General features: G+C 72.9%; 55 protein-coding genes, 1 pseudogene and 2 riboswitches (2 of these 58 only partly in view). Of the genes and pseudogenes, 28 read left to right on the top strand and 28 right to left on the bottom strand.

Annotated elements, in window-relative coordinates; translation table 11 throughout:
* A protein-coding gene (locus CRP30_RS18715) for a HesB/IscA family protein (protein ID WP_097185522.1) crosses the window boundary here: on the top strand, positions 1-227 show its 3' portion. The gene continues 145 nt to the left of window position 1, outside the view; the window shows 227 of its 372 coding nt (coding positions 146-372); its start codon lies off the left edge, out of view; its stop codon occupies positions 225-227.
* A 166-nt stretch (positions 228-393) separates the two neighbouring features.
* On the opposite strand, the gene asnB is transcribed toward CRP30_RS18715, so the two are convergent.
* From asnB to CRP30_RS18700, 3 genes are all read right to left on the bottom strand, one after another.
* A complete protein-coding gene (asnB, locus tag CRP30_RS18710) occupies positions 394-2325 on the bottom strand; it encodes an asparagine synthase (glutamine-hydrolyzing) (RefSeq protein ID WP_097185521.1) in 1932 nt (643 codons plus the stop codon).
* An 85-nt stretch (positions 2326-2410) separates the two neighbouring features.
* A complete protein-coding gene (locus CRP30_RS18705) occupies positions 2411-2761 on the bottom strand; it encodes a DUF3817 domain-containing protein (RefSeq protein WP_097185520.1) in 351 nt (116 codons plus the stop codon).
* Positions 2751-3119 carry a metalloprotease gene (locus tag CRP30_RS18700; RefSeq protein ID WP_097185519.1) on the bottom strand — a complete coding sequence of 123 codons (369 nt, stop codon included), beginning with the start codon at positions 3117-3119 and terminating at the stop codon, positions 2751-2753. Before CRP30_RS18700 ends, CRP30_RS18705 begins: the two co-directional genes overlap by 11 nt.
* Before the next feature lie 251 nt (positions 3120-3370).
* On the opposite strand from CRP30_RS18700, the gene ctaC reads away from it, so the two are divergent.
* The 3 genes from ctaC to CRP30_RS18685 all read left to right on the top strand — a co-directional run bounded on the left by ctaC (position 3371) and on the right by CRP30_RS18685 (position 6184).
* On the top strand, positions 3371-4255 hold the full coding sequence (gene ctaC, locus CRP30_RS18695) for an aa3-type cytochrome oxidase subunit II (RefSeq protein ID WP_097185518.1): 885 nt from the start codon (positions 3371-3373) through the stop codon (positions 4253-4255).
* Positions 4256-4306: 51 nt separating this feature from the next.
* Positions 4307-4711, top strand: coding sequence for a cytochrome c oxidase subunit 4 (locus tag CRP30_RS18690; RefSeq protein WP_097185517.1), 405 nt, complete (start codon positions 4307-4309; stop codon positions 4709-4711).
* Positions 4712-4849: 138 nt separating this feature from the next.
* A complete protein-coding gene (locus tag CRP30_RS18685; protein ID WP_097185516.1) occupies positions 4850-6184 on the top strand; it encodes an FAD-binding oxidoreductase in 1335 nt (444 codons plus the stop codon).
* A gap of 205 nt (positions 6185-6389) precedes the next feature.
* On the opposite strand, the gene qcrB is transcribed toward CRP30_RS18685, so the two are convergent.
* The 4 genes from qcrB to ctaE are packed head-to-tail and all read right to left on the bottom strand — an operon-like array spanning position 6390 to position 10663.
* A complete protein-coding gene (gene qcrB, locus CRP30_RS18680; RefSeq protein WP_097185515.1) occupies positions 6390-8072 on the bottom strand; it encodes a cytochrome bc1 complex cytochrome b subunit in 1683 nt (560 codons plus the stop codon).
* Positions 8072-9184 carry a cytochrome bc1 complex Rieske iron-sulfur subunit gene (qcrA, locus tag CRP30_RS18675; protein WP_097185514.1) on the bottom strand — a complete coding sequence of 371 codons (1113 nt, stop codon included), beginning with the start codon at positions 9182-9184 and terminating at the stop codon, positions 8072-8074. The genes qcrB and qcrA overlap by 1 nt, the downstream gene beginning before the upstream one ends.
* A complete protein-coding gene (gene qcrC, locus CRP30_RS23310) occupies positions 9181-10032 on the bottom strand; it encodes a cytochrome bc1 complex diheme cytochrome c subunit (protein WP_304528907.1) in 852 nt (283 codons plus the stop codon). The genes qcrA and qcrC overlap by 4 nt, the downstream gene beginning before the upstream one ends.
* A gap of 7 nt (positions 10033-10039) precedes the next feature.
* Positions 10040-10663, bottom strand: coding sequence for an aa3-type cytochrome oxidase subunit III (gene ctaE, locus CRP30_RS18665; RefSeq protein ID WP_200814853.1), 624 nt, complete (start codon positions 10661-10663; stop codon positions 10040-10042).
* Positions 10664-10787: 124 nt separating this feature from the next.
* Between ctaE and CRP30_RS18660 the strand changes: the two genes are divergently transcribed.
* A complete protein-coding gene (locus CRP30_RS18660) occupies positions 10788-11228 on the top strand; it encodes a response regulator (RefSeq protein WP_097185513.1) in 441 nt (146 codons plus the stop codon).
* Between the two features lie 7 nt (positions 11229-11235).
* Positions 11236-12294, top strand: coding sequence for an anthranilate phosphoribosyltransferase (trpD, locus tag CRP30_RS18655; RefSeq protein WP_235003539.1), 1059 nt, complete (start codon positions 11236-11238; stop codon positions 12292-12294).
* A gap of 11 nt (positions 12295-12305) precedes the next feature.
* Here trpD and CRP30_RS18650 read toward each other — a convergent pair whose 3' ends face one another.
* Positions 12306-12593 (bottom strand): Lrp/AsnC family transcriptional regulator, encoded by a 288-nt coding sequence (locus CRP30_RS18650; RefSeq protein WP_097185511.1) that lies wholly within the window; start codon positions 12591-12593, stop codon positions 12306-12308.
* Positions 12590-14422, bottom strand: a complete 1833-nt coding sequence (locus CRP30_RS18645) for a DEDD exonuclease domain-containing protein (protein WP_097185510.1) — start codon at positions 14420-14422, stop codon at positions 12590-12592. The genes CRP30_RS18650 and CRP30_RS18645 overlap by 4 nt, the downstream gene beginning before the upstream one ends.
* Before the next feature lie 193 nt (positions 14423-14615).
* Between CRP30_RS18645 and CRP30_RS22565 the strand changes: the two genes are divergently transcribed.
* The 5 genes from CRP30_RS22565 to CRP30_RS18620 all read left to right on the top strand — a co-directional run bounded on the left by CRP30_RS22565 (position 14616) and on the right by CRP30_RS18620 (position 20758).
* Positions 14616-16355, top strand: coding sequence for a D-alanyl-D-alanine carboxypeptidase family protein (locus CRP30_RS22565; protein WP_099459166.1), 1740 nt, complete (start codon positions 14616-14618; stop codon positions 16353-16355).
* Positions 16356-16434: 79 nt separating this feature from the next.
* Positions 16435-16758, top strand: a complete 324-nt coding sequence (locus tag CRP30_RS18635) for a hypothetical protein (RefSeq protein WP_097185509.1) — start codon at positions 16435-16437, stop codon at positions 16756-16758.
* A 187-nt stretch (positions 16759-16945) separates the two neighbouring features.
* Positions 16946-17126, top strand: a riboswitch (cyclic di-AMP (ydaO/yuaA leader).
* 124 nt (positions 17127-17250) lie between these two features.
* Entirely contained in the window at positions 17251-18222 is a 972-nt protein-coding gene (locus CRP30_RS18630; protein WP_235003538.1) for a C40 family peptidase, read from the top strand.
* A 137-nt stretch (positions 18223-18359) separates the two neighbouring features.
* Entirely contained in the window at positions 18360-19625 is a 1266-nt protein-coding gene (locus CRP30_RS18625) for a M48 family metallopeptidase (RefSeq protein WP_097185507.1), read from the top strand.
* A complete protein-coding gene (locus CRP30_RS18620; protein WP_097185506.1) occupies positions 19622-20758 on the top strand; it encodes a glycosyltransferase family 4 protein in 1137 nt (378 codons plus the stop codon). The genes CRP30_RS18625 and CRP30_RS18620 overlap by 4 nt, the downstream gene beginning before the upstream one ends.
* Before the next feature lie 43 nt (positions 20759-20801).
* On the opposite strand, the gene CRP30_RS18615 is transcribed toward CRP30_RS18620, so the two are convergent.
* On the bottom strand, positions 20802-22595 hold the full coding sequence (locus tag CRP30_RS18615; RefSeq protein WP_097185505.1) for an AMP-dependent synthetase/ligase: 1794 nt from the start codon (positions 22593-22595) through the stop codon (positions 20802-20804).
* Between the two features lie 155 nt (positions 22596-22750).
* On the opposite strand from CRP30_RS18615, the gene CRP30_RS18610 reads away from it, so the two are divergent.
* The 5 genes from CRP30_RS18610 to CRP30_RS23305 are packed head-to-tail and all read left to right on the top strand — an operon-like array spanning position 22751 to position 26237.
* Positions 22751-23182: an SRPBCC family protein gene (locus tag CRP30_RS18610; RefSeq protein WP_097185504.1), complete on the top strand. Its 432-nt coding sequence runs from the start codon at positions 22751-22753 to the stop codon at positions 23180-23182.
* Between the two features lie 6 nt (positions 23183-23188).
* The gene (locus CRP30_RS18605; protein ID WP_097185503.1) at positions 23189-24334 is read left to right on the top strand and encodes an ArsA-related P-loop ATPase; all 1146 of its coding nucleotides are present in this window, start codon (positions 23189-23191) and stop codon (positions 24332-24334) included.
* Complete coding sequence (locus CRP30_RS18600; RefSeq protein ID WP_097185502.1) at positions 24331-24660, top strand: hypothetical protein; 330 nt, start codon at positions 24331-24333, stop codon at positions 24658-24660. Before CRP30_RS18605 ends, CRP30_RS18600 begins: the two co-directional genes overlap by 4 nt.
* A complete protein-coding gene (locus tag CRP30_RS18595) occupies positions 24657-25643 on the top strand; it encodes an ROK family glucokinase (RefSeq protein ID WP_097185501.1) in 987 nt (328 codons plus the stop codon). Before CRP30_RS18600 ends, CRP30_RS18595 begins: the two co-directional genes overlap by 4 nt.
* Positions 25644-25658: 15 nt before the next feature.
* Positions 25659-26237 (top strand): DapH/DapD/GlmU-related protein, encoded by a 579-nt coding sequence (locus CRP30_RS23305; protein WP_097185500.1) that lies wholly within the window; start codon positions 25659-25661, stop codon positions 26235-26237.
* A gap of 7 nt (positions 26238-26244) precedes the next feature.
* Here CRP30_RS23305 and CRP30_RS18585 read toward each other — a convergent pair whose 3' ends face one another.
* From CRP30_RS18585 to CRP30_RS18575, 3 genes are read right to left on the bottom strand one after another with little or no spacing between them, the layout of a single operon-like run.
* A complete protein-coding gene (locus CRP30_RS18585; protein ID WP_097185499.1) occupies positions 26245-27486 on the bottom strand; it encodes an ornithine cyclodeaminase, nickel-pincer nucleotide-dependent in 1242 nt (413 codons plus the stop codon).
* A gap of 17 nt (positions 27487-27503) precedes the next feature.
* The gene (locus CRP30_RS18580) at positions 27504-28196 is read right to left on the bottom strand and encodes a hypothetical protein (RefSeq protein ID WP_097185498.1); all 693 of its coding nucleotides are present in this window, start codon (positions 28194-28196) and stop codon (positions 27504-27506) included.
* The gene (locus tag CRP30_RS18575) at positions 28193-29020 is read right to left on the bottom strand and encodes an alpha/beta hydrolase (protein ID WP_097185497.1); all 828 of its coding nucleotides are present in this window, start codon (positions 29018-29020) and stop codon (positions 28193-28195) included. The genes CRP30_RS18580 and CRP30_RS18575 overlap by 4 nt, the downstream gene beginning before the upstream one ends.
* Positions 29021-29145: 125 nt before the next feature.
* Between CRP30_RS18575 and CRP30_RS18570 the strand changes: the two genes are divergently transcribed.
* Entirely contained in the window at positions 29146-29907 is a 762-nt protein-coding gene (locus CRP30_RS18570; RefSeq protein ID WP_235003537.1) for a lysophospholipid acyltransferase family protein, read from the top strand.
* Here the strand turns inward: CRP30_RS18570 and CRP30_RS18565 are convergent.
* From CRP30_RS18565 to CRP30_RS18555, 3 genes are read right to left on the bottom strand one after another with little or no spacing between them, the layout of a single operon-like run.
* Positions 29904-30506, bottom strand: coding sequence for a TetR/AcrR family transcriptional regulator (locus tag CRP30_RS18565; protein WP_097185496.1), 603 nt, complete (start codon positions 30504-30506; stop codon positions 29904-29906). The genes CRP30_RS18570 and CRP30_RS18565 overlap by 4 nt on opposite strands.
* A 16-nt stretch (positions 30507-30522) precedes the next feature.
* Positions 30523-31473: an alpha/beta fold hydrolase gene (locus CRP30_RS18560; protein WP_143278497.1), complete on the bottom strand. Its 951-nt coding sequence runs from the start codon at positions 31471-31473 to the stop codon at positions 30523-30525.
* Positions 31470-33011, bottom strand: coding sequence for a flavin-containing monooxygenase (locus CRP30_RS18555; RefSeq protein WP_097185495.1), 1542 nt, complete (start codon positions 33009-33011; stop codon positions 31470-31472). Before CRP30_RS18555 ends, CRP30_RS18560 begins: the two co-directional genes overlap by 4 nt.
* Positions 33012-33134: 123 nt before the next feature.
* On the opposite strand from CRP30_RS18555, the gene CRP30_RS18550 reads away from it, so the two are divergent.
* Positions 33135-34055, top strand: coding sequence for an SDR family oxidoreductase (locus CRP30_RS18550; protein WP_097185494.1), 921 nt, complete (start codon positions 33135-33137; stop codon positions 34053-34055).
* A gap of 5 nt (positions 34056-34060) precedes the next feature.
* Here CRP30_RS18550 and CRP30_RS18545 read toward each other — a convergent pair whose 3' ends face one another.
* Both CRP30_RS18545 and CRP30_RS18540 read right to left on the bottom strand, forming a co-directional pair.
* Positions 34061-34729: a response regulator gene (locus CRP30_RS18545; protein WP_097185493.1), complete on the bottom strand. Its 669-nt coding sequence runs from the start codon at positions 34727-34729 to the stop codon at positions 34061-34063.
* A complete protein-coding gene (locus tag CRP30_RS18540; RefSeq protein ID WP_159961799.1) occupies positions 34726-35859 on the bottom strand; it encodes a sensor histidine kinase in 1134 nt (377 codons plus the stop codon). Before CRP30_RS18540 ends, CRP30_RS18545 begins: the two co-directional genes overlap by 4 nt.
* 157 nt (positions 35860-36016) lie before the next feature.
* Between CRP30_RS18540 and CRP30_RS18535 the strand changes: the two genes are divergently transcribed.
* Positions 36017-36448 carry a hypothetical protein gene (locus tag CRP30_RS18535; RefSeq protein WP_097185491.1) on the top strand — a complete coding sequence of 144 codons (432 nt, stop codon included), beginning with the start codon at positions 36017-36019 and terminating at the stop codon, positions 36446-36448.
* A gap of 11 nt (positions 36449-36459) precedes the next feature.
* Here CRP30_RS18535 and glpK read toward each other — a convergent pair whose 3' ends face one another.
* Positions 36460-37929: a glycerol kinase GlpK gene (glpK, locus tag CRP30_RS18530; protein WP_097185490.1), complete on the bottom strand. Its 1470-nt coding sequence runs from the start codon at positions 37927-37929 to the stop codon at positions 36460-36462.
* Between the two features lie 115 nt (positions 37930-38044).
* Here glpK and CRP30_RS18525 point away from each other — a divergent pair, with 115 nt between their 5' ends.
* Positions 38045-38530, top strand: a complete 486-nt coding sequence (locus CRP30_RS18525; protein WP_097185669.1) for a polyadenylate-specific 3'-exoribonuclease AS — start codon at positions 38045-38047, stop codon at positions 38528-38530.
* A gap of 51 nt (positions 38531-38581) precedes the next feature.
* Complete coding sequence (locus CRP30_RS18520) at positions 38582-39166, top strand: GNAT family N-acetyltransferase (RefSeq protein WP_097185489.1); 585 nt, start codon at positions 38582-38584, stop codon at positions 39164-39166.
* A gap of 22 nt (positions 39167-39188) precedes the next feature.
* Here the strand turns inward: CRP30_RS18520 and CRP30_RS22560 are convergent, their stop codons facing one another.
* Together CRP30_RS22560 and CRP30_RS18515 are read right to left on the bottom strand one after the other, a co-directional pair.
* A complete protein-coding gene (locus tag CRP30_RS22560) occupies positions 39189-39329 on the bottom strand; it encodes a hypothetical protein (protein WP_159961797.1) in 141 nt (46 codons plus the stop codon).
* A gap of 76 nt (positions 39330-39405) precedes the next feature.
* Positions 39406-41556, bottom strand: coding sequence for a methyl-accepting chemotaxis protein (locus tag CRP30_RS18515; protein WP_097185488.1), 2151 nt, complete (start codon positions 41554-41556; stop codon positions 39406-39408).
* 130 nt (positions 41557-41686) lie between these two features.
* Between CRP30_RS18515 and CRP30_RS18510 the strand changes: the two genes are divergently transcribed.
* Positions 41687-42193 carry a DinB family protein gene (locus tag CRP30_RS18510; RefSeq protein ID WP_235003536.1) on the top strand — a complete coding sequence of 169 codons (507 nt, stop codon included), beginning with the start codon at positions 41687-41689 and terminating at the stop codon, positions 42191-42193.
* Positions 42194-42325: 132 nt separating this feature from the next.
* Here the strand turns inward: CRP30_RS18510 and CRP30_RS18505 are convergent, their stop codons facing one another.
* Positions 42326-43204 (bottom strand): SDR family oxidoreductase, encoded by an 879-nt coding sequence (locus CRP30_RS18505; protein WP_097185486.1) that lies wholly within the window; start codon positions 43202-43204, stop codon positions 42326-42328.
* An 85-nt stretch (positions 43205-43289) separates the two neighbouring features.
* On the opposite strand from CRP30_RS18505, the gene CRP30_RS18500 reads away from it, so the two are divergent.
* Genes CRP30_RS18500 through CRP30_RS18490 form a run of 3 tightly spaced genes read left to right on the top strand, consistent with a single transcriptional unit; the run spans position 43290 to position 46696 of the window.
* The gene (locus tag CRP30_RS18500) at positions 43290-44315 is read left to right on the top strand and encodes a 6-phosphofructokinase (protein WP_097185485.1); all 1026 of its coding nucleotides are present in this window, start codon (positions 43290-43292) and stop codon (positions 44313-44315) included.
* Between the two features lie 27 nt (positions 44316-44342).
* A complete protein-coding gene (locus CRP30_RS18495) occupies positions 44343-45680 on the top strand; it encodes a class II 3-deoxy-7-phosphoheptulonate synthase (RefSeq protein ID WP_097185484.1) in 1338 nt (445 codons plus the stop codon).
* Positions 45677-46696, top strand: coding sequence for a threonine aldolase family protein (locus tag CRP30_RS18490; protein ID WP_097185483.1), 1020 nt, complete (start codon positions 45677-45679; stop codon positions 46694-46696). The genes CRP30_RS18495 and CRP30_RS18490 overlap by 4 nt, the downstream gene beginning before the upstream one ends.
* Before the next feature lie 84 nt (positions 46697-46780).
* On the opposite strand, the gene CRP30_RS18485 is transcribed toward CRP30_RS18490, so the two are convergent.
* The 4 genes from CRP30_RS18485 to CRP30_RS18470 form a co-directional block, all read right to left on the bottom strand.
* On the bottom strand, positions 46781-47686 hold the full coding sequence (locus CRP30_RS18485) for a deoxyribonuclease IV (protein WP_097185482.1): 906 nt from the start codon (positions 47684-47686) through the stop codon (positions 46781-46783).
* 2 nt (positions 47687-47688) lie between these two features.
* A complete protein-coding gene (gene pknB, locus CRP30_RS18480; RefSeq protein ID WP_097185481.1) occupies positions 47689-49686 on the bottom strand; it encodes a Stk1 family PASTA domain-containing Ser/Thr kinase in 1998 nt (665 codons plus the stop codon).
* Between the two features lie 122 nt (positions 49687-49808).
* Positions 49809-51257, bottom strand: a complete 1449-nt coding sequence (locus tag CRP30_RS18475; RefSeq protein WP_097185480.1) for a glycine hydroxymethyltransferase — start codon at positions 51255-51257, stop codon at positions 49809-49811.
* Between the two features lie 24 nt (positions 51258-51281).
* A riboswitch (ZMP/ZTP riboswitch) is annotated at positions 51282-51365 on the bottom strand.
* A 4-nt stretch (positions 51366-51369) separates the two neighbouring features.
* A complete protein-coding gene (locus CRP30_RS18470; RefSeq protein WP_097185479.1) occupies positions 51370-52506 on the bottom strand; it encodes an alpha-hydroxy acid oxidase in 1137 nt (378 codons plus the stop codon).
* Positions 52507-52519: 13 nt separating this feature from the next.
* Here CRP30_RS18470 and CRP30_RS18465 point away from each other — a divergent pair, with 13 nt between their 5' ends.
* The 3 genes and pseudogenes from CRP30_RS18465 to CRP30_RS23135 form a co-directional block, all read left to right on the top strand.
* Entirely contained in the window at positions 52520-52843 is a 324-nt protein-coding gene (locus tag CRP30_RS18465) for an Rv2175c family DNA-binding protein (protein WP_097185478.1), read from the top strand.
* A 42-nt stretch (positions 52844-52885) separates the two neighbouring features.
* Positions 52886-53245 carry a lycopene cyclase domain-containing protein gene (locus tag CRP30_RS18460; protein ID WP_097185477.1) on the top strand — a complete coding sequence of 120 codons (360 nt, stop codon included), beginning with the start codon at positions 52886-52888 and terminating at the stop codon, positions 53243-53245.
* Positions 53242-53451, top strand: a pseudogene (locus CRP30_RS23135) (lycopene cyclase domain-containing protein); the annotation flags it as partial. The gene CRP30_RS18460 and the pseudogene CRP30_RS23135, both read left to right, overlap by 4 nt.
* Here the strand turns inward: CRP30_RS23135 and CRP30_RS18450 are convergent.
* Together CRP30_RS18450 and crtI are read right to left on the bottom strand one after the other, a co-directional pair.
* Positions 53448-54383, bottom strand: a complete 936-nt coding sequence (locus CRP30_RS18450; RefSeq protein ID WP_200814852.1) for a phytoene/squalene synthase family protein — start codon at positions 54381-54383, stop codon at positions 53448-53450. The pseudogene CRP30_RS23135 and the gene CRP30_RS18450 overlap by 4 nt on opposite strands.
* Positions 54384-54456: 73 nt before the next feature.
* Positions 54457-55448, bottom strand: the 3' portion of a protein-coding gene (crtI, locus tag CRP30_RS18445) for a phytoene desaturase family protein (RefSeq protein ID WP_097185475.1). It continues 541 nt past the right edge of the window; 992 of the gene's 1533 nt are visible here — the last part of the coding sequence; its start codon lies beyond the right edge, outside the window; the stop codon is at positions 54457-54459.

The raw sequence follows: 55448 nt of genomic DNA, 5'->3' as shown, positions 1-55448 counted from the left end.
CGGGCGGGTGCTCCGGTCTGCGTTACCAGCTGTTCTTCGACGAGCGGTTCCTCGACGGCGACCAGACCTACGAGTTCGGTGGGGTCGAGGTCATCGTCGACCGCATGAGCGGGCCGTACCTCGGTGGCGCGACGATCGACTTCGTCGACAGCATCGAGAAGCAGGGCTTCACGATCGACAACCCGAACGCCGGCAGCTCCTGCGCCTGCGGGGACTCGTTCAGCTGATCACCCGCGCCTGAACGACCCAGCGCCCGGTTCCCCGTGAGGGGGACCGGGCGCTGTCGCATTCGCGGCCGGTCCATGGGGCGACGTCACCCTCGCCCGGTGTTCGCCGGTCCACCTCATGGAGGCTCGATGAGGTGGACCAGCGCACAGTCGCCGCCCCCGGCGGTCAGAGGCGGACGGGGTAGACCGTCTCGGGGATCACCGGCGTGATCCGGCCCTCGACGAAGATCCCGTGCCAGACCATGAAGACCAGCAGCGTCCAGAGCTTGCGGGAGTAGTCGACCGGCGAGCCGTTGCGCTGGTTCTCCCGGTGCGCGGCCAGCATGGCCAGCACCTGCTTCCTGTCCAGCCACTCGTCGGTCTGGCTGTCCTCGACGATCTGGCGTGCCCAGTCGTGCAGCTGCTCCGCGAGCCAGTGACGCGTGGGGACCGGGAAGCCGAGCTTGCGGCGGTTGAGGACGTGCGGCGGCACGATCTGCTCGAGCGCCCGCCGGAGGGCGTACTTCGTCGTCTCCTTCGTGACCCGCTGGTCGACCGGCAGCGTGCCGGCGACGGCGAAGACCTCGGGGTCGAGGAAGGGCACCCGCAGCTCGAGCGAGTTCGCCATCGTCATCTTGTCGGCCTTGACGAGGATGTCGCCGCGGAGCCAGGTGAAGAGGTCGACGTACTGCATGGCGGTGACGTCGTCGTAGCCGGCGGCCCGGGTGCGTTCGTAGAGCTCGGCGGTGACGGCGACGTGGGAGAGGTCGGGGTCCCGGCGCTCCAGGAATCCCAGCTCGTCGTCCCGGAAGATGCGAGCGTTGCCGTAGTAGCGCTGCTCCAGCGGGATCGACCCGCGGCGCAGGAGATCCTTGCCACGCATGCCGTCGGGCAGCCGGGTGGAGAGCTTCCCGAGCGCCCGCAGGATGCCGGCCGGCAGCCTCTCGAACGCGGCCAGCGACAGCGGCTCGCGGTAGATGTTGTAGCCGCCGAACAGCTCGTCGGCACCCTCGCCGGAAAGCACGACCTTGACGTGCTTGCGGGCCTCGCGGGCGATGAAGTACAGCGGCACGAGCGCCGGGTCGGCGACCGGGTCGTCGAGGTACCAGACGACCAGCGGGATCTCGGCGGCGAACTCCTCGGGAGTGACCACCTTGGTGATGTGCTCGACGCCGATCGCCGCGGCGGACTCGGCGGCGACGTCGATCTCGGAGAAGCCCTGCCGCTCGAACCCGGTGGTGAACGTCAGCAGCTTCGGGTTGTAGCGCTTCGCCAGCGCGGCGATGGCCGTGGAGTCGATGCCGCCGGACAGGAACGAGCCGACCGTGACGTCGGCCCGCATGTGCATGCGCACCGAGTCGTCGAGGACGTCGGCGATGCGGTCGTAGAGGGCCTGCTCCTCGTCCTTCGCGACCGGCCGGATAGGGAAGGTCGGGTGGAAGTAGCGCTTCGTGCGCAGCTCGCCGTCGGCGACGGTGAAGCTCGTGCCGCTCTCGATCCGGCGGATCGCCGTGTGCAGGGTCGCGGGTTCCGGCACGTACTGCAGCGTCAGGTAGTGCTGCAGCGAGGCGCCGTCGACCCCGCCGGCGGCGTCGCTGCCGCCGAGGAGCTCGAGCAGCGCCTTCTTCTCCGAGCTGAAGACGATCCCGCCGTCGGCCAGCCGGGCGGTGAACAGCGGCTTGATGCCGAACGGGTCGCGGGCGCCGAAGACGGTTCCGGTCTCGCTGTCCCAGATGATGAAGGCGAACATCCCGCGCAGCTTCGGCAGGACCGCCTCGCCCCACAGGTGGTAACCGGCGACGATCGCCTCGGTGTCGCCCTCCGTGGCGAACGTGGCGCCGGCCTCGGCCAGCTCGGCGCGCAGCTCGAGGTAGTTGTAGATCTCGCCGTTGAAGACGATCCGGTACCGGCCGTCGGCGTACGGCATCGGCTGGTGGCTGTTCTCGATGTCGATGAAGGACAGCCGGTTGAACCCGAACACCGCCCGGCCGTCCCACCAGGCCTCGTTCTCGTCCGGCCCGCGGTGACGCAGGCAGTGCTGCGCCGCGCGCACCGCGTCGACCGTGCCGTCGTCGACCCGGTCGGCGTCGGTGGAGAAGTAGGCGAGCAGGCCACACATCAGGCGCAGGTCCTCGGGGTCGGGGAGATGTCGGGCGGAAGGGAGGGGAGCTGCGGCGCGGGGGAGAGGCGCTGCTGCGCGGAGGTCACACGCGCTCGCCGGCGCGCATCTTCCGCGTGACGGTCCGCTCGGCCACGAAGGAGAGGAAGGGGATGGTGCCGCACACCAGCGTGATGATCGCCCCCTTCAGGGTCCACTTCGACCGCAGCGCCAGGTCGACGGCCGAGAGGAAGAAGAGGGCGTAGAGCCAGCCGTGCGCCGTCCCCAGGACCGTCACCGGCTCCGGGATGTCGGCGAAGTACTTCAGCGGCATCGCGACGACGAAAAGCAGGACGAGCAGGACGCCGACGACGGTCGCCATCACGCGGTAGCGCTGCAGCGCGGCGGCGATCGCCTGCTCGGAATCGCGGGCGGGCGCGGTCCGGTCAGCGGCCATGACCCGTGCTCCGCTGGCCCAGGGCCCGCTCGTTGAGCTCCGCGAGGTAGGCGTTGTACGCGGCCAGTTCCGGGTCCCCCGAGGTGTCGATGCGGGGGCGCTGGTAGAGGACGACGGCGGCCCCCGGGGCGTCCTCGTCCGGGTCGCGGGTCAGCTCCACCTTGACCATGCGCAGGTAGAACCACAGACCCATGAAGCCGTAGAGCGGCCACTGCAGGGCGTAGCTCCAGTTCACCGCGCCGCCGCCGGACTCCGCTTTGGACAGCTGCCAGTAGCCCAGGAAGAAGGTGGCCACGAACAGCACCGCCACCAACAGGTGCAGCAGCAGCCACTTGGGGGTCAGCAGCCGGGAATACACGCTCTCGACTCTAACCGTCGGCCCTCCACGAGCGGCGGCTCCCGGCTCGACGGTGGGCAGGAACACCGCAGGTCGGGCATGCGCGCCCACGACCCGCCGGTGCGGCGTCTCCGGTGGTCGGCCGCCGAGCGGAGTCGGCTAGTCTCGGCCCACACTGTGATCGGCGTGGACGCCGTCCGTCGGAACCCGGCGGACGACCCGCTGGGAGGACCGTCCGGGCACCCGGACGGAGGACGAGGAGGCAGCGAGCAGTGGCTCGAGGCAACAGGCTCGCGCGGCTGGCCGCGCTCGGTCTCCTGGGGGTCGTGACCCTCACCGGATGCGAGATGCCGAACAACGAGTTCTGGCGGTTCGGCTGGCCGGAGGGCATCACCGACCGGTCACAGGACATGCGTGAGCTGTGGACCGGTTCGGTCATCGCGGCGCTCATCGTCGGCTTCGCCGTGTGGGGTCTGATCGGCTGGTCGGTCGTCATGCACCGCAAGCGCGGGGACGAGCTGCCCAAGCAGACGGCGTACAACCTGCCGCTGGAGATCGTCTACACGATCCTGCCGTTCCTGATCATCGCCGGGCTGTTCTTCTACACGGTCGTCGTGCAGAACCGCGTGATGGAGCGCAGCGACGAACCGGACGAGACGATCGCGGTCAACGCGTTCAAGTGGAACTGGCAGTTCGTGTACCCGGAGACCGCGGGTGACGACGGTGAACCGGTCGACACGGTCGGGTCCAGCTCCGAGATCCCGATCCTGGTGCTCCCGACCGACCGCACGATCCGCTTCGAGCTGGCCTCCGCGGACGTCATCCACTCGTTCTGGGTCCCCGAGTTCCTCTTCAAGCTCGACGTCATCCCCGGCAACGAGAACGGCCGAGACAACGTCTTCGAGGTGACCGTCCAGGAGGAGGGCGCCTACGTCGGACGCTGCGCCGAGCTCTGCGGGACGTACCACGCGTACATGAACTTCGAGGTCCGCGCGGTGTCGGGCGACGACTACGACGCCTACCTGGAGGCCCGGGAGTCCGGGCTGGACACGTTCGAGGCTCTCGAGGAGATCGGGCAGCCGGGGGTCTCCTCGTCCACGACACCGTTCGAGTCGCTCCAGAACAAGAACGTCGACCAGCAGAACGCCGGTGGCTGAGCCGCCCGCCTGCCAGCCCCTGATCGTTCCGAGCACCGAGGAGGCGCGACCGTGAAGGTCGAGTCGCTCATCTTCAACATCATCGCGGTCTTCTGCGTCGCCGCGGCCGTGGTCTACGGCGTGTGGTCGCGGGAGCCGATCGGGACGACGGCGCTGGCTCTCTCCGGTGGCCTGACCGGTCTCATCGGCGGGTTCTTCTGGTTCGTGTCCCGCCGCATCGACGCCCGCCCCGAGGACCGCAAGGACGCCGACATCGCCGAAGGGGCCGGCGAGCTCGGCTTCTTCCCGCCGGCCAGCTACTGGCCGTTCGCCCTGGCGCTCTCCGCCGCGCTGATGGGCCTCGCGCTGGCCTTCTGGTACTCGTGGCTGATCCTCATCGCCCTCGCGGCGCTGCTCATCACCATCGGCGGCCTGCTCTTCGAGTTCTACGTGGGGCAGAACGCCACGCAGAGCTGACCCGGCACGCTTCACCGAGGGCCCTTCCCGCACACCGCGGGAGGGGCCCTTCGCGTTCCCGGGGTCGGTCCCGGCGATGAGTTCTGCCGGGGCGGCCGGTCCACCGGTCAGGACGACGCCAGCCCGAGGAGGCAACCGATGGTCCACTCGTCGCGCGCGCAGATGGCCGCCGGCCCGACCGTCGAGCTCCTGCGGCCGGAGGATCCGGGCTACGACCGCGCGCGTCGGGTGTGGAACGCCATGGTGGACCACCGGCCCGCCCTGATCGCCCGCTGCCGCGAGGTCTCCGACGTCGTCACCGCGATCGGCCTGGCCCGGCGGGAGGGTCTGGAGATCGGGGTCCGGTGCGGCGGGCACAGCGTGGTCGGGCTGGCGGTGCCCCACGGGGGACTGATGATCGACCTGACCCCCATGGGCGGCGTCCGCATCGACCCGGAGCAGCGCAGGGCACGGGTCCAGGGCGGCGCTCTCCTCGGCGCACTCGACCTCGCCGCCCAGGAGCACGGGCTGGCCACGACGGCCGGCAACGTCTCGCACACCGGGGTCGGCGGCCTCACCCTCGGCGGGGGCATGGGCTGGCTGGCCCGCCAGTACGGCCTCACCTGCGACAACCTGGTGTCCTGCCAGCTGGTGACGGCCGATGGCGACGTCGTCCGCGCGTCCGCCGAGGAGAACGCCGAACTGTTCTGGGGCCTGCGTGGCGGCGGTGGCAACTTCGGGATCGTGACGGAGTTCGAGTTCCGGCTGCACCCCGTCGCGGGCCGGGCGGTGAGCGTCGAGCTCGACTTCCCCGTGGCTGGCGCCGGGCCGGCGATGGCTCGCTGGCGGGACCTGAGTGCGGAGGCGCCCCGTCAGGCGACGTACGCCGCGACGGTCCTCGGCGGCGTCGCGACCCTGGGGTTCGTCTGGGTCGGCGATCCGGACGAGGGTCGCACGTACGCAGAGGTGGTCACCTCCCTCGGCCCGCCCGTCGCCCGACGCGTGGAGGTGCTGTCCTATCTCGACCTCCAGCGACGGGAGGACACGCTTCAGGAGCACCTGGTGCGGCGGTACTGGAAGGGCCACTACGTCCGAGAGCTGCCCGATGCGGGGATCGACGCACTGCTCTCGCACGATCCCGCCGTCGCGGCGAGCCTGCAGGCCTATGGCGGCGCGATCGCGGAGGTGCCGGAGGACGCGTCCGCCTTCAGTCAGCGCCGGACGGCCCTCGAGTACGTCGGTGCCGCACGATGGACCGATCCGGCCGAGGACGGGGACCGGATCGCCGCCGCCCGGGCGAGCGCCGCGCGGCTGGAGCCGTTCGCCAGCGGCGCGTACGTCAACGCGCTCGGCGACGACGGCGCGGCGGGTGTGCGACGGGCCTACCCACCGGCCACGCTCGCCCGGCTCACCGCCCTCAAGAGCGCTGTCGACCCGGACAACGTCTTCCACCTCAACCAGAACATCCCGCCGGGCCGCCCAGGCGCCACGTGAGCGCCTCGTCCCCGCCGTCCCCGTTCGGCGGATCCGGAGCGGTCCACCGGGCGGGCACCGGCGCGGCCGGCGACCCGTCGGCCGGCTCGCGGTCGACGACGGCGCGCACCCGCCCGCCCGAGCCTTGCCCGCGCCGGCACCGCCGGGTCCACCACGCAGAAGGGCCCCGGTGGAATCCACCGGGGCCCTTCTGGATGATGCCTGCTCAGTCGCGCGGCTCCTGCGGGCGGCCACCCTCGGAGGGGCGACCACCGTCGGACGGGCGACCGGACGACGTGAGCTCGCGGTCGCTCTCGCCGACAGCGAGACCGCGGCCCTCGCCCCGCTGCTCGAGCTCCACCTGCGTGGGCTCCTCGACCGGCGAGAAGAATCCTCGGATGGCCCGGCGGGCGCCGCCGACGTGGTTCATCCGCTTCGGCACGGGAGCGCCGCCGTAGGCGAGCTGGCCGTGGCCGTGCTCGTCCACCGGACCCAGGGGCTGGTGGACCTCGATGAACTCGCCGCTGGGCAGCCGACGGATGACACCGGTCTCGATGCCGTGCTCGAGCACCTCACGGTCGTGCTGCTGCAGACCGAGGCAGATGCGGTAGGTGATCGCGTAGGCGATCGGCGGGAGGATGATCACGCCGATCCGGCCGATCCACGTCATCGCGTTCAGGCTGATGTTGAACTTGTCGGCGATGACGTCGTTGCCGCCGGCGACCATGAGCCAGAGGTAGAAGGTCAGGCCCATGGCGCCGAGCGCCGTCCGCACCGGGACGTCGCGCGGGCGCTGCAGGAGGTGGTGCGACGCGGTGTCACCGGTCATCTTGCGTTCGAGCATGGGGTAGAGCGCCAGGACGGTGAACATCAGGCCGGCGACCACGACCGTGGGCCAGAAGAGCGCCGGGATGTTGTAGTCGCCGGGCAGCTCCATGTCCCACGGCGGGAAGATGCGCGTCGAGCCGTCCAGGAACCCGATGTACCAGTCGGGCTGGGACGCCGCCGACACCTGCGCCGGGTTGTACGGGCCCCACAGCCAGATCGGGTTGATCTGGACCAGACCACCGAGGGCGGCGCAGACACCGAAGACCACGAAGATCAGGCCGGTCGCCTTGGCCGCGAAGGTCGGGAACAGCCGGTTGCCGACGACGTTGTGCTCGGTCCGTCCAGCACCGGGGAACTGGGTGTGCTTCTGCTTGACCAGGATCAGCAGGTGCAGCGCGATGAGCGCCAGGAGGATGGCCGGGATGATCAGTACGTGCACGATGTAGAAGCGGCCGATGATCTGCTCGCCCACGAAGTCGCCGTTGAACACGGCGAAGTGCGCCCAGGTCCCGATGACCGGCACTGACAGCAGGATCGCGCTGATGATGCGGAGGCCGGTGCCCGACAGCAGGTCGTCGGGGAGGGTGTAGCCCGTGACGCCCATGAGCAGGGCGAGCACCAGCATGACCACACCGAGCAGCCAGTTCGTCTCGCGCGGCCGGCGGAACGCGCCGGTGAAGAAGATGCGCAGCAGGTGGACCACGATCGAGGCGACGAACAGCAGCGCCGCCCAGTGGTGCAGCTGCCGCATGAAGAGGCCACCGCGGACGTCGAAGGACAGCGCCAGCGCCGAGTCGTAGGCGGCGGACATCTCCACGCCCCGGAGAGGCGCGTAGGAGCCCTCGTAGACGACCTCACGCATGGACGCGTCGAAGAAGAAGGTCAGGTACGTACCCGAGAGCAGCAGGATGAGGAACGAGTAGAGCGCGATCTCACCCAGGAGGAACGACCAGTGGTCGGGGTAGACCTTGTTCATCGTCCGCCGCACCCACGGAGCGATGATCATCCGGTCGTCGACCTCGAGGGCGGCCTTGCCCAGCTTGGTCGTGGGCGCACCCGGTGCGGTGGCGGTACGAGCCATCAGATGCGCTCCCGGTTCCAGTACGTGGGGCCTACGGCCTCAATGTAGTCGCTGCGCGCGATGAAGAAGCCTTCGTCGTCGACGCCGAGGGGCAGCTGCGGGAGTGCCCGCGCAGCCGGGCCGAAGACCGGCTTGGCGCCTTGCGTGACGTCGAACTGCGACTGGTGGCAGGGGCAGAGGATCCGGCTGGTCTCCTGCTCGTACAGCGACACGGGGCAGCCCGCGTGGGTGCAGATCTTGGAGTAGGCCACGTACTCGCCGTAGGCGAAGTCGCCGTGGCCCTCGCGCGGCTGGAGCGTCGCCAGCTGCGCCGGGCGCAGCCGGATGAGCATGGTGGCCGCGTCGGCCTGCCGGTTCCCGCCGGGCACGGCCGGGAAGACCGTCTCCAGGGAGCCGGGCTCCTGGTCGCCGGGCCGGATCGGGGTGCCGTCGTTGCGGACGAGCCGGACGCCGTCGGCCCACGCGGTGGTGCCGAGAGGGTCGCCCTTGTTGGGGTTCTTGAGCAGGCCGCCCAGCGGCATGATCAGCATGAGACCGACGCCACCGCCCATGAGGGCGAGCGAGCGCGTGATCAGCTTGCGCCGGCCCAGCCCGCTGTTGTGGTACCCGCCGACCAGGGTGGCACCGGCAGTGACGCGGTCGAAGTGCGAGCCGTCGTGCTTGTCCTGGACGGCCGTCTCGTGCGGCAGGAGCTTCTTGGTGAAGAGCACCAGTCCCACGCCGACCAGGGTCAGCGACAGCCCCATGAAGAGCCCCAGGAGGGGGGTGAAGAGTGCGCTCCAGCCGCCCTCGGTGATGCTCCACTGCCAGTCGGGCAGGAACCACCCCGAGCCGACGTAGACGACGATGAAGAGGAAGGCGAAGAGCCCCGCGAGGCTCCAGATCAGGCCCACCTGGCGGATGGCCCGCTTCTCCATCACCGAGCCGGGCTCCGGACCCGGGTCGACGTGCAGGATCTCGACCCCGTCGTACCGGGCACCGAGCCGGTCGAGCTCGATGCGGCTCATGGCCGCCAGCTGCTCGGGGGTGTAGTCGTCGTCCGGACCGCCGTACAGCGGTCCGGGGGTGTCCTCGCCACCGGTGGAACCGGGGCGGGCCTCGCGGGTGCTCACGCCTTGCTCCCCATCCAGAAGATCCCGAACAGCAGGGCGCCCATGCCGACGACCCAGATGACCAGACCCTCGCCCACCGGGCCGATGCGGCCGATGCCGGCGCCACCGGGGTCGGCCTGCGAGTTGACGGTCTGGATGTAGTTGATGATCGAGCGCTTCTCCTCGGGCGTCAGCTGGTTGTCCCCGAAGACCGGCATGTTCTCCGGCCCGGTGAGCAGCGCCGTGTAGATCTCGAGGTCGGTGGAGTCGTCCAGACTCGGCGCGTGCTTGCCCGAGCTCAGGGCGCCACCCTCACCCACGAAGTTGTGGCAGGAGGCGCAGTTGAGTCGGAACAGCTCACCGCCCTCGGCCAGGTCGCCGTCACGCAGGTCGCCCGACGGGAGCGTCGGCCCACCGCCGTTGGCCTGGACGTAGGCCATGAGCTGGTCGATCTCCTCCTCGGAGAAGACGTTCGGCTTGTCCGGCGCCTGAGCCTCCTGGCGGACCAGCGGCATGCGGCCGGTGTGCACCTGGAAGTAGACGGCGGCCTCGCCGACCCCGATGAGCGACGGTCCGCGGTTCGGCACGCCCTCGAGGTTCTCGCCGTGGCAGGTGATGCAGCTGCGCTCGTAGAGCTCGCGACCGGCTGCCTCGGCGGCCGACTCGGTGGTCTCGTCGGCGGCCTGTGCCGGGGTGAAGACCGAGTACAGGGCACCCGTCAGCACCAGGGCGGTCATGAGTCCGGCGACGTTGGCCAGGCGGCGGCGGTGCTTGGAGCGGCGCCGGGCGCGGGCCCGGCCGGCGGGGTTGCCCTCGCCGGGACCGCTCTCAGCGGGAAGGGCCTCGGACTGCGGGTTCGTGGTGGACACCGGTTCCCTAGCGGATCAGGTAGATCGTGGCGAAGAGCCCGACCCACACGACGTCGACGAAGTGCCAGTAGTAGGAGACCACGATCGCGGCGGTCGCCTGTGCAGGCGTGAACCGGCCCATGGTGGACCGGATGAGGAGATAGACGAAGGCGACGAGACCGCCGATGACGTGCAGTGCGTGGAACCCGGTCGTGATGTAGAAGACCGATCCGTACGTCGAGGACGCGATCGTCGTCCCGTGCTCGGTCACCAGGACCCGGTACTCGTTCGCCTGGGCGAGCACGAAGACCAGGCCCATCACGAACGTGATGGTGAACCAGCGCCGGAGGCCGTAGACGTTGCCGTTCTCCGCCGCGAAGACGCCGAACTGGCAGGTCACCGAGGAGAGCACCAGGATGACGGTGAAGACCGTGGCGTACGGCAGGTTCAGCTCGGTCGGCTCCGGCGGCCACCCGTCGGTGGCCCGGGCTCGCGCGGTGAAGTACATGGCGAACAGTCCGGCGAAGAACATCAGCTCGCTGGAGAGCCAGATGATCGTGCCGACGCTGACCATGTTCGGTCGGGTCAGGGAGTGCACCCGCGATGTGTCGAAGGTGCTGCTCGCGACGGGGGCCGTTGTCACAAGCGCCATCATGGCATCGGCAGGGGGCCGTCACGACCGCGGGTGCGATGGGCGTGGCGGCAATGTGATCAGCTCTTGACCGTTACCGCGGCCTGCCCGGGAAATGTCCAGGTCTGGCACTAGGCTCGGGGCTGTGAGCGCTGCCTCCGACTCCTCCCGTGCCCCGTCGCTTCCGGCCGCCGTGGTGGTCTACAGCCACCGGGCCGAGATCCGGGACGCCGTCCGCACCGCCGTCGGGCGCCGGCCCGCTGCCGACGTGGGACCGATCACGTGGCTCGAGTGCGAGACCGGCGAGGAGGTCGTGGCGACGGTGGACGCCGGTGGCGTCGACCTCTGCATCCTCGACGGCGAGGCCCAGCCCACCGGCGGACTGGCCGTGGCCCGGCAGCTCGACCAGGAGGTCGCCGACCGCCCGGCGGTCTGCGTGCTGATCGCCCGGCAGCCCGACCGCTGGCTGGCGCACTGGTCGCGCGCAGAGGGAACCCTCCCGCTCCCGATCGACCCGCTCACCGCCCCGGGCGTGGTGGCGGACCTGCTGCGCGCCCATGCGCAGCGCCCCGTCGTCCGCCGGTGAGCCGCCGGTGAGCGCCCCGAAGGCGGGCGGGCCGACCTGGCCGGCGCTGTTCACCCGGTTGCTGGCCCGACAGGACCTGTCGGCGGCGGACACGTCCTGGGCGATGCGCGAGATCATGACCGGTGAGGCGACGCCGGTGCAGGTGGCGGCCTTCGCCGTGGCCCTCCGGGCGAAGGGGGAGTCGGCCCAGGAGGTGGCCGGGCTCGCCGCGGAGATGCTCGCGCAGGCCACCCCGGTGCAGCTGTCCTCCGAGTGCGTCGACATCGTCGGCACGGGCGGCGACGGCGCCCACACGGTGAACATCTCGACGATGGCGGCGGTCGTCACCGCCGCGGCGGGAGCGCCGGTCGCCAAGCACGGCGGCCGCGCGGCGTCGTCCTCGTCCGGCGCCGCCGACGTGCTCGAGGAGCTCGGGGTCGTCATCGACCTGCCGGCACAGGGGGTCGCCCGCTGCGTCGCCGAGGCGGGCATCGGCTTCTTCTTCGCGCCGGTCTTCCACCCGGGCATGCGTCACGCCGGCCCGGCCCGCAGGGAGATGGGCATCGGCACGGTGTTCAACTTCCTCGGCCCGCTGACCAACCCCGCCCGTCCCGTGGCCGCCGCGATCGGATGTGCCGATCGACGGATGGCGCCGGTGATGGCCGACGTGCTCGCCGCCCGCGGCGGTCGTGCGCTGGTGTTCCGCGGCGACGACGGGCTCGACGAGCTGACCACCGCCACCACGTCGTCGGTCTGGGTGGTGCGGGACGGCGAGGTGGAGCCCGACCGCCTCGACCCCGCGGCGCTCGGCATCGCGCCCTCGGGGCCGGACGCGCTCCGCGGCGGACCTCCGGCGTTCAACGCCGACGTCTTCCGGCGGGTCCTCGAGGGCGAGCCGGGGGCGGTTCGCGACGCGGTGGTGCTGAACGCCGGTGCCGCGCTCGCGGCCTTCGACCCGAGGTCCGCCCGGCTGCACGACGCCGTCGCGGCCGGGATGGAGCGGGCGGCGGCCGCGATCGACGACGGTCGCGCGACGGCACAACTCGAGCGCTGGGTGACCGTCAGCCGGACAGCCGCGGGCGGTTGACGGCCCCGTCCTCAGTTGCCGGACTCGAAGCCGATCGAGAAGGCGGCGTCGAGGTCGTGCCGCGAGTAGGCGCGGAACGCGATGTGCGTCTCGGTCTCCAGCACGCCGGGCACCTTGTTGATCCGTCCGGCGATGACCTCCGCGATCTGCTCGAACTCGCGCACGCGCACGATGGCGATCAGGTCGACCTCGCCGGCGGTGGAGTAGACCTCGCTCACCCCGTCGAGGTCCGCGATGGCCGCCGCCACCTCGGGGATCGCGTCGGTGGCTGCATCGATCATCACGATGGCGGTGATCACGCCGAGGAGCCTAGCCGGGAGGGCACCGGGACGCCCGCGCCAGCAGACACCCGCTCCGGCCGCGCCCGGGTGCCCAGGGAACGGTCGTCGGAGAAGGGGTTCCGGTCGGTCCGACCGGCCTCCACCCTGCTCAGGAAGCCGCTGAAGGAGCCCGTCCCCGGGGCGGCGCACGCCAGGGTCCCGGTGAGCTCGACGAGGCGGGTCCCCGGCTTCTCCATCCAGCGCAGGATCAGCTCCGTCTCGTCGACGGTGGCGGCGAGCTCGTCGTCGGGGCCGACCGGGGTCTCCGCGGTGGACATGAGCCCGGGCAGCGTGCCGCGCACGGAGGTGCCCCGCGGGGCGCCGCCCGCTGCCACCAGCCGCCCACGACGCACGACGGAGAGGTGCCAGCCGCCGGAGCCGTCGGACCGGGCGAGCACCAGCTCCGGGACGGCGGCCAGGGACTCCAGCCGCTGACGGCGGCGCACGGCACGCACGAGGACGGCGACCCGGTCACGCAGGACCGCGGCATCCTCGTAGCGCTCCGCGGCCCCCAGCCGGTCGACGCGACCCAGCAGCGGGGCGACGAGCTCGCGCGGGTCGTGGTCGACCGCGGCGCGGAAGACGGAGGCGATCGAGGCGTAGTCCGCCACCGACTGAGCGCCGATGCAGGGGCCGCCGCACCGGCCCATGTCGAACAGCGCGCAGGCCGCCGTCGGCACCCGGGGCGAGAGGCGGGTCGTGCACTGCCGCAACGGCAGGGCCTCGTGCACGGCGGCCACGGCTGCGTCGGCAGCCCGCCGGTCGGGGAAGGGTCCGAGGAAGACCCCCGCTCCGGGGCGCACCCGACGGACGACGGAGAGCCGGGGGAACGGCTCCTCGGTGAGCCGGATCCACAGCGCACGCTCGGGGAAGCGCGAGCGCCGGTTGTACCGGGGCTTGTGCTCGGCGATCAGCCGGAGCTCCCGGACGGCGGCCTCGAGGTCGTGCGCGCAGGGGATGGCGTCGACGCGCTGGGACAGGGCCACCATCTCGGTGATCCGGCTGCGCTGCTCGCCGGAGGTGAAGTAGCTGCGCACGCGGCTGCGCAGGTCGTTCGACGTCCCGACGTACAGCGGCTCGTCACGCGGCCCGCGGAAGAGGTAGACGCCCGGACCGTGCGGCACGCCGTCGGCCAGGTGCCGCTTGCGCCGCCGCTCCGGGTCCACCTGGCGGGTGAGCCCGGTGAGCTCCTCCAGCGAGGTGATGCCGAGCGGGCCGAGGCGTTCGAACAGGCCGTGGAGGACGTCGACGGTCGCCCGGGCGTCGTCCAGCGCCCGGTGGGTGGGGGAGGTGCTGGCCGAGAAGTAGGGGGCGAGGGTGGCGAGCTTGCAGTTGGGCACCTCGTCGCGGGTCAGCAGCCGGCGGGCGAGGACCGCGGTGTCGACCGACGCCGCGGCCGGCCAGGCGATGCCGTTCTCCGCGCACGCCGCCTTCAGGAACCCGATGTCGAAGGGCGCGTTGTGCGCGACCAGCACCGCGCCGCGGGCGAACTCGAGGAACCCGGGAAGGACGGCTCCGATCCTCGGGGCGGCCGCCACCATCATCGAGGTGATCCCGGTCAGGACGCTGATGTACGGCGGGATGGCGCAGCCGGGGTCGACGAGGGTCTGGAACTCGCCCAGGATGACGCCACCGCGAACCTTCACGGCGCCGATCTCGGTGATCGCGCTGTCCTTGGGAGACCCGCCGGTCGTCTCCAGGTCCACGACGACGAACGTGACGTCGGCCAGCGGGGTGCCCACTTCCTCGATGGTCACCTGCTCGTACCGCTGGGTCGTGGGGCGCGGAACTGCGGGGGAGGACGGCACGACCGGGACGGTAGGTCGGCCTAATGACACTCTTGTGATTGCCGCGCCGCGCAGGACCGCTCCGCGAGCCGCGAGCGTCGCCCTCGCCGTCGCCCGGGCGGGGGGAACGGTGCTGCTCACCTGGCGTTCCCGCCCCGGACGGGACACCATCTGCTCCGGTGGGCGAAGGCGCCCCGAACGCAGAGGTGGTCCGATGCTCCCGCGCTCTCCGTGGCGCACCCGAGGCCCGGCGACGCGTGCGCTCGCCGCATCCGCCGCGCTGGCGATCGTCCTGCTCGGCTCGGGACCCGCCGCGGCGGCGCCCAGTGACCAGCCCGGCGGCACCACTGCAGTGCTGGACAGTCGGGCGCTGGACCAGTTGCAGCAGCGGGCCGCCGAGGTGCAGACGGGGTTGCAGGAGCAGCAGGCGGAGGTCGCCGCGGCTCGCGAGGAGCTGGCGCGCATCGAGCAGGCGGTCGCCGAGGCCGAGGCGGTCGTCGCCGACGCGGAGGGAGAGCTCGCCGTCCACCAGGAGGCGGTCGCGGAGTACGCGTCGGCGGTGTACCGGGACGGCGGGGCGCTCAGCCCGCTGACGCTCCTGCTGTCCGGCGGTGATCCCGGCGACGTCGTGGCGGCCATGGGCTTCCTGGACGTCGTGGACTCCCATGCCGCCCGCGTGATCGGCGCCGCGGAGGAGCTCCGGCAGGCGGCGCTGGACGAGCAGCAGCGGGCGACGGCGGCGCTGACCCAGGCGAGGGCGCGGGCCGACGAGGTGGCGGCCACGGTGGCCGAGCTCGAGGCAGCCGCCTCCGCGGTCACCGACGAACTGGGCGAGGCCCTGGGCGCCGTCGACCGCCAGCTGGCCCAGCTGCAGCAGGAGCAGCTGGACGTCAACGAACGGACGGCGGCGAACTGGCGGGCCTACGTCGCGGAGCTGGCGGCGGCCGGCGTCACGCCCCCGCCGGCGTCCGCGCTGCAGAACCCGCCCGCGGGCTTGCCGGCGGGACTGGTGCCGGTGGGGTCGGCCGGTGGCGGGGCTCAGGCCGGGGTTGCGCAGCTGCCGCGTCAGCCCTCGTCCCTGCTCGTCCTCCCCGCCGAGACCCTCAGCGCCGTCAGCGCCGCGATGGAGGCCCTGGGCCGGCCCTACGCGCCGGGGACCGCGGGCCCGGACTCGTGGGACTGCGGCTCGCTGGTCCAGTCGGTGTACGGGGCGGCCGGGATCCCTCTGCCCGGGACGCAGGCCGACCTCTCCGCCGTCACGGCGCCCGTCGCGCCGGCCGACGTGCTGCCCGGTGACCTCGTCTTCCTCGGTACGCCCGAGTCGGGCCTGGGGCACGTCGGGATCGCCCTCGACCCGAAGACGATGCTGGCCGCCGACGCGCGGGCCGGTGCGGTGGTGGTGCGGACTCTGCCGGCGGACCAGGTGATGGGGATCGGCCGGCCGAGCCTCGGTCAGCGAGCACCGGTCCCGGCGCCGGGTCCGGCCGGCGGCGCGCTGCGGGTCGAGTGCGGGAACACCGTCTACCCGCCCAGCTTCGACGGCGCGCGCTCGTGGGGCGGCTATCCCAACGGGCTCATCCCGCCCAGCGCGATGTGCCCGATCGGCGCGGGCGCGCACTCCCTGCGTTGCGATGCAGCGGCGGCCTACCGGGCGATGTCGGCAGCGTTCGCGGGGGCCTTCGGGACGCCCCTCTGCATCACCGACTCCTACCGCACCTACGAGAGCCAGGTGCGGCTCTACGGCCAGAAGCCCGCGCTCGCCGCCGTCCCCGGCACCAGCAACCACGGCTGGGGGCTGGCGGTGGACCTCTGCGGCGGTGTCGAGAGGTTCGGCACCCCGCAGTACGCCTGGATGAAGGCCAACGCGGGACGGTTCGGCTACCTCCATCCCGACTGGGCCGAACCGGGCAACGGTCGCGAGGAGCCCTGGCACTGGGAGTACGCCGGCACCTGAGGCCGTGGCCGGGGCGACGCCGGAGCGGAATTGTCGGTGGCTGTTCCTACCGTGCGGATGACTCACGGAGGAGAAAGCCATGCTGATCGACTGCGACACCTGCACCGCACGCCCGACGGGCTGCGCCGACTGCGTCGTCACCGTCCTGCTGGGGGCACCGCCGGGCTGGCAGAGCGCCGACCCGGTGGTCGTGCCGCTGACCGACCGCGCCCGGGCCACCATCGCCGGGAGCGATGGGCTGTCGGCCGAGGACGTCGTCGTCCCGCCGACCGGCGTGGTGGTGGAGTTCGACGACGTCGAGCGCCGTGCCGTCCGCGCCCTGGCGGACGTGGGTCTCGTCCCGCCGCTGCGGCACCGGGACGGCTCCGGGGGCGCGTCCGAGGGGGGACGTCGGACGGGCTGAGCAGGCTGCGGACGGAGCGGTCCGCCTCACGTCACACCCGCGAACCGTGGCGCGATGACCAGGGCGAACGTTCCGATCGCGACTCTCGTCACAGGTGTCCCAGGGCCCTCCGTTTGTCACGGCAGCACCACGGTCGTAGGGTCAGCCGGTCCGACCGAGTGGTCGTCACCCGCAGAGGGGTGACCTCGGACGGGCACCGCCTAATCGCCCGACGGCGCCGCACAGGTGTCGGACGGCGAGCCGGGGACCCACCGCAGTCCTGGGGTGAGTTCTCCTGCCGGGCCGGTTCGCCGGTGCGCAGGAGATAGGGCCGATCTTCCCCGCCCGAACCCGTCAGCTAACTCGGTAGGCGGTCGTAGAGGAAGAAACGGAGAGCCGCCGCTCGTGGCGACCCCACACGCCGTACTGCCGCACGCCCTCGAACAGTCCGCCGGTCCTCGTCCGTCCGCTCCCGGGCACGTCGGCTGGCTCCGCTCCGGTCTGCTCCTCGGAGTGACCGCGGCCCTCACCTTCACCGTCCTCCCGGGCACCGCCGCTGCCGATCCGGGCGACATCGCCGACGCAGCGCAGGCGGCGCAGCTCGTCGCCGAGGCCGAGCACGAGCTCGAGGTGGTCACCGAGCAGCTCAACGAGGCGAAGGTCCAGCTCGAGCAGCAGCACGCCGCCGTCGCGAGTGCCGAGCAGGCCGCAGCCGACGCGCAGGCGGAGCTCGACTCGCTCGACGGCCAGGTCCGGCAGCTGGCCCGCTCCGCCTACACCGGCGAGAACTTCTCGCGGTTGAACGTCCTGCTCACCAGCGACTCGGCCGAGGACCTCGTCGACCAGCTGGGCACCCTCGACGCCATCGCCGGCCACACGAGCGAGCAGCTCCTCGAGGTCGCCGAGGCATCGGACGCCGCGGAGAGCGCCCAGGAGGCAGCCGACGCGGCCGAGGCCGAGGCACAGCGGGCCGTCGACGAGATCGCCGCTCAGCAGGACGAGCTCGAGGGCAGGATCGCCGACTACCAGCGGCAGTACGACGCCCTGTCCGCGCCCCAGCAGGCGCAGGTCGCCCGGGCCCACGGTGGCGAGCCGGTCGCCGCGGTCCCGAGTGGTGTCATCGCTCCCAGTGCGGCCGCGCAGGTGGCGGTCGACACGGCGCTCGCCCAGGTCGGCGACGCCTACGTCTGGGGGGCGGGCGGCCCGGACGCGTTCGACTGCTCGGGGCTGACCCAGTACGCCTACTCCGCGGCCGGCGTGAGCCTGCCGCACTCGAGCCGCAGCCAGTCGCAGATGGGCGCTCCGGTGGCCGTCAGCGACCTGCAGCCGGGCGACCTGCTCTTCTACTACAGCCCCACCAGCCACGTGGCCATGTACATCGGCAACGGGCAGATGGTGCACGCGTCGACGTCGAGCAAGCCGGTCATGGTGGCCAGCTTCGGCTCGATGAGCGGCTTCACGCACGCCCGCCGCATCGCCGGCTGAGCGAGGACCAGCACCACAGCGACCAGGGCCGGTGACCCCACACGGGGTCACCGGCCTTGCTCGTCGGCCCCGCTGCAGGGTCCCGCTGCGAGCCTGCGAGCAGTGGGGGGCAGCTGGGTCCTTCTAGGATCGGTCGAGTGACTGCCCGCCGCGTTGCGCTGGTCGCCGCGGTGGTCCTCGGCATCGCGCTCGCCGTCGTCATCGCCGTCCGCACGCCGTGGGTGCCCCTGCCCGAGCCGGCCGGTGGGCACACCGCCGTCGACCCGACGGCCGGGCTGTCCGCGGATCGGGTGGCCAGGGCGGAGGCCTTCGCGGCCGCGCTGCGTCCCGCCTCGCTGGTGTCCCTGCTGCTGGGACTGGCCGTCTCCGCGCTCCTGGGGCTGACCCGGGCCGGCGCCCGCATCGTCCGTGCGGCCGCGGCGCCGCTCGGGGGCGGCTGGGTGTGGCAGGTCCTGCTGGGCGTGGTCGCGCTCGCGGTGCTCGGGCGCCTGGTCACCCTGCCGCTGTCGGCCTACGGCGAGGTCGTCCGCCACCGCTACGGGCTCTCCACGCGCAGCTGGGGGCTGTGGCTGCGCGACGTCTGGGTGTCGGTGGCCATCGACGCCGCCCTGACGGCACTGAGCCTGCTGGTCCTGGTCTGGCTCGCCCGTCGCGCGCCGCGGACCTGGTGGGCCTGGGCGGGCGCCGGGGCAGCTGCCCTGGTGGTCGCCGGCTCGTTCCTCTGGCCGGTCCTGGTCGAGCCCGCCTTCAACCGCTTCGAGCCGTTGGCGGCCGGCCAGTTGCGCGCCGACCTGCTCCAGCTGGCCGAGGAGAACGGCACCCCGGTCCAGGACGTCCTGGTGTCCGATGCCTCACGCCGCACGACGGCGCTCAACGCGTACGTGTCGGGATTCGGTTCGACCCGTCGGGTGGTCCTCTACGACACCGTGCTGGACCGGCTGCCCGACGACCAGATCGAGTCGATCGTCGCCCACGAGCTCGGGCACGTGGCCACGGACGACGTCCTGACCGGGACGCTCATGGGCGCCCTGGGGGCCGGTGCCGGGGTGGCGGCGCTCGGCTGGCTGCTGTCGTCGCCCCGGCTGCTCCGCCGTGCCGGGGCCGACTCGGCCGGCGACCCCCGGGTGATCCCGTTGCTGCTGTTCCTGATGACGGTCGGCACGCTGGTGTCCACGCCGGTCCAGAACGCCGTCTCGCGACACGTCGAGGCCCGCGCGGACGTGCACGCCCTCGATCTCACGCGTGATCCGGACGCCTTCGCGGCCATGCAGCAGGACCTCGCCGGGTCCAACCTCAGCGACCCCGATCCGCCGGCCGCGTGGCAGTGGTTCTTCGGCTCCCACCCGACGGCTGCCCAGCGTCTGGCGATGGCCGCCGACTGGGCGCGGCTGGACCGTCCGTGAGCGGGACGCGGACGCTCGTCGTCACCAACGACTTCCCGCCGCGCCAGGGCGGCATCCAGACGTTCGTCGCCGCGCTGCTCGCCCGGCGGCCACCGGAGTCCCTCGTGGTGCTGGCCTCCCGATCCCCGGGCTGGGAGGACCACGACGCCGCGCTGCCGTATCCCGTCGTCCGGTACCCGACGACGATGCTGCTGCCCACCCGCGCGGTCGCCCGGACGGCGGCGGAGCTCGCCCGCGCGCACGGGTGCGGCAGCGCCTTCTTCGGCGCGGCCGCCCCGCTGGGCCTCATCGCCCCGGCCCTCCGGGACGCCGGGGTCGGCCACCTGGTGGGCGCGACGCACGGTCACGAGACCGGCTGGGTGGCGCTCCCGGGCAGCCGGCAGGTCATGCAGCGCATCGCCTCGGAACTCGACGTCGTCACCTACATCAGCGACTACACGCGCGGCCGGCTGGCCCCGGCCCTGGACCGGCGGACCCGCCTCGCCCAGCTCTCCCCGGGCGTGGACGTCGACCGCTTCACGCCGGACGCCGACGGATCCGGCGTGCGGGCGCGGTACGGACTGGGGGAGGCGCCGGTGGTGGTGTGCGTGTCCCGGCTGGTCGCGCGCAAGGGGCAGGACGTCCTGGTGGCCGGTTGGCCGCGCGTGCTGGCCCGGCATCCCGGCGCCCGGCTGCTCCTGGTCGGAGGTGGCCCGCTGGAGGCCTCGCTGCGACGCGCGGTGTCGGCCCGGGGGCTGACGGACTCCGTCGTCTTCACCGGCCCGGTCGACCCGGCCGAGCTGCCCGCGCACTACGCCGCCGGGGACGTCTTCGCCATGCCGTGCCGCACCCGCCGGGCCGGCCTCGACGTCGAGGGCCTCGGGATGGTCTTCCTCGAGGCGGCCGCCTGCGGGCGGCCCGTCGTCGCCGGCACGTCGGGCGGTGCCCCGGAGGCGGTCCAGGACGGCGTCACCGGCCACGTCGTCGACCCGCGCTCACCCGCCGCCGTCGCGGACACCGTCGTGAGGCTGCTCGACGATCCCGAAGGCGCCCGCGCCATGGGCGCCGCCGGCCGCGTGTGGGTGGAGGAGCGCTGGTCCTGGACCCGGATCGCGGCCACCTTCGCAGGGCTGCTCGCCCCCGAACAGCACTGAGCCCTGTCCCGCGCATGCGCGGGACAGGGCTCGGTGGAAGGGCCTACCGGGTGTAGAGGCTCTCGACCTCGTTGCCGAACTCCTTCATGACGACGGAACGCTTGAGCTTCAGGCTCGGCGTCAGCATCCCGTTGTCCTCGGTGAAGTCGGTGCTGAGGATCGTGAACTTCTTGATCGCCTCGGCCTGGGACACCGCCTTGTTGGCGTCCTTTACCGCCGCGTCGATCTCCGCCTTGAGCTCCGGGTCCTCACGCAGCTGCTCGATCGACTGGTCGGCCGGCTTGCCCTTGGACTCCAGCCACTGGGGGAGGGCCTCCTCGTCGAGGGTGATCAGCGCGCCGATGAAGGGACGCTGGTCGCCGACGACGATGCACTGGCTGACCAGGCGGTGCGAGCGCAGCCGGTCCTCGAGGACGGCCGGGGCGACGTTCTTGCCGCCGGCGGTCACCAGGATCTCCTTCTTGCGCCCGGTGATCTTGAGGAAGCCGTCGGTGTCGAGCTCACCGATGTCACCGGTGTGGAAGAAGCCGTCGGCGTCGATGGCCTCCTTGGTGGCGTCGTCGTTCTTCCAGTAGCCGCGCATGACGATGCCGCCGCGGATCAGCACCTCGCCGTCGTCGGCGATCCGGAACTCGACGCCGGGCAGCGGGCGCCCGACGGTGCCGATGCGCAGGGCCTCGTCGTGGTTGACCGACGCGGCGGCCGTGGTCTCGGTGAGGCCGTAGCCCTCGAAGACGGTGACCCCGATGCCGCGGAAGAAGTGGCCCAGGCGCTCGCCCAGGGGAGCCCCGCCGGAGATGGCGCCGAGGCAGCGACCACCGAGGGCCGCCCGCAGCTTGCCGTAGACGAGCTTGTCGAACAGGGCGTGCTGGGCCCGGAGCCCGAGCCCCGGCCCGCCGGTGTCCTGCGCGCGGGACCAGTCGATGGCCACCTGGGCGGCCTTGTCGAAGATCTTGCCCTTGCCGTCGCCCTCCGCCTTGGCCTTCGCGCTGTTGAAGACCTTCTCGAACACGCGCGGGACGGCGAGGACGAAGGTCGGCTTGAACTCGCCGAGGTCCTGGACGAGGTTCGAGACGTCCGGCGTGTGGCCGATGACGGTGCGGTTCTTGACCGCCCCGACCTGCAGGACGCGGGCCAGCACGTGGGCCAGCGGGATGAAGAGCAGCAGCGAACCCTGCACGCCCATGAAGCGGTCGAGCAGGGTGATGCCGTTGCCGATCTCGAACAGGAAGTTGCCGTGGGTGAGCTCGCAGCCCTTGGGCCGGCCGGTGGTGCCACTGGTGTAGATCAGGGTGGCCAGGCTGTCGGCCGTGAGGGTCCCGCGACGCGCGTCGAGCTCGCTGTCGGGCACGTCCTTGCCCGCCTGGACGAGCTGGTCCACGGCGCCGTCGTCGATGACGTGCACCGACCGGAGGTCGGGTGCCTGGTCGCGGACGGACTCGACGTCCGCCGCGTGGTCGTCGCGCTCGACGACCACGGCGGTGGCACCGGAGTCGGAGAGGATCCAGGCCACCTGATCGGCGCTGGAGGTCTCGTAGATCGGGACGACGACGGCGCCGGCCGTCCAGATGGCGAAGTCGAAGACCGTCCACTCGTAGCGGGTCTTGGCCTGCAGGGCCACGCGGTCACCGGCGGAGACGCCTGCGGCGATCAGCCCCTTGGCGACCCCGCGGACCTCCTCGCCGAACTGCTTCCACGTGACGTCGCGCCACTGCCCGTCCACCCGACGGCGCAGACCCACCTCGTCGCCGTGCTCGGCGACGTTGGCCGTCAGCATGTCGGGGATGGCCTCGTCCGGACCCACCTCGGTGGTCGCGGGAACGCTGAACTCGCGCACGCCTGGTCCTCTCCTCCCCGCCGTCCGGGGGCACCGTCGCCTCCGGCCCCGGTCAGGGACGTCGCAACAGAATCTAGTGGTAATCCCTACCCGTGAGTAGCAGAGAGCCGGACCGCCGGCTCGCTGGACGTCGGGAAACGGCTAGCCTGCTGCTCATGGCCGACCAGTCCACCCAGTCGATCGTCGTCGATGCGCCCGCGGCCGACGTCATGGCGGTCATCGCCGACTTCGGCGCCTACCCGCAGTGGGTGGCCTCCGCGAAGAAGGTCGAGGTCCTCGAGACCGGACCCGACGGCCGGGCGCAGCGCGTGCACTTCGTCCTCGACGCCGGTGCGGTGAAGGACGACTACGTCCTCGACTACACCTGGAACGGGGACCAGAAGGTGTCCTGGACCCTGGTCAAGGGTCAGATGCAGAAGCGGCAGGAGGGCTCCTACACGCTCACCGAGCGGGACGGCGCCACCGAGGTCACCTACGCGATCACCATCGACCTCTCGATCCCCATGCTCGGGATGATCAAGCGCAAGGCCGAGAAGGTCATCCTGGACACGGCTCTCAAGGAGCTCAAGAAGCGCGTCGAGGGCTGACCCGCGTTGCGCACGCTTCTCGTCACCGGTCCTGGCGGGGCCGGGACCACGACCCTGGCCGCCGCGGCCGCCGTCCGCGTCGCCCGCAGCGGGCGCCGGACGCTGCTGCTCTCCCGGCAGGCCCCGCCGGTTACCGCGCTCGCCGCCGAGCCGGGCCTCACCGTGACCACCGTCGATCCGCAGGGCGCCGTCGAAGGTGTCTGGGCGGGTGCCGCCGACGCCGTGGGCGCGGTCCTGCCGCAGGTCGCGCTGCCGCCCGCGTCCTCCGTCGTCCCGCTGCCGGGTGCCGCCGACCTCGCGCTCTTAGCCGAGCTGGCGCGGGCCGAGGCGGACCTCGTGGTCGTCGACGCCGGACCGATCGACTCCGCCCTGGCGCTCGTGGGGCTTCCCGCCACCCTGCGGTGGTGGCTGGACCAGTTGATGCCCCCGGGCATGCGCGCGCTGGGCGCCGTCCGCACGGCCGCCGTCGCCTCGGGTGCGGTCCGCCGCGGGCCGGTGGACGCCGCGCTGTCCCTCGTACCGGTCGTCGAGGCGCTGCTGGCTGCCGACCGGCTCGCCGACCCCACCGGCACCGGGGTGCACCTGGTGGCGGCACCCCGCCCGGGGTCCGCGGCTGCTCTCCGCGCCGCGGCCACCGTGCTGGGCCTGCACGGCCTTCGGGCCGCGTCGGTGCTCAGCCGGGTGCTCCCGCTCCCGGGGGAGGACGACTGGACCACCCGTCGCGCCGGGGAGCAGGAGGCGGCGCTGGGCGCACTGGCCGACATCGCCCCGGTGCGCCGGGTGGACGAGCTCGCCGTCGCCCCGGACGGGGCCGACGCGCTCGCGGCCCTCCTGGCCGAGGAGCTGCCTGCGGGAACCGGCTTCCCTCCGCCGGCACCCGAGCGGCACGAGGGGGCGTGGCGGCTCCGCGTGCCGCTGCCCTTCGCCGAGCACGGCACGGTGACGCTGACCCGCTGGGTCGACGACCTCGTGCTGACCGTGCAGGGCGTCCGCCGCTCGCTGCGGCTGGACCCCCTGCTGCGCCGCTGCGAGGTGACCGGCGGACGGCTCGCCGATCCCGGCACGGCCGACGCCTGCCTCGAGGTCGGCTTCCGTCCCGATCCCCAGCTCTGGCCCACCGACCTCCTCAGCGCCGAGGAAAGGACCTCATGACTCCCGGAACCGACTGGATCGACCAGGCGCAGCGCCTCGTCGAGACCCTGCGCACCAATCTCGCCGCTGCCGCCCCTCCTGGCGAGGCAACGGGAGCCGACGCGTCCGCGCACTCCGGCGACTGCCGGTGGTGCCCGGTCTGCCAGGTCGCGGCGGTCGTCCGCGGCGAGCGGCCGGAGGTGTCCGCGGCCCTGGCCGACCTGCTCACCACGGCCGCCACGGCCCTGCGCACGGTGGCCGAGGCGGGGCAGGCCGCGCCACCCGCGCCGGAGGCCGGGCAGGAGAACGAGCCACCCGCGCCGGTCCAGCGGATCGACATCGCGTGACGGACCCGACGGCCGGGCCGGCCGCTCTCGGCATCGACATCGGCGGCACGAAGGTCGCCGGAGGCGTCGTCACCGCCGACGGCACGATCGTGGCCACCGCCCGGCGTGCGACGCCGGGGGCGTCGGTCTCCGACACCGAGGACGCCATCGCCGCCGTGGTCGAGGAGCTCGCCGACGGGCACGACGGCGACCTGGTCGGCGTCGGCGTCGGCGCCGCCGGCTGGTTCGACCGCACCGGCGACACCGTGCTGTTCAGCCCGCACCTGGCCTGGCGCAACTCCACGCTGCGCAAGGACCTCGCCGCCCGCCTGCAGCGGCCGCTCTGGGTCGGCAACGACGCCGACGCCGCCGCCTGGGCCGAGTACCGGTACGGCGCAGCGCGGGGGGCCGACCTCGCCCTCATGATCACGCTGGGCACCGGTATCGGCGGCGGCATCGTGCTCGACGGGCGGCTGCGCCGCGGCTCGCACGGTGTCGCGGGGGAGTGGGGCCACATGCGCGTCGTCCCCGACGGCCGGCTGTGCGCCTGCGGCAACAGGGGCTGCTGGGAGCAGTACGCCAGCGGGACGGCGCTCGGCCAGACCGCGCGCGAGGTGGCCCGCACCTCCCCGGCGGCCGCCGCGCGCCTGCTGGAGCGGGTGGAGTGCGAGCCGGACCGGCTCACCGGCGAGGACGTGGCCCGGGCAGCCGCCGACGGCGACCCGCTGGCGCTCGAGCTCGTCACCGAGGTCGGCGTCTGGCTGGGGCAGGGCATCGCGGACCTCGCCGCCGTCCTCGACCCCGAGGTGGTCGTCATCGGCGGCGGGGTGAGCAAGCTCGGCGAGATGGTGCTCGCGCCCGCCCGGAGCCGGCTCGAGCGCGCGCTGCCCGGCCGTGGTTTCCGCCCGGGCCCTCGGGTGGTGGTCGCCGAGCTCGGCCCGCAGGCCGGGATCGTCGGTGCGGCGGACCTCGTCCGTCAGGCCGTCCGCGAGGGCGAGGCGTAGGCCGGATCATCTCCGATGACCGACGAGCGCTTCCTGCCGATCCACGACCAGGAGCTCCTGGCGCGCGGCGAGCGAGTCCTGGGAGCCGGGTTCCGAGCGATGCACGAGCGGGTGCTCCGGGTCACGGAGCTGACCTCTCGCCTCAACGTCCTCCCGTTCGACGACGAGGCCGGCCGGACGGCACTGCTCGAGCAGATCCTGGGTGGGCCCGTCCCGGCGGGCGTCACGATCTACCCGCCCTTCTACACCGACCACGGCCTCCGCCTGGACCTGGCGGAGCGTGTCTTCGTCAACCAGGGCTGCACGTTCCTGGACTACGCTGGCATCCGGCTGGGCGAAGGGGTGATGGTCGGTCCGAAGGCCACGTTCATCACGATGGGCCACCCGGTGGACCCGGCCGAGAGGCGCCGGTTCCTCACCGGTGCACCCATCGACGTGGCGGAGAACGTGTGGATCGGTGCCGGTGCGACGATCCTGCCCGGCGTCAGCATCGGCCGCGACGCCGTCGTCGCGGCCGGTGCCGTCGTGGCTGACGACGTACCGGCGGCGACCCTGGTGGCCGGGCCCAAGGGCAGCGTGCTCCGGAGCTGGTAGCCGCCCCTCACTCCGGGGCGAGCTCGCGGGCCAGCTGCTCGAGGAACAGACCGATGTCGGTGATGATGCCCATCGCCTGGGCGCTGCCGCGGTCGGCCAGCTTGGTGACCGTCGCCGGGTTGATGTCGACGCTCACCAGCGGGATGGACGCCGGCAGCAGGTTCCCGGTCGCGATGGAGTGCAGCATCGTGGCGACCATGATCGCGAAGCCGACGTCGGGGAGCTGGGCGCGCATCGCCCGCTGACCTTCGATCACGTCGGTGTACACGTCGGGCAGCGGGCCGTCGTCGCGCACCGAGCCGACCAGCACGAACGGCTTGCCCGCCTCCACCATCGCGTGCATGACGCCACCGGTCAGGACGCCGGAGTCGACGGCCGCCTGGATGGAGCCCGCCGCGCGGATCGTGTTGATCGCCCGGATGTGGTGCTCGTGGCCGTGCGGCACGCCGGAGCCCTTGGCGAGGTCGACGCCGAGGGACGTGCCGAACAGCGCCGACTCGATGTCGTGCGTGGCCAGCGCGTTGCCGGCGAAGAGGACGTCGACGAAGCCGGCGCGCACCAGCCGCACCATGGCGGGCGAGGCGCCGGTGTGCACGACCGCCGGGCCGCCCACCCACAGGATCCGCTTGCCCTCGGCCTTCACCTCGCGCATCCGCTCGGCGATCTGGCGGACCAGCAGCGCCTGCGGCTTCTCGCTGGACACCGCCGACGACATGAAGCCGAAGTCGTCCTCCTCGCCGCGCGGCGCCTGCGGGGGCAGCTCCACGCGGACGCCGTGGGCGCCGCAGACCACCGCGTCGCCGGCCCGCACGTCGCTGACCGGCACCGTCGCGACGACGACCTGCCCGTCCTCGTCCGAGACGACGAGGCCGCAGTCCATCTCCGGCTGCCGCACCCGCAGCCACTCCCGGTCGAGCCGGACGAGGGTCTCCAGGTTGGTCGTCGAGTAGAAGTCGTCGGGGAAGACCCCGTCGGACGGTGCGGGCCGGGTGAGGGCGGTGCCCGGGTCCACCGGGTTCGCCCCGTGGATCTGCACGCGCATGAGGATGCGGTCGAGCAGCTCCGCGTCCTCGGCACTGACCTCGACCAGGGCGCGCGAGGCGTCCTCGTGCTGCCGGCCCAGGTCCAGGTTCTCGATCCGGTAGTCGCCGCCGTACTCCAGGACGTCGTCGAGGATCCGCGCGAGGATCCCGGTGTCCATCAGGTGGCCGGTGACGGTGACGGTCGCGGAATGCGCGTGGGAGCTCACCCGCCGGACGGTAGTGGTCAGACCACGGCGCCGTCGTCACCGTCGTCGTCGGACCGGTCGCGCATGCGCGAGACCAGCATCGCGACGCCGCCGGCGATGCCGGTGACCCCCAGGACGAGGCCCACGTCGGCGGAGAGGTTCAGGATGCCGGGGGCGCCGATCAGCAGCACCCCGGCGACGACCAGGAGCACCGCGTACAGCGACGCGGGCGCCGGCGCGGGGATCGGGGGAGGCGGCGGCGGCTCGTAGTGCTCGTCCGGGCGGTCGAGCACCGGCAGCTCGTGCGGCGGGGGCGGGGGCGGCGCGTCGGCCGCTTCCTCCTGGACGACGGCGCGGCCGTGCTCGGCCTCGAACGCCGACACGATCCGGGCCCACTCGGCGTCCTCGTCGATCGGGGGCCGGACGGCGGCCGGCTCGGGCGCCGCCGGCTGCACGTCGACGGGGGAGGGGCCGTGCTCGTCGACGACGACGCGGGCCTCGGCACGGCGGGCCCGGTCCACGAACAGCCGGTCCGACGGCGGGCTCGGCAGGCTCACCGTGCGCGTGTAGGGCTCCACGTCGGCCGAGGGCTCCAGGTACGCGGCGATGCCGGCGGCCTCGAGCAGGTCGAGCAGGTGCTCGCCGATGCGGGGGTCGACGTCGCGCAGCGGGCTCCAGAGGGCGGCGTCCAGACCGTTGTCCCGCCGCCCGCGTCCGCGGCGGGGGTTCACCGCGTCTCCGCCGCGGGACTCCCCGTGCCCGGGTTCTCGTCGACCGTCACGTGTGCCCGGATCCAGTCGACCGAGCCCGCGAAGATCGCCGGGGCGTCGTTGTCCAGCGTCGCGACGTGGTAGCTGTCGCGCAGCACGACCTCCGTCGTGTCGGTGCTGGAGATGCCGTCGAGCAGCACCTGGCTGTTGACGGGCTCGACCACGTGGTCCTCGGCGCTGTGGAACACGATGGTCGGGGTCGTCACGCGGGCGAGGTCGGCCCGGGTGGCCGCCCAGAGCTGCCGGAGCTGCATCATCGCGCGGGTGGGGAGCTTGTCGTAGGCCAGCTCGGTCACGCCTGGCTTCTTGATGTCGCTGGCGATCGGCGCCCAGCTGCCGGTGAGCTTCGCGATCACCGGGAGCAGCTTGGCGTCGAGCCGCTGGGTGAGCAGCGCCGGGTTGACCAGCAGCAGACCGGCGACGTCGTCGGGGCGGACCTCGGCCAGGCGGGTGGCCAGCGTGCCGCCCATGGACAGGCCGGCGACGAAGACCCGGTCGCACTCGGCGGACAACTCGTCGAAGGCGGTCTCGACGGCCGTCGTCCACTGGTCGTGGCGGCTGGCGTTGCAGTCCTGCCAGTGGGTGCCGTGCCCGGGCAGCAGCGGGCACCGGACGGCGAAGCCCTCGGCTGCCAGGTGCTCGCCCCACGGCCGCATGCTCATGGGGGTGCCGGTGAAACCGTGCACCAGCAGGACGCCGGTCCGGCCGTGGGAACCGTCACCGCCGGCGAACGCGAACGGCTCGGCGCCGGGCATGACGTCATGGGGAGCGGTCGGTCCAGACACGGGGGTCCTCCTCGGCGTCCGGCGGCGGTACCGACCGGCGTGCGTGCTCGACGAACAGGTCACATCTGCGGCCGATTGTGATTCAGCCGTCAGGCTCCTTAGTCTGGCAGCTCACGAGTGGAGGCGTGTTGTTCTACTGGTTCCTCAAGTTCGTCGCGATCGGCCCCGCGGTCCGTGCCGTCTTCCGGCCGCGTGCCGAAGGCACTGAGAACGTGCCGGCGACGGGTGCGGCGATCCTCGCGAGCAACCACCTGTCCGCCGCCGACTGGATCTTCATGCCCATGTCGCTGAAGCGGCGGGTCACCTTCCTCGCCAAGGCCGAGTACTTCACCGGCACGGGCATCAAGGGTGCCGCGCAGCGCGCCTTCTTCTCCGCCGCCGGTCAGGTGCCGATCGACCGCTCCAGCGCATCGGCCGCTGAGAACGCGATCCTGACCGGCATCCGCACGCTGCACGAGGGCAAGATCCTCGGCATTTACCCGGAGGGCACCCGGTCCCCGGACGGCCGCCTCTTCCGCGGCAAGACCGGCGTGGCCCGCATGGCACTGGAGACCGGCGCCCCGGTCATCCCGGTCGCGATGGTCTACCGCAAGAAGAAGCTGCCGTTCGGCAAGAAGATCACCCGCGTGACCGTGCGCTTCGGCAAGCCGCTGGACTTCTCCCGGTACGAGGGCATGTCGGGCGACCGCTTCGTCGAGCGGTCCATCACCGACGAGATCCTCTACGAGATCATGATGCTGTCGGGCCAGGAGTACGTCGACGTCTACGGCGCGACGGTGAAGAAGTCGATGGACGCCACCGGCGCCAGCGCCCCGGAGATCGTCGCCCGCCTGCAGCCCCCGCCGGACGAGGCGTCCGACCGCGCCCCCACCTCCCTCGCGGGTTAGCGACCTCGGCCGTCATCGGTCGTGAGGCGGTCCAGCACGTCGCGCAGCAGCGCCAGCAACTCCTCGCGGGTCATGGTGGGCTCCTGCACCCAGGAACCGACGAGGTCCTCGGTGAAGGCGAACCAGGCCAGCACGAGCTGCCGCCGCAGGGTGTCGTCGGGCAGGTCCAGCGTCGTCAGCGCGACCTCGACCAGCCGGCCGCGGGTCTCCTCGTAGACCTCCGACACCCAGGGGTCACCGCCCCCGGCGCCGCGCACGAACGCCAGGTGGCTCTCCGGGAACGTCTCCACCCAGCCGACGTAGCGGTCCAGCATCCCGGGAACCTGCTGCTCCGCAGGAGTACCGGGCGCGGGGAGCAGGTGCTCGAGGAGCAGGTCGGCGGCCGCCCGGGTGACTGCGGTGTAGTACTCCCGCTTGGTCGAGAAGTAGTGGAACAGCAGGCTCCGGCTGATGCCGGCCCGCCGGGCCACCTCGTCGATCGTCAGCTCCTGCACCGGCGTGGTGGGCAGCAGCTCCAGCCCGATCTGCACCAGCTGCGCGCGGCGGTCGCCCGCCGTGCGCCGCAGCCGGGGGTGGCCGGGTCGGGACGAGCCCGTCATCGGCTGGGGCGGGCCCTCACGCGACAGCCTGCGCGGCCGTCGCAGCGGCGAGCAGCCGGCCGAGCGCGTCCACGACGAGCTCGGGCCGCTCCTGCGGGAGCATGTGGCCCGTTCGGTCCGCCAGGTGCAGCTGCGCGTCCGGCAGCACCTCGGCGAGCTGGTGGCTGTGCCGCTTCGGCGTGAGCTTGTCGCTGTCGCCCACGAGGACCTCGACGGGCACGTGCGCCAGGGCCCGGAGCTCCTGGCGCTTGTCGTGCTCGCCCAGCGCCGGGTAGAAGGCGGCGAACGCCCGCACCGTCGTCGCGTGCATGATCTCCGCCCCCTCGACCACCATGTCCTCGGTCGCGTCGGCCCCGTAGAGCAGCTCGCGGACGATCTTCCGGTGGCGCGGGTTCGTCGGCGGCAGCAGCTGGCGGATCCGCTCGAAGGCGCGGGCGCCGCCGATCGCGACGGTGACCATGCCGGGTGCCAGCTTCAGCTGCAGCTTCTCCGCCAGGGTGCGGCCGGCGGGAGCCAGGTCTCCGGCCGACGTCGACACGAGGGCCACGCCGCGCACGCGGTCGCCGAACAGCTCCGGGCGGGCGGCGGCCAGGCACATGATCGTCATGCCGCCCATCGAGTGGCCGCCGAGGACGACCGGGCCGGACGGCGCCAGCTCGTCGATCAGCGTGCCGAGGTCCTCGCCCAGCTGGTCGATGGACAGCTCGGCGACGTCGTCGGCGTAGCGGCCCCACGTGGACCGGCCGTGCCCGCGCTGGTCGTACCGGACCAGCCGCAGCTCGCCGGCTGCCACCCGCGGTGCGAGCAGGTCGGCGACGTCGTCCCAGGCAGCCTGGGCGAGCGTCCAGCCGTGGGCGAGCACGATCGTGACGGGGGCGTCGTCGGACCCGTCGACGACGGCGTGCAGCACCGCGCCGTCCGGGGTCGGGACGGCAGCGATGCGGCGGAGGACCGTGCCGGCGCTCACGCCGCCACCTCCGGGCGCTGCGCCGGGACGGCGGGGGTGCCGACGTAGTTCTCCCGGTCGAGCTTCTTCGTGAGCTTCCGGAACCGGAAGGTGAAGTCCGGCCAGAGGGTCGAGTTGTGCCCGTGCTTGTCCAGGTACCAGCTCGCGCAGCCTCCGCCGAGCCAGACGGTGCCCTTCGACTTCTCCGCGATCAGCTCGCGGTAGGCCTCCTGCGCCTCGCGCGTGGTCTCCAGCACGGCCAGGCCCTCGGCGTCCATGGTCTGCAGGGCGTCGTCGACGTAGGCAACCTGCGACTCGATCATGTAGACCATCGACGTGTGCCCGACGCCGACGTTGGGGCCGACCAGCAGGAACATGTTCGGGAAGCCCGCGACGGTCGCACTCCGGTTGCTCACCATCCCGTCCTCCCAGACCTCGGCCAGGGAGCGTCCGTCGCGGCCGCAGATCTTCTCCGCGATCGGCAGATCGGTGACGTGGAAGCCGGTGGCCAGCACGATCGTGTCGGTCGGGCGCTCGACGCCGTCGGTGGTGACGATCGAGTGCGGCCGGACCTCCGCGATCCCGGCGGTGACCAGCTCCGCGTTGGGTGCCGCCACGGCCGGGAAGTAGTCGTTGCTGATCAGGATCCGCTTGCAGCCGATCGTGTAGTCCGGCGTGAGGGCGCGGCGGAGCTTCGGGTCGCGCACCTGGCGGTGGAGGTGGGCCTGGGCGAGCTTCCCGACGGGCTTGAGGAAGCGGCGGTTCTTGGCCATGCCGATGACGAGGAACTCGCGGAACAGGTAGAGGGCGGCGCGGACCAGGTTCTGGAACCCGGGCACGAACCGGTAGAGCCGACGCATCCACGGCTTCACCGGGTGGTCGGTGCGGGGGACCACCCAGGCGGGCGTGCGCTGGTAGACCGCGATGGTGCCGACGACGGGCTGGATCGCGGGCACGACCTGGATGGCCGAGGCGCCCGTGCCGATGACGGCGACCTTCTCGCCCGAGAGGTCGTGGGCGGCGTCCCAGCGGGCCGAGTGCATGACCGTCCCGGCGAAGGTGTCCAGCCCCGGGATGTCGGGATAGGTCGGGTCGGCCAGCGCGCCGGCGGCCGACACGAGGACCCGCGCCCGGAAGTCGCCGGCCGCGGTGGACACGAGCCACCGCCGGGCGTCGTCGTCCCACCGCGCCGAGCTGACGTCGGCACCGAACACGCAGTGCCGGCGGACGTCGAACCGGTCGGCCGTCCGCTGCAGGTACGCCTGGATCTCCGGCTGCTCGGAGTAGGAGCGCCCCCAGTCGGGGTTCTGCGCGAAGGAGAACGAGTAGAGGTTGGACTGCACGTCGCACGCGGCGCCCGGGTAGGTGTTGTCCCGCCACGTGCCACCCACGTCGCCGGCCCGCTCGAGCAGGACGAAGTCCGTCTCCCCGCGGCGCTTGAGCGTGATCGCCATGCCGAGGCCGGCGAAACCGGAGCCGATGATCGCGATGCCCACCTCGCGGACCGCCCTTCCCGGGCCGGCAGACGGGGCGGGTTGGTTCTCGAGCGTGCTGGTCACCGATCGGCTCCTTCGCGGATGCGGGATCGCTGCTCCCGGCTTGCTGAGCAACGCTCAACAAGCTACAACGACTGTCGAGCAGTGCTCAATTCGAGCGCCGAACCGACCCCGAGGAGCACCCCCATGGCGGCTTTCCGCAGGCAGCGGCCCCGTACGCCCCTGGCCGGCCAGACGGTCCTGATCACCGGAGCTGCCCGGGGCATCGGGGCGGAGCTGGCCCGTCGTGCCGCGGCGCGGGGTGCCCGCGTCGCCCTGGTGGGGCTCGAGCCGGAGCAACTCGCCGCAGTCGCGGACGAGCTCGGACCGGAGCACCTGTGGGTGGAGGCCGACGTCACCGACCCGGAGGCGCTGGAGGCCGCCGTCCAGCGGACCGTCGACACCTTCGGCGGGCTGGACATCGTCGTCGCCAATGCCGGGATCGCCCCGCTGACCACGGTGATGACGTCGTCGGCGCACGCGCTCGCGCGCACCATCGAGGTCAACCTGATCGGCACGATGCTCACCGCGCACGCCGCGCTGCCCGAGATCGCGAAGCGCAAGGGGCACGTGCTGCTGATCAGCTCCGCTGCCGCGTTCACGGTGCTGCCCGGCATGAGCGCGTACTGCGCGTCGAAGGCCGGGGTCGAGCGCTTCGGTGACGCGCTGCGGCTCGAGGTCGCCTACCGCGGGGTGACCGTGGCCAGCGCCCACCCGACCTGGATCGACACCGACATGGTCCGCGACACCGAGGAGTCGCTCCCGACGTTCAAGGCCACCCGCCGGCAGCTGCCCGGTCCCCTGGGTGCCTTCACCTCCGTCGAGGCCTGTGCCGACGCCCTCGTCGAGAACCTGGAGACCCGGGGACGGCGGGTATTCGTCCCGGGGTCGGTCGGCGTCGTCTCCGCCCTGCGCCAGCTGGTGACCGGAGTGGTCGCGGAGAAGGTCGCCATGAAGGTGTCGGCGAAGCGCGTGCCGCAGCTGGAGCGCGACATCGCAGCATTGAACGGTCAGGAGTTCGGCCGGAACTCCATCGGCGCCCAGCGCAAGGACAAGCCCGCGGCCTGAGCTGGCTAGAGCGCGCGGCCCGGGTCGCCGGGCACCAGGCCGTGCTCGTAGGCGTGCACCACCGCCTGGACCCGGTCGCGGAGCCCCAGCTTGGCCAGTACACGGGCGACGTGCGTCTTGACGGTCGTCCGGCCCAGGAAGAGTTCGGCGGCGATCTCGTCGTTGCTCAGCCCGCGGGCCACCAGCAGCAGGACCTCGAGCTCGCGCGCGGTGAGACTCCCGTGGGTGCCGCCGCCCCGCGCCGGAGCGGGGTGGCGGGCGAATTCCTGGATCACCCGACGCGTCACCGAGGGGGCGAGCAGCGCCTCGCCGGCGGCGACGAGACGGACGGCGGACACGAGCTCCTCCGGCGGCGCGTCCTTCAGCAGGAAGCCGCTCGCCCCGGCCCGGAGGGCGTCGAAGACGTAGTCGTCGAGGTCGAAGGTGGTGAGCATCAGGGCGCGGGTCGAGGCACCGGAGGCGACGATCCGGCGGATGGCGGCGATACCGTCCAGCCGGGGCATCCGGATGTCCATGAGGACGACGTCCGGGCTCAGCCTGTTCACCGACGCGACGGCGGCCTCGCCGTCCGCGGCCTCCCCGGCGACCTCCAGATCCGGTTCGCTCTCGAGGATCAGCCGCAGGCCGTAGCGGATGACCGCCTGGTCGTCGGCCAGGAGGACCCGGGTGCTCACCGCGACTCCAGAGGCAGCGTGGCGCGGACGGCGAAGCCTCCGGTGGCTTCCGGCCCGACCGACAGCCGGCCGCCGAACACGGCGACTCTCTCGCGCATCCCCACGAGGCCGTGGCCTCCCTCCGCGGCCGGCGTCCCGCCGCGCCCGTCGTCCACGACCTCCAGGGTCACCGATCCCGGCGGGAACCCGACGGAGACACGGACCGACGCCGGGCCGGCGTGCTTGATCACGTTGGTCAGCGACTCCTGGACGATCCGGAAGGCACACAGGTCGACACCGGGGCTCACCCCGGCCGGCGGCTCGTCCATCGTCAGCGTCACCGCCACGCCCGCTGCCTCGGTGCTCTCGACGAGCTCGGGGATGCGGGCCAGCCCCGGCTGCGGCGCGAGCGGGACGCGCTCGGCGTCGTCCCGGAGGAGACCGAGCATGCGGCGGAGTTCGACCAGGGCCTCCCGGCCGGTCCGCTCCACCGTCTCGGCGACCCCCACCGCCCTGGTCTGGTCGGGGGGCAGCATCCGCCGCAGCGCGCCGGCCTGCATCACCATGACGCTGACCGAGTGGGCGACGACGTCGTGCAGTTCGCGTGCGATGCGGGCGCGCTCCTCGGCGACCGCCACCGCGGCCGTGCGCGCCTGGCGCTCCTCGGCGAGGCGGGCGCGGCTCTGCGCCTCGACGGCCGTCGCGATGCGGGTCCGGATGCCCGCTCCCGCGCCCCAGCACGCCAGGCACACCAGACCCACGAAGAGGTAGTCACCGAGCGGCGCGCCCTCGATCGTGGTGCTCACCAGCAGGAGGGCCAGTCCGCCGGCGGCAGCCACGGCGCCGTGGCGCAGCGGCTGATGAGCACCGACGGCGTAGAAGGCCGGGTAGAGGGTCAGCGGCGTGTAGAAGTTGTTGAGCAGCGCTCCGTGCACGTCGTGCACGAGAATCCCGCCCAGCACCGCCACCAGGACGAGCACGGGTGCCCGCCGTCGCCAGGCGAGTGCGCAGGCCATCACCAGGGCGGCGGCGTACTGCCAGGCCGGCGGGGTCGGGTGCATGGCGGTCAGATCGACGAGCGCGACGACCGCCACCGCAGCGGCGATCGCCGGGTCGGCCCAGCGGGGCCAGCGCTCGTCCGGGCCTGCCATGGCCGGAACGTACCGACGTCCGGGCACCGGGCACATCCTCCTGCGGGCCGGTGCCCGTCCTCCTCGGGAACGACCTCGGAAACGGTCCCGGGGCCGACGACTGCTACGAGCCGGCGGCCCACGCTCGGAGTCCCCACCCAGACTCCCGGAGGACACCATGAACCCGAGCCGTCTCACCCCGCTGGCGATCGGCGCGACCGTCGCACTCGCCCTGTCCGCCTGTGGCGACGACGAACCCTCGGTGGCCGCGTCCGCAGCGACCTCCGCTGCCGAGGCGGGGGGCGGCGACGTCGCCCGCTACTGCGACTTGACCGCCGAGCTCGACGACAAGGGCGAGGCTGTGTTCGCCGACCTGCCGCAGGACGCCCCCGCGGACGAGGTCCAGCGGGCCGAGCAGCAACTGCTCGCGGAGGTGTCGCCGAGCTTCGACGAGCTGATCGAGGTAGCGCCGGACGCGATAGCGGACGACGTGCCGATCCTGCTCGACGGCATCCGCGCCCGTGCGACCACGGGCGAGGACCCGAACCAGGAGGCGTCCTCCGCGGCCGAGGAGAGGATCCTCGCGTTCGAGGAGGAGAACTGCCCCTGAGGCGACCGAGGTCAGCGCGTCCAGCCGCCGGCGCGGGGGAGGGCGGCGCGCCAGCGCTCGTGCCGGCCGTCGTCCCGTCGTCCCTCCTCGGGCTCGAACCGGCGGTCCAGCGCCCAGGTCTGTGCCAGCTCGTCGGTGCTGCTCCAGACGCCGGTGCCCAGCCCCGCGAGGAACGCCGCGCCCAGCGCCGTCGTCTCGGTGACCTTGGGGCGGCGGACCGGCACGCCGAGCTGGTCGGCCTGCAGCTGCAGCAGCAGGTCGTTGGCGCTCGCGCCGCCGTCCGCGGACAGCTCCGGCACCTCCAGCCCGGCCTCGTCGACCATCACGTCGACGACGTCGCGCACCTCGAAGGCGATCGCCTCGAGGGTGGCCCGGGCCAGGTGGGCGCGGGTCGTGCCGCGGGTGATGCCGAGGATCGCGCCGCGGGCGTGCGGATCCCAGTGCGGGGCTCCCATGCCGGTCAGCGCCGGCACGAACACGACGTCGCCGGAGTCGGGCACCGTGCGGGCGAGCCCCTCGATCTCGTTGGCGGAGTCGATCATCCCGAGCCCGTCGCGCAGCCACTGGACCGCAGAGCCGGTCACGAAGATCGCGCCCTCGAGCGCGTAGACCAGCCCGTCGCCGAGATCCCAGGCGACGGTGGTCAGCAGCCCGGCGTCGGAACGGACGACCTCCGACCCGGTGTTGGTGAGCACGAACGATCCGGTCCCGTAGGTGCACTTGCTCATCCCGGGGGTGAAGCAGGCCTGACCGAAGAGGGCGGACTGCTGGTCCCCGGCGATCCCGGCGATGGGGAGGGAGAGACCGAGGAACGCGTCCGGATCGGTGGTGCCCACGACGCCGGAGTTCGGGACCAGCTCGGGCAGGGCGTTCCGCGGGACGTCGAACAGGTCGCACAGCTCGTCGGACCAGGCGCCCTTCTGCAGGTCGTAGAGCAGCGTCCGGCTGGCGTTGCTGGGATCGGTGACGTGCGCGGCGCCGCCGGTGAGCCGGGCGATGACGTAGGAGTCGACGGTGCCCAGGGCGAGCCTGCCGTCGCGGACGCCGGACCACATCCGCGGCTCGTGCTCGGCGAGCCAGGCGAACTTGGTGCCGGTGAAGTACGGGTCCAGGCGGAGCCCGGTCAGCCGGGAGACACGTTCCTCGTCGTCGCGCAGCCGGTCGCAGATGCCGGTGGTGCGGCGGTCCTGCCAGACGATCGCCGGCCGGGGTGAGTGCAGGGTGCGGCGGTCCCAGACGACGGCGGTCTCCCGCTGGTCGGTGATACCGACGCACGTCGGCTCCGCATCGGTCCCCGCCAGTGCCTCGCGGCACGCGGCGACCGTCGCCGTCCAGATGTCGTCGGGCTCGTGCTCCACCCAGCCCGGGCGCGGGAAGAGCTGCGCGAACTCGCGGTAACCGCGGGCCAGGACGTCGCCGTCCTCGCCCACGACCAGCGCGGTCACCCCGGTCGTACCTGCGTCGATGGCGAGAACCGGCATGAGGGGCAACGTAGCCCGCCGACAGGGAGTGAGCATCGCAGCGAGCGCCACCCGGCGAGGAGCGGAGCGACCGCGCCGTCGGGCCGGAGGCAGAGCGGCACCTACCGTGGTGCGCGTGCGGCGCTTCTTCTACGACACCGAGTTCATCGAGGACGGCACCACCATCGACCTGGTCTCGATCGGCGTCGTCGACGAGACCGGGCGCGAGTTCTACGCCGTCAGCACCCAGTTCGACCCGGACAGGGCGATCCCCTGGGTGCGCCGGAACGTGCTGGACCAGCTCCCGCCGCCGGCCGACAAGGCCTGGCGCAGCCGGGAACGGATCCGCGAGGACCTGCTCGCCTTCCTCACCGGGCCGGGCCAGGAGATCGAGCTCTGGGCGTGGTTCGGCGCCTACGACCACGTGGCGCTCTGCCAGTTGTGGGGCGCGATGCCGGCCCTGCCACGGCCCATCCCGCGGTTCACCCGTGAACTGCGCCAGCGGTGGGACGACCGGGGACAGCCCGCCCTGCCGCCGAAGCCGGCGGGCACCCACGACGCGCTGGTCGACGCCCGCTACAACCTCGAGCGCTGGAACGCGATGGAGGCCGCCCGGCCCTGAACCGCGACCGGGACCCTTGGCGCGCCGGGGGAGCTGGGCCACGCTGCAGACGTGGCAGAGATCAGCGCCGTCGAGGCGCGCACCCTCCTCGCCCGCGCCTTCGTCCACGACCCGCTCATGGTGTGGTTCTTCCCGGACGACGACGCGCGGCCGCACGCGTGTGCCGCGATGTTCGGCGTGTTCGCCGAGCACTACCTGGCCGACGGCCGGGTCGACGTCGTCCGTTGCCCGGAACCCGTCGCGGTGGCGATGTGGCAGTGGCCCTCGGAGCAGGGCGGGACGGCGGCCCGGTCCGACGAGCTGCCGACGATCGGGGGCCTCATGACGGCGTTCATGGGCGCCGGCCGGGCCCGGGAGGTCGGCGCCACGATGAAGGGGATGGAGGACCTGCGCCCGGCCGAACCGCACGCGTACCTGCACCAGCTCGGCGTCCATCCCGGCGCGCGCGGCCGGGGATTCGGCGGCCGGCTGCTCGACCGGGGGATCGCGGATGCCCGCTCGGCCGGTCTGGTCGCCTGCCTGGACACCACGAACCCGGCGAACGTGCCCTACTACGAGGCGCACGGGCTGTCGGTCCGCCACGAGTTCCCGCTGGGCGCCGACGGGCCCACGGTCTGGGCGATGGCCACCGGCTGAGGCGGCTGCGCCCGGCGGGGGATCAGCCCTTCAGGACCGCCCGCATCAGCGCTGTGGAGGACGCCACCGTCGAGGTGTGTGCTCCGGCGGGGAGGTCGAGGAGGACGCACACCGCGTCCCCCGGAGTCCGCGTGGCGGCGAGCAGATCGGCGGGCTCGGTCATCGCCCCATCCTGGCCGGTTGCGCGAAGAAGGACCTGTCCCGGCGCGGGACAGGTCCTTCTCCGTGCACGTGATCGACTAGACGGTGAAGACACCCAGCAGGCGGTTGAGCTCGCGGGAGAGCCCGTCCAGCTCACGGGCCGCGGTGCGGGCCCGCTCCACGTCGGCGGCGCTGTCGTCGGCGTCCCGGCTGACGCCGGTCAGGGTCGTCGTGACGAACCCGGCCCCGTCGGCCGCCGATGCGACGCTGCGGGTGAGCTCGCCGGTCGTGGCGGTCTGCTCCTCGACGGCGCTGGCGATCGTCGTCTGGTGGTCGTTGATCGTGCGGACCACCTCGGCGATCTGGGCGATGGCGCGCACGGCCGCGGAGGTCTCCGACTGGATCCCCTGCACCCGCTGCGCGATCTCCTCGCTCGCCTTGCCCGCCTCCTGCGCCAGCTCCTTGACCTCGTTGGCGACGACCGCGAAGCCCTTGCCCGCGTCGCCGGCGCGGGCCGCCTCGATCGTGGCGTTGAGCGCGAGCAGGTTCGTCTGCTCGGCCACACCGGAGATCACCTTGACCACGTCGCCGATCTCGGCCGAGCTGGCGCCCAGGGAGGCGATCGTGGCCTCGGTCCGCTCCGCGAGCTCGGCGGCCTGCCGGCCCACCTCCGCGGCCTCGGCGGCGCTGCGGGCGATCTCGGTGATCGAGGCACCCATCTCCTGCGCGCCGGCGGCGGCCGAGGAGACGCTCGTGCTGATCTCGGCCGCCGAGGCGTGGGCGCTCTGCGCCTGGTCGCGGTTGCGGGCGGCGCGGCCGGCCAGCCCGTCGGCGACGGAGGAGACGCCGGCCGCCGAGGAGGCGACCTCCTGGGCGCAGCGCCCGATCTCGCGGACGGTGCCGGCGACCTTGTCGACGAACCGGTTGAACGCGGCCGACAGCTGGCCGACCTCGTCGTCCCGGGACTCGTCCATCCGCTGGGTGAGGTCGCCCTCGCCGTCGGCGATCTCGGCCATCCGGTCGCGCAGCTGGTGCAGCGGGCCGGTCAGGCGGCGGCCGATCACGTAGGCGATCGCGCCGCCGGCCAGGGCGATGAGCACGCCGGCGACGAGCAGGGCCGTCATCATCGAGGAGCGGCCCTCGTCCATCATCTCCACCGGGCCGGAGAAGTCGGCGTCCCGGGCGACGGTGGCGATCACCCAGTCCCAGGGGGCGTAGTAGGTCAGGCGCACGGTGGTGGGGCCGGCGTCGGGGTCGAGGTACCGGACGGTGGCCTGCTCGCCGGCCTGCAGCCCGACGGCCGTCTCGACCATCTGCTGCACGTACGGAGCGCCCTCGGCGTCCGTGGCCGCGAGCATGTTCTCGCCGTCCCGGACGCCCTCGGGGCTGATCAGGACGGTGCCGGCGCGGTCGCCGGTGCCCCCGTAGACCTCGATGTGCCCCGTCTCCCCGACGGTGGTCGCGTTGAGGCTCTCCCGGAGGGCGGGCAGGTTCTCCTGCTTGACGCCCACGTAGAGGACGCCGACGACGTCGCCCGCCGGACCCAGCAGCGGGGCGTAGGCCGACACCAGCCACGAGTCGACGACGAAGGCGTTGCCGCGGTAGGTCTGGCCGCCGCTCACCGCGGCGTTGACCGCGTTGGGCGAGCCGTCGGGGTTGGTCTTGGGGATGAAGGTGCCGATTGCCCGTGCGCCGGAGGCGGCCTGGACGTTGGTCGCCACGCGCAGGAAGTTGCCCTCGGGCGTCTTCTGGAAGATCGTCACGGTCGCACCGACCATGGACTTGATCGTGTCCACCACCGGGGTGGGGACGGCGACGTCGCTGTTCTTGCCCAGCCACTCCCCGCCGACGAGGACGCGGGGCAGGGTGACCGGGGTGACCTCGTTGGTCAGCTGGTTCTTGGCATCCCAGGTGACGAGGTCCTCGCCGGAGTCGTCGATGGCGAACCCGCCCGCCTGCTGGAGGACGTACTGCGCCGCGGCGAGGTCGGAGTCCACCTTCGCCGAGGTGGAGGCCCCCTGCGTGGCGACGACGTCGTGCACCCCGGCGGCCGTCCGGGAGATGGTCTGCTCGACCAGCTGCCTGACGTCCCGTTCGGCGTCGTCGGCGAAGGCGCCGCTCTGCCAGGCGCTCACCCCGCCCATCGCCACGCCGGTCACGGCGACGCTGGTCACGGCCAGTGCGACCACCTTGGTCCTGATGCCCCAGGCGGTGGGGGACACCCAATCGGGGATCGACGTCCTGCGCATGTCTGTCCTTCGTCTCGTCCGCAGCGGCCACGTACTGCTGTCGATCCGTTTCTCGGCAGTGCGTAGGCGGTTCGGAACAGGACCGGCCGATCGTGACCGGACCGTCATCGCCGCAGGCGAGAATGGTGACGTGGACGACGAACGGATCGAGCCGCCGCTCACCGGCGGCGAACGGGAGACGCTGCGGGTCTACCTCGACTGGCACCGGGCGACGCTGGCGCTCAAGTGCGCGGGGCTGTCCGACGAGGACCTGCGCCGTCGCCCGATGCCACCGTCGGCCCTGTCGCTGCTGGGTCTGGTGCGGCACATGGCCGAGGTCGAGCGGTCGTGGTTCCGCCGGGTGATCGCCGACGAGGACGTCCCGCTGGTGTGGTCGCCGGACCGGGACTTCCAGGCGGCCTACGACGCGACGGGCGCCGACCGGACGGAGGCGTTCGCGGCCTGGGAGGCCGAGATCGCCCACGCCCGCCGGATCGAGGCGGCGGCCCCGTCGCTGGACGTGACGGGGACGGACCGGCGCTCCGGGACGGCGTACTCGCTGCGCCTGGTGATGCTGCACGTGATCCAGGAGTACGCCCGGCACAACGGGCACGCCGACCTGCTCCGCGAGGGCATCGACGGCGTGGTCGGCGTCTGATGACAGCCTCGGGAGCATCGCAGCGAGGAACGATCGATCAATGGCCGCGCTGCAGGGTCCCGCCGCGAGCTTGCGAGCGGTGGGGGGCAGCGTGGTCCTTCCGCGAGGCGCGGAATCAGACGGAGAGCAGAGCTAGCGCAGGTGCGCCCAGTCCTCCGGGTGAGCGCGCAGGTGCTCGGCCACGGTGCGGGCGGGGTGCTCGGTCAGCCGGGGGACGACGTCGGTGACCTGTGACAGCTCGCCCGCGGCGATGGCCAGGTAGCTGGTCACCCAGCCCTCGATCTCCCAGTCGGGATGACCGGAGGGACGGCGGGTCGCCCAGGCCTCTTCCGTCGTCTGCGGTCGGTACTCCGCAGGCCGTCCGGTGATCTCGGCGAGCACGTCCGCAGCCTCGGCCAGCGTCAGTGCCTCGGGACCGGTCACCTCGAGCGCCTGGCCGTCCAGGTCGTCGTCCGTGCGCAGGAGGACGGCGGTGGCGACGTCGGCCAGGTCGTCGCGGGAGACGAAGCCGGTGCGGCCGTCGCCGGCCGGGGCCGCGATCACCGAGCGGTCGCCCCCGCGGACGGCGAAGAACGGCACGAAGTCGGCGTACATGCTGTGCCGCAGGAAGGTGTGCCGCAGGCCTGAGGCGCGGATCGCGTCCTCCGTGGCGCCGTGCTGCCGCACCAGGGTGAACGTCGGATCGGCGCGATCGGCGCCGACGAACGACGTGTAGACGATCCGCTGCACGCCCGCGGACGCTGCGGCCTCGACGGCGCTGAGGTGCTGCTGGAGGCGGTCCTCGGCCTCAGCCGCCGACACCAGGTACAGCGTGTCCGCCCCGGCCAGCGCTGCCTGAAAGCCGGCGGCGTCGGCGTAACCGCCGGGGTTCTCGACGACCTCGGCATGCGGCAGTTCCGGGGCGCGCCCGGCGTCGCGGACCACCAGCCGGAGCGGACCGGCGCCCGCCGCGGCGAGCCGGGCGGCCACCCGCCCGCCGAGGGTCCCGGTGACTCCGGTAAGAGCGATCATGCGGAGACTGCCTCTACGGCTGTGACCTGCGGCATCATGACGCCGACAACCTCGCGCGAACCCCAGTCCTTCCCGGAGGCACAGCATGCGGATCGGCATCCTGACCGGCGGCGGTGACTGCCCCGGGCTCAACGCCGTGATCCGGGCGGTGGTCCGCAAGGGCATCGCCGAGCACGGCGACGAGATCGTCGGGTTCCGCGACGGCTGGCGGGGAGTGCTCGAGGGCGACACGGTGCGCATGGACCTCGCCGCGGTGCGCGGGATCCTGCCGCGGGGAGGCACCGTCCTCGGCACGTCGCGGACCAACCCCTACGCGGCCGACGGTGGACCCGAGCGGGTGCTGGAGACCCTGGAGCGGCTGGGCATCGAGGCGCTCGTGCCGATCGGCGGTGAGGACACCCTCGGGGTCGCCACCCGGCTGGCCGAGCAGGGCGTGCGGGTGGTGGGGGTGCCCAAGACGATCGACAACGACCTGGACTCCACCGACTACACGTTCGGCTTCGACACCGCGGTGGGCGTCGCGATGGAGGCGATCGACCGGCTGCACACCACCGGCGACAGCCACCACCGCACGCTCGTCGTCGAGGTCATGGGCCGGCACGCCGGCTGGATCGCGCTGCACGCCGGCATGGCCGGAGGCGCGAACGTCATCCTCATCCCCGAGAAGCCGTTCGACGTCGACGGCGTCGTCGCCCACTGCCGGCACCGGTTCGAGTCGGGCTACTCGCCGATCGTCGTCGTCTCCGAGGGCGCGAAGCCCAAGGACGGCGACCTGAGCACCTCCACCGGCGAGAAGGACGCGTTCGGGCACGTGCGGCTCGGCGGCATCGGTCAGGCCCTGGCGTCGCTGATCGAGGAGCGCACCGGGCGCGAGGCGCGGGCCGTCGTCCTCGGGCACATCCAGCGCGGCGGCACTCCCTCGCCGTTCGACCGGGTGCTCGCGACGCGGTTCGGCCTCGCCGCCGTCGACGCCGTCCACGACGGACAGTCGGGGGTGATGGTCGCGCTGCGGGGGACCGACATCGTGCGCGTGCCGCTGAGCGCCGCGACGGCGCAGCTCAAGCTGGTGCCTGCCGAGCGGTACGCGGAAGCAGAGGTCTTCTTCGGCTGAACCGGGGGCCGCCGTACCCTCGGAGGCGTGAGTCTCCCCGAACCCGCTGAGCTGGTCCCCGGTCTGGACCGGTGGAAGGACCTCCCGGCAGCGCAGCAGCCCCAGTGGCCCGACCGCGCCGCGCTCGACGCCGTCCTCGACACCCTGACCACGGTGCCCCCGATCGTCGCGCCCGCGGAGATCGACGGGCTCCGGGCGCAGTTGGCGGACGTCGCCCAGGGCAAGGCGTTCCTGCTGCAGGGGGGCGACTGCGCGGAGACCTTCGACCTCAACACCGAGCCGCACCTGCAGAGCACCACGCGGACGCTGCTGCAGATGGCCGTCGTCCTCACCTACGGCGCGAGCGTTCCGGTGGTCAAGGTCGGGCGGGTGGCGGGGCAGTACGCCAAGCCACGCTCGTCGGACACCGACGCCCTCGGCCTGCCCTCCTACCGCGGCGACATGGTCAACGACCTGGCGCCGGTGCTGGAGAAGCGCATTCCCGACCCGTACCGGCTGGTGCGTGCGTACGCGAACTCGGCCGCGGCGATGAACATGATCCGGGCCTACGCCCGCGGCGGCCTCGCCGACCTGCACGCCGTCCACGACTGGAACAAGGACTTCGTCGCCAACTCCCCGGCCGGGGTGCGGTACGAGGTCATCGCCCGCGAGATCGACCGGGCGCTCGCGTTCATGAAGGCGTGCGGGATCGACGACGCCGCCCTGCGCGGGGTGGAGCTCTACAACTCCCACGAGGCGCTGATCCTCGACTACGAGCGGGCGCTGCTGCGGGTGCACGACGGCCGGGCCTACGCCTCGTCGGCGCACTTCGTGTGGGTGGGGGAGCGGACCCGCCAGATGGACGGCGCGCACATCGAGTTCGCGTCCAAGCTGGCCAACCCGATCGGCGTGAAGATCGGCCCGACGACGACGCCGGAGCAGGCCACCGAGCTGGTCGAGCGCCTGGACCCCGAGGGTCTGCCGGGCAAGCTCACGCTGATCAGCCGGATGGGAAACGGCAAGATCCGCGACGTCCTCCCGGCGATCGTGGAGAAGGTGACGGCGTCGGGGCACCAGGTCGTGTGGCAGTGCGACCCCATGCACGGCAACACCCACGAGTCGCCCACCGGCTACAAGACCCGCCACTTCGACCGCGTCGTCGACGAGGTGCTCGGGTTCTTCGACGTGCACCGGGCGCTGGGCACGTGGCCGGGCGGCATCCACGTCGAGCTGACCGGTGAGGACGTCACCGAATGCCTCGGGGGCGCCATGGAGATCAGCGACGCCGACCTCAACAGCCGGTACGAGACGGCCTGCGACCCGCGCCTGAACACCGGGCAGTCCCTGGAGCTGGCGTTCCTCGTGGCGGAGATGTTGCGCGGATGACCGACGCTGCTGAGCTCGTCGATCTGCGTTCGGACACCGTCACGAAGCCGACGCCCGGTATGCGCCGGGCGATGGCCGAGGCGGAGGTCGGCGACGACGTCTACGCCGAGGACCCGACGGTCACCGCGCTCGAGGAGCGGACGGCCGAGCTGTTCGGCCACGAGGCCGCCCTGTTCGTGCCGAGCGGGACCATGGGCAACCAGATCGGCATGCGTCTGGTCTGCGAGCCGGGGCAGGAGGTGCTCTGCGACGCCGACGCGCACGTGGTCACCTACGAGATGGGCGCCGCGGCCGCGATCTTCGGGATCTCGACCCGCACGGTGGTCTCCTCCGGTGGCCGGCTCGACGCCGCCCAGCTGATCGAGCAGGTGCGGCCCAAGGACAACTGGCACCTGACGGCGACCGCCGCGATCGCCGTGGAGAACTCGCACAACCGCGGCGGCGGGCTGGTCCAGCCGCTGGACCAGCTGCAGGCGCTGTGGGACTGGTCGCGGCAGGCCGACGTCGCCGTGCACCTCGACGGGGCGCGGATCTGGAACGCGCACGTCGCGTCGGGGGTGCCGCTGTCGACGTACGGCGGGCTGGCCGACACCGCATCGGTCTGCTTCTCCAAGGGCCTCGGCACGCCGGTCGGCTCGGTGCTGGTCGGCTCGGCGGAGCGGATTGCGACCGCGCGGCTCTGGCGCAAGCGGCTCGGCGGGGGAATGCGACAGGTCGGCGTCCTGGCCGCGGCCTGCACCTACGCGCTGGACCACCACCTGGGCCGGCTGAGCGAGGACCACGAGCACGCGCAGCTGCTGGCCAAGCGGCTCGGCGTCGACCCGTCGTCGGTGGAGACCAACATGGTGGTGCTGGACGACGTCGAGGCACCGCTCGTCGCCGAGGCCGCGAAGGCGGAGGGCGTGCTGGTCAGCCAGGTCAGCGCCCGCAAGATCCGCCTCGTGACCCACCTCGACGTCGACCGCGCTGCGATCGACCGCGCCGCCGACGTCCTGGAGCGCCTGCTCAGCGTCTGACCTGGACCGCCGCGGGCAGCGATGTCCCCGAGCCGGGCACTCTGGGCCTGGGCATGTCCGCCGGAGGGACATCGCCTCCCGCCGTCAGGCGGCGGGGGACTCCAGCAGCACGCCGTCGCGCAGGCTGCACAGCAGCTCGATGTCGCGCTTGTGCCCCAGGGACGGCGAGCCGTCGCGTTCGGACGGCGTCTCCACGACCACCGGGACGCCGGACGTCGACGGGTGGGCCAGCAGCTCCGCGAACGGCGCCACCCCGATCGAGCCCTCGCCGATGGTCGTGTGCCGGTCGCGCTTGGAGCCGCACTCGTCGAGGGAGTCGTTGGCGTGCACCAGCCCGAGCCGGCCGGGTCCCACGGTCGCGGTCAGCGCGTCGAGCGTCGCCGTCATCCCGCCCGGGACGGCGAGGTCGTGCCCGGCGGCCCACGCGTGGCAGGTGTCGAAGCAGACCCCGACGAGCGGGTGGTCCTCCAGCGCGGCGAAGTAGGGCCCGAGGTCCTCGACCGTCGCCGCCAGTGCCTTGCCGCCGCCGGCGGTCGGCTCGATCAGCAGGCGGGGGCCGTTGAGCGGCAGCCCGTCGAGCACCGGCAGCAGCCGCTCGTGCAACTGGCGCAGCGCGATCTCGTAGCGGTCCTCGCCGACGGCCGACCCGGCGTGGACGACGACCCCGGAGCACCCCAGCTGCTCGCCCCGGGCCAGGTTGTGGGCGATGGAGGCGATGGACTGCTCGACCGTTGCCTCGGTGGGGGAGCCGACGTTGACCAGGAAGGGGGTGTGGATGAACGACGGCACACCTCGCTCGGCGCACCCCTCGACGAACCGGGCGTCCTGCTTCGGATCGCCTGCGGTCAGCTTCCAGCCGCGCGGGTTGCCGACGAAGACCTGCACCGCGCGGGCGCCGACGGCGTCGGTGTAGGACAGGCCGCCCGTGGCGAGGCCGCCCTTGATCTGGATGTGCGCCCCGATCGGGGGCGAGGAACGAACGAGCTGCACCGCTAGAAGGCCACCAGGATCTTGACCGACGTGCCCTGCTCGACGCTCTCGCCGGCAGCGGGGGTCTGCTGGCGCACCTTGTTGCCGAAGAACTTGGTCGCGTCGACGGTGAGGCCGGCGGCCCGCAGCGCGGCGGCGGCCTCGTCCTCCTTCATGCCCACGACGTTCGGCACGGCGACCAGCGGGACGCCGGCGGAGACGACGATGGTGATCTCGCTGCCGTGGGCGACGGGTCCGTCGGCCGGGCCCGGGCTCACGGCCATCACCTCACCCTTGTCGACGGCGGTGCTGCGGGCGTCCGGGCCGCGGGCGACGGTGAAACCGAGGCTCTCGAGGTTGGCCTGCGCCTGCTCCGGGCTCTGACCGGTCACGTCGGGGACGGCCACCGGGGCGCGGCCGGCGCTGACGACGACGGTGACGACGGAGTCCCGGGGCAGTTTCGTGCCGGCGGGCGGCTCGAAGCGGATGACCTGCCCCGGAGCGAGGGTGTCGTCGTACTCGTCGGCCTTGGTCAGCTGGATGGGCACCGTCTCCTGCAGCTGGGCCACGACCTCGTCGTACGGTCGGCTGACCATCTCGGTCGGGACGACGAATCGCTCCGGGCCCTTGGAGACGGTGAGCCGGACGTCGGTGCCGCGGATGGCCTCGCCGGGCTCGGGGTCGATCGACATGACCGCGCCGGCGGGGAACTCCTCGCTCCAGACCTCCTCGCAGCAGTCGGGGTCGAGACCGGACTGCTGCAGCAGGTCGATGGCGGCGGCCTGGTCCTTGCCGACGAGCTCGGGGATCTCGGTCCAGCGGCCGCTGCCGAGCCACCAGCCGATGGCCCCGATGGTGATGACGAGCAGCAGCACGAGCGCGACGGCGAAGCGGGCCCGGCGGCGGCGGATGTGCTGCGGCACACCGGGGCGGGGCCGTTCCAGCCCGGCCGGCCGTCGGCCGTTCACGTTCATCGTGGGGCCCGCGCCCACGGCCGGCAGCATGCTCGTGCGCCCGGTGCGGTCGGTGCGGTCGGTGCGCTGGCTGCCGAGCACGGCGGTGCCCGGGTCGCTCGGGTGCCGGGGGCGGGTGGGCCGGTTGGTCGGGCGCAGCGTCTGCGGGCCCGCGGTGCTCCGGCCGGTCGGCACGGGCACCGGCTCGATGCCGAGGTCCTTGCGCACGTGGCCGAGCTCGGCGAGGAACGCCCCCGCGTCCAGCGGGCGGCCCGACGGGTCGCGGCGGGTGGTGCGGGCGACCAGCTCGTCGACGGCCCAGGGGAGGCCCGTGACCTCCGCGGACGGCGCCGGGACGTCGTGGTGGACGTGCTGGTAGGCCACGGCCAGCGGCGTGTCCCCGCCGTACGGCGGATGGCCGGTGAGCATCTCGTACAGCACGATGCCGGCGGCGTAGATGTCGCTGCGCGCGTCGGCCCGCCCGCGCTCGAGCTGCTCGGGTGACAGGTAGGCGACGGTGCCGATCAGCACGCCGCCGGTCTGGCTCGCCTGCGCCGTCCCGGTGCCGACGACGGCCCGGGCGAGCCCGAAGTCGGCCACCTTCACGACCCCGTCGACACCGATCAGCACGTTCTCGGGCTTGATGTCGCGGTGCACGATCCCGGCCCGGTGGGCGGCGGTGAGCCCGGCGAGCATCGGTTCGAGGACGGCGAACGCCTCGGCGACGGTCAGCCGGCCGCGGGCGGTGAGCAGGTCGCGCAGCGTGCGACCACGGACGAGCTCCATGACCAGGAAGACCAGGCCCTGGTCGCTGCCCTGGTCGCTGACGCCCACGACGTTCGTGTGACTGAGCATGGCCGCGGCGCGGGCCTCGCGGGTGAACCGGTCGACGAACGTCGGGTCGTGGGCGAGGTGCTCGGCCATGACCTTCACGGCGACGGTCTTGTGCAGCCGCAGGTCGGTCGCCGCGTAGACGGTGGACATGCCGCCGCGCGCGAGCCGCTCCTCGAGGCGATAGCGCCCTTCGAGGACCAGGCCCACCACGGGGTCGGTCACGGCTGTGTCCACCCGAGCGAGTGTAGGAGCGCGACGGGCAGAGGTCGTTCAACCACGCGGTACGGGGGGCCGCCGTGGCTCCTGGTGCGAATGGTGGTCTCCGCCCTCAGGTGGGTTTCGTCACTGCCCGAGGATCACCCGAGGTCCAGGCCGGGGTAGAGGGGGTGCGCGTCGAGCAGCTCGGCGGCGGCCGCGCGGGTCCGATCGGCGAGCCCCTCGGTGAGGGTGTACTTGGCGCGGGACGCCTCACCCGAGGACGTCGTCGTCGGCGTGGTGCCGCCGAGCACGTCGGCGATGAGCTCGGCGACGCGGTCGAAGTCGGCCGTGCCGAAGCCGCGCGTGGTGAGCGCCGGCGTGCCGATGCGGACGCCGGAGGTGTACCAGGCGCCGTTGGGGTCGGCCGGGACCGCGTTGCGGTTGGTGACGATGCCGGCGTCCAGCAGGGCCGACTCGGCCTGTCGCCCGGTGAGGCCGAAGGACGTGACATCCAGCAGCACGAGGTGGTTGTCGGTGCCGTCGGTGACGAGCGACACCCCGCGCTTGCGCAGACCGTCGGCGAGCGCGACGGCGTTGTCGACGACGTCCTGCGCGTACTCGGCGAAGGCCGGCCGGCGGGCCTCCGCGAACGCGACGGCCTTGGCGGCCATCACGTGGGGGAGCGGCCCGCCGAGCACCATCGGGCAGCCGCGGTCGACGGCGTCGGCGAACTCCGGCTGGGCGAGGACGAAGCCGCCGCGCGGGCCGCGGAGCGACTTGTGGCTGGTGCTGGTGACGATGTGGGCGTGCGGGACCGGGTCGAAGTCACCGGTGAGCACCTTGCCGGCGACGAGCCCGGCGAAGTGCGCCATGTCGACGACGAGCGTCGCGCCCACCTCGTCGGCGATCTCGCGCATGGTCGCGAAGTTCACCCGCCGCGGGAAGGCGGAGTAGCCGGCCATGAGGATCAGCGGCCGGAACTCCCGGGCGCGGGCCCGGACGGCGTCGTAGTCGAGCAGGCCGGTACCGGGGTCGGTGCCGTAGGAGGACTGCTCGAACATCTTGCCGCTGATGTTGGGACGGAATCCGTGCGTCAGGTGGCCGCCGGCGTCCAGCGACATGCCGAGCATCCGCTGGTCACCGAGCGCCCGGCGCAGGGTCGACCAGTCCGCGTCGGTGAGGTCGTTGACGTGCTTCGCGCCGGCCTGCTGCAGCGCCGGCAGCTCGACCCGCTGGGCCAGGACCGCCCAGAAGGCGACCAGGTTCGCGTCGATGCCCGAGTGCGGCTGGACGTAGGCGTACGGCGCGCCGAACAGCTCCCGGGCGTGCTCGGCGGCCAGGGCCTCGACCGTGTCGACGTTCTGGCAACCCGCGTAGAAGCGGTGCCCGACGGTCCCCTCGGCGTACTTGTCGCTGAACCAGTTGCCCATGGTGAGCAGCACCGCCGGGCTGGCGTAGTTCTCGCTGGCGATCAGCTTCAGCGACGCCCGCTGGTCGGCCAGCTCCTGGCCGATCGCGTCGGCGACCCGGGGCTCCACGGCGCCGATCACCTGGAGGGCGTTGCGGTAGGCGGCCGACGCGGCCGAGCTGTCGAAGGGAGAGGTCATGAGGGGCTCCTGCGCGAGACGTCGGGAAGGTGCCCAGGCGCACGGCGGGATGGTCCAGGCCGCTCCCCGGTGGTGGCCCACCTCGACGCGCCAGTCACGGCCCGCAGGCAGGTTATCGCGCCGGGACGACGGTGTCGCGGGGCACCGATCCCACGTCGTCCAGACCACACAGCGCCATGGTGTGCGCCAGTTCCTCGCCGAGCCCGGTGAGCACGCCGGCCACGCCGTCGGCGCCGCCGGTCGCCAGACCCCAGATCGTGGGCCGGCCGACGAAGACCGCGGTCGCACCGAGGGCCAGAGCGGTCAGCGCGTCCGAGCCGGTGCGGATCCCGCCGTCGACGTACACCTCGACGTCCGCACCGACGGAGTCCACCACCTCCGGCAGCGCGTGGGCGCTCGGCACCGCCGGGTCGACCTGACGGCCGCCGTGCGTGGACACCCACACCGCCGATGCTCCGGCTCGCACGCACCGCTCCGCGTCGTCACCGCGGAGCACCCCCTTGACCACGACCGGCAGGCCGGAGAGGTCGCCGAACCGGGCGATGTCGTCGAAGGTCCACGTGGCCGTCGCGAGGTCGCGCAGCGACGGCTCGACGCCGTCCTGCACCGGTGGGTGGTTGGCCATGCGGAGACCGGCCGGCAGGGCGAAGTCGTGGCGCAGGTCGCGGCGCCGTCGGCCCAGGAGCGGGAGGTCGACGGTCAGCACGAGGGCGCGGTATCCCGCATCCCCGGCCCGCCGGGCGAGGTCGTCGGTGTGGCGGGTGGAGTGCAGCCGGTAGAGCTGGAACCAGGCGGGGGAGCCGGCCGTCGCCGTGGCCACCTCCGCGAGGCTGCGCGTCGCGCTCGTCGATACGGTCATCAGCGCGCCCGCAATGGCGGCGCCGGATGCCGTCGCCAGCTCCCCGTCGGGATGGGCCATGCCCTGGTAGGCCCACGGCGCCACACCGATCGGCGTGCGCACCGGGCTCCCGAGCAGCTCCGTGGCCAGGCGCACGGTGGAGACCCCGGTCAGGACGCGCGGCCGCAGCCGCCACGAGCGCCAGCTGCCAGGCGCCTCCGCGAGCGTCGTCTCGCTCTCGGCCCCGCCGGCGTAGTAGTCGAAGACGTCGTCGGGCAGCAGCTCCCGCGCCCGGATCTCGAGAGCGTCGAGATCGAGGAACGGGGGCTCGCGGTCCTCGGGGGTCTCCTCGCCGACGGCACGCCGGCGCTGGCCCGGCACCGGGTTGTCGGCAGATCCTGCGCTCGCCATAGGCTTGCACCCTATGGACACGCTCACTCCCGCGGAGGTCGCCCAACTCCTGGGCACCTCGCCGAACCGCGTCCGGCAGCTGCTGCGCGACCGCAAGCTCATGGCGGTCCCCGGCAGTGGCAACGGCAAGATCCCCGCCGCCTTCGTCCAGGACGGCATCATCCTCAAGCACCTGCCCGGTCTGCTCACGGTCCTCCAGGACGGCGGCTTCACCGACGAGGAGGCCTTCGACTGGCTCTTCCGGGAGGACGACACGCTCCCCGGGACCCCGGTCCAGGCGCTGCGCGACGACCGGCACACCGAGGTCACCCGCCGGGCGCAGGCACTGGCGTTCTGAGCCGGTGCATCCGGACGGCGGGCGCGGACCGAAGCTGATCCCGTGGGCTCGCTGACGTACCTCGGCCTCCTGGTCGGGTGCCTCGTGGTCACCGCACCGCTGGAGATCGTCCTGCGGGTGCGCGTCTACGCCCGGTGGCGCCGCCTCCTGCTGGCGGTGCTGCCCGAGTTCGCCGTCTTCGTCGTCTGGGTGCTCTACGCCATCGCGCAGGGGCACTGGGACTACAGCGACGAGCTCACCCTGGGCGTGCGGCTGCCCGGCGGGATCCCCGTCGAGGAGGTGCTCTTCTTCCTGGTCGTCCCGCTGTGCTCGGTGCTCGCGCTCGAGGCGGTGCGCCGGGTGACGGGCTGGGACGCCGGCTATCCCGCCGAGGAGGCCCTGCCCATGGCCGGGCGGCGATGAGCTACTCCACCCTCGCCGTGCTCGCCGTGGTCGGCGTCCTCGTCGTCGACCTGGTCGTCTACCGCACGCGGATGGTGACCCGGAAGGTCTTCTGGGCCGCCTACGCGATCATCGTGACGTTCCAGCTGCTGATGAACGGCGTGCTCACCGGCCTGGACGTAGTGATCTACGACGAGCGCACGATCTGGGGCCCGCGCATCGCCTACGCCCCGGTCGAGGACCTGCTCTTCGGCTTCGCCATGGTCACCCTCACCCTGGCCAGCTGGGCGGCGGTCAACCGGCGGGCGAACACGGCCAGGCGGCGGGGCTTGGACACCGACACCCGCCCGTCGAACACCCGGTAGTCCGCCCGCTCGATCTCGGTGAGGATCCCGCCGTAGAGAGCCGTGGCGGCGCGGACGCAGTCCCGCGACTCCGGTGCGAGCAGGGGAGTCCCGGGCGCGGCGTCGTCGTACCGGCGCCGGACGACGGCGACCATCTCGCGCATCAGTCCGCGGACGTTCGCGTCGAACCGCTTCTCGAGCAGCTGCTCGCGGGGGACCCCGTGCGCCGCCATGACGTCCTCGGGCAGGTAGACCCGGCCGCGGTCGACGTCCTCGGCGACGTCGCGCAGGAAGTTGGTCAGCTGGAACGCCTCACCCAGCGCGATGGCGTGCGGTGCCGCCTCCTCGCGGGCCACCCCGGGCGCGGTCCCGAGCACGGGGAGCACCTGGAGCCCGATGACCGAGGCCGAGCCCCACATGTACCGGTCGAGGGCGGCCATGTCGGGATAGGCGTCGACGTCGAGATCGCTGGTCATCGCGGCGAGGAAGTCGACCAGGTGCTCGACGGGGATGTCGTAGCGCCGGTAGGTGTCCACCAGCGCCAGCCGCACCGGGTCCTCCGACCAGCCCGCCTCCAGCTCCGCGAGCACCGCCCGGGACCAGTCGGCGAGATCGCCCTCGGGATCGGGGCCGGGCAGGTCGACGAGGTCGTCGGCGGTCCGGGCCCCGGCGTAGAGGGCGTGCACGGCCGGCCGCCGGTCCGGCGTCAGCAGGCGCGTCGCCAGGTGGTAGCTCTTCCCGTGCCGGGCGGCGATCGCGGCGCAGTGCCGGTAGGCCGCCGCCAGCTGCTGCTCGCGCCCGGCGACCGCGGTCACGCTTCCTCCTCGCTGGCGCTCGTCGGCTGCGTGCCGCGCGGTGCTGTGCCTCCGGGTGACCTCGCGAGCTCGGTCACCTGGGCACCGGCCCGGTGATCCGCTCGGCGGCGAGCCGGCCGCTGATCAGCACCATCGGCACCCCGACGCCCGGCTGCACCGACGACCCGGCGAGGACGACGTTCTCCGGGCCGCGGCGGGGGAGGGTCGACGGGCGGAAGGGCCCGGTCTGCCCGAAGGTGTGCGCCAGCGCGAAGGGCGTGCCCGCGGCCATGCCCTGGGCCGCCCAGTCCAGCGGCGTCGCCATCTCCTCGACCTCGATCGCCCCGGTCAAGCCGGTCCAGCCACGGGCCTCCAGCGTCGTCAGCACCTCGTCGCGGTAACGGGGCCCCACCGTCGTCCAGTCGAGGTCGGGGTTGCCGCCGCTGTGCCGGTCGAGGTTGGGGGTCGGCGCCACGATGCTGAGCACCTGGCCGCCGTCGGGCGCCAGGCTGCGGTCGGTGCGTGAGGGCATGCTGACCAGCAGGCTGGGGTCGCTCATGATTTTTCCCCGCCGACCCCCGGGACCCCCGCCGAGGAGCCGCCCGCCCGGAGTCAGCTCGTCGAACACCCCGCGCCACGACTGCCCGAAGCTGATCGTGTGGTGCGCCTGGCCAGGGAGGTCGCTGCGCACGCCGACGTGCAGCGCCACGCAGGACGGGGAGTACACCGGCCGGCGGGGGGCCCGCAGGCCGGGCACGAGCTGCCACGGCTGGTCCGTGGTGACGACGACGGCGTCGGCGGGGAGCCGGTCGCCGTCGGCCAGCCGCACCGCGGAGACCCGATGCCCCGACGTCTCGAGCTCGGCGACGTCCGCGCCGTAGCGGAAGGTGACCCCGGCGTCGGTGGCGGCAGCGGCGAGGGCGTCGGGCACCGCGGCGATGCCGCCCATCGGGTGCCACACCCCGGCGCCGATGTCGAGCTGGGCGATGACGGCGTACGCGGCGATCGCCCGGAACGGCGACACCCCGGCGTAGAGGGCCTGGAAGCTGAACAGCCGGCGCAGCCGGTCATCGGCGAAGTACCCCT

Source organism: Blastococcus haudaquaticus, assembly GCF_900230285.1.
Taxonomy (GTDB): Bacteria; Actinomycetota; Actinomycetes; order Mycobacteriales; family Geodermatophilaceae; genus Blastococcus_B; species Blastococcus_B haudaquaticus.
This window is presented reverse-complemented; position numbering and strand designations above follow the sequence as displayed.

Bases quoted from the DNA above. Each gene is read 5' to 3' on its own strand.
- qcrB (WP_097185515.1), bottom strand. From the start codon at position 8,072: ATGGCTCGTACCGCCACCGCACCGGGTGCGCCCACGACCAAGCTGGGC.
- CRP30_RS22565 (WP_099459166.1), top strand. From the start codon at position 14,616: ATGCTCCCGCGCTCTCCGTGGCGCACCCGAGGCCCGGCGACGCGTGCG.
- CRP30_RS18540 (WP_159961799.1), bottom strand. From the start codon at position 35,859: ATGGCAGGCCCGGACGAGCGCTGGCCCCGCTGGGCCGACCCGGCGATC.
- CRP30_RS18475 (WP_097185480.1), bottom strand. From the start codon at position 51,257: ATGACCTCTCCCTTCGACAGCTCGGCCGCGTCGGCCGCCTACCGCAAC.
- ctaE (WP_200814853.1), bottom strand. From the start codon at position 10,663: ATGGCGCTTGTGACAACGGCCCCCGTCGCGAGCAGCACCTTCGACACA.
- CRP30_RS18685 (WP_097185516.1), top strand. From the start codon at position 4,850: ATGGTCCACTCGTCGCGCGCGCAGATGGCCGCCGGCCCGACCGTCGAG.
- CRP30_RS18505 (WP_097185486.1), bottom strand. From the start codon at position 43,204: ATGATCGCTCTTACCGGAGTCACCGGGACCCTCGGCGGGCGGGTGGCC.
- CRP30_RS18550 (WP_097185494.1), top strand. From the start codon at position 33,135: ATGGCGGCTTTCCGCAGGCAGCGGCCCCGTACGCCCCTGGCCGGCCAG.
- CRP30_RS22560 (WP_159961797.1), bottom strand. From the start codon at position 39,329: ATGACCGAGCCCGCCGATCTGCTCGCCGCCACGCGGACTCCGGGGGAC.
- asnB (WP_097185521.1), bottom strand. From the start codon at position 2,325: ATGTGTGGCCTGCTCGCCTACTTCTCCACCGACGCCGACCGGGTCGAC.
- CRP30_RS18600 (WP_097185502.1), top strand. From the start codon at position 24,331: ATGACTCCCGGAACCGACTGGATCGACCAGGCGCAGCGCCTCGTCGAG.
- CRP30_RS18490 (WP_097185483.1), top strand. From the start codon at position 45,677: ATGACCGACGCTGCTGAGCTCGTCGATCTGCGTTCGGACACCGTCACG.
- CRP30_RS23305 (WP_097185500.1), top strand. From the start codon at position 25,659: ATGACCGACGAGCGCTTCCTGCCGATCCACGACCAGGAGCTCCTGGCG.
- CRP30_RS18500 (WP_097185485.1), top strand. From the start codon at position 43,290: ATGCGGATCGGCATCCTGACCGGCGGCGGTGACTGCCCCGGGCTCAAC.
- CRP30_RS18635 (WP_097185509.1), top strand. From the start codon at position 16,435: ATGCTGATCGACTGCGACACCTGCACCGCACGCCCGACGGGCTGCGCC.
- CRP30_RS18535 (WP_097185491.1), top strand. From the start codon at position 36,017: ATGAACCCGAGCCGTCTCACCCCGCTGGCGATCGGCGCGACCGTCGCA.
- CRP30_RS18470 (WP_097185479.1), bottom strand. From the start codon at position 52,506: ATGGCGAGCGCAGGATCTGCCGACAACCCGGTGCCGGGCCAGCGCCGG.
- CRP30_RS18705 (WP_097185520.1), bottom strand. From the start codon at position 2,761: ATGGCCGCTGACCGGACCGCGCCCGCCCGCGATTCCGAGCAGGCGATC.
- CRP30_RS18465 (WP_097185478.1), top strand. From the start codon at position 52,520: ATGGACACGCTCACTCCCGCGGAGGTCGCCCAACTCCTGGGCACCTCG.
- glpK (WP_097185490.1), bottom strand. From the start codon at position 37,929: ATGCCGGTTCTCGCCATCGACGCAGGTACGACCGGGGTGACCGCGCTG.
- CRP30_RS18515 (WP_097185488.1), bottom strand. From the start codon at position 41,556: ATGCGCAGGACGTCGATCCCCGATTGGGTGTCCCCCACCGCCTGGGGC.
- CRP30_RS18565 (WP_097185496.1), bottom strand. From the start codon at position 30,506: ATGACGGGCTCGTCCCGACCCGGCCACCCCCGGCTGCGGCGCACGGCG.
- CRP30_RS18610 (WP_097185504.1), top strand. From the start codon at position 22,751: ATGGCCGACCAGTCCACCCAGTCGATCGTCGTCGATGCGCCCGCGGCC.